A 57,671-nucleotide genomic window follows, 5' to 3' on the forward strand; every position below is an offset into this window, starting at 1 on the left:
GGCCGCGCCATCGAACTCGTGCGTGATGAAAAACGTGCAGAACAAAGGCCCCCCGGCCGGAGCATCCTTCACCCACGTCGCCTTCACAGGCTCCGGTGCCAGATCCCAGACCACGAACTCACGGCCGGGAATCACCTCCAAACCGGCGTCCTGCGGGCCCCAGAACCAAAACGCCTCACGATCGGTGAGCGCGTACCGACGGGCCAGGAGATCCGCCATTCCCTCACGGCTGGTGGCCCGCCCGGAAGGACCCCCGTAGGGAGTCGCGCGCGTGTGCTCGAAACTCTTGAACAGCGGACCGCGAAACGAATCCGGAGGATCCACCACACGCCGCACGGAGAAACCCGGCGACGAACCACCACCCTGAAAGTAGAACTCCACCCAACGACCGGCCGCGCCATCGAACTCGTGCGTGATGAAAAACGTGCAGAACAAAGGCCCCCCGGCCGGAGCATCCTTCACCCACGTCGCCTTCACAGGCTCCGCCGCCAGGTCGCAAACGTCGAACTCGCGGCCGGGAGCCGGGTTCCAGTCGGCGTCCTCCGGGCCCAGGAACCAGAACGTGACGACCCCCGAGCCGTGCATCGCGCTCAGGACTCCGCGCAGTCCGTCCGCGGTTCCCGGTACTGGAGCAGCGGTGCGAGTCGCGTCGGCCATGAAGTCCCCCATGGGGTCGAGGTGATGAGCACGGATGGCACGAACCCGGCACGACTCGTCACAGACGCCATGCGTCCACGAGCCGCCGAATCCCAAGCAAGCCCGGCCGACGATGCCGGCCAACGAACGAAATCATTTCGCCGACGACGGCAGGTCGTCCCGGGTCGCCGAAAGGCCCCACGCTCCCGTCGTCGACCTTGAGGGATCGTCCCCCCGCGGCACATCTCGGCCGAGCCATTCGCGCGCGGTGCTCACCGACCGGCCCGCCCCCGTCTGCGCACTGGGCCGAGCTCCGGAAGGCATCGACGCGGGTGCACGCGCCGTCGGCAACCACCGGTCGTGCCCCGACCGCGCCACCGGGCAATTCCTCCCGACCGCCGCCGCTCCGCAACACGGCCTTCTCGGACAACGCCACGAGTCCCCCTTGTCGTCGTGCGTCCCAAGGACCTGCGCACACGTCACCGGGCAGGCCCCAACCCCACAACCCTCGACGCGCCCCGCCTCACACGCGACACCCGCAATCACTCACCGGGCATCGCACACACGCCTCCGACCAACCGGCTCGCGCCCACACCGAACCACCCACCCCGAGCCGGCGGGGACACGTGATCCTGACACGCCACCAACCAGGCGGGAACCCACTGCGCGAAGCTGACCGGAACTGGCCGACACATGACCGGATCAACGCCGCCATAGGCGGCCGGCGCCGTCGAAGAACCCGGCAGCCCCGGGCACGACTGCGCGACCGCGGCGACGAGGCCGGCCGGGGTCGAGGACTTCGTCCCGCACGTGGCCGCCCTCGACCCGGGTCCACAGTCACCCGCGCAGTGGCGTCGCATGGCGCGGGCCGTCATGGGCCCTCGCCCGGGCCGGGTTCCCAGCCGTCCGCGCCGTAGAGAAGCACCGGGTTGTCGACCGTGGTCAACGAGAGGTGCCACTGCATGGAGCAGCCGCCCAACGCGAGGAGCAACAGGGCATTCGCGCATGTACGCCCGCTGGTTCACCCAAGTCGTCACCACCGACGACGTCGACATCCAGCCGCTCCGCGCCGAACCCCTGTCGACGACCTCACCGGCCTGCTCCCGGGCGACTGCGGGACCGTCCCGACCTGACGCTGCCGCTGCCGGTCCTGCGCAAGCAGGCCACCGCGCGGGACCGGTGACCATTCGTCGGAGTAGACCACGACCCCTCGGTGTCCGGGTCGGCCCGTGGCCAGTCTCGTCGGTACCCGGACACGCCTGCTAGCATTTGCTAGCATTCGGGTATGGCGAAAACACAACTCAACGTGCGCCTGGACGAGGACGCGGCCGACGCCGCCCGCCAGGCCGCCGAGACCAGGCACATGACCCTGCAGCAATACATCGAACACCTCGTGCGCAGCGACACCGACCCCCTGCGGGCGGCGTTCGTGGGGTCCGCGCGCGAGGTGATCGCGGAGTACGGCGATCTCATCGAGGAGCGGGCGCGTGCACCTCGCGGTTGACCTGACCTGGATCCTGGAGATCGCGCGCCTGGCGGGCGAACAGGATCCCTCCCCCGACGATTTCGGGGTGCCGCTGGCCGCGGTCGAGCGTCACAAGGCGGTCCTGTTCGATCGTGACGTCTACGACGGCGTCCACGCGCGCGCCGCCGCCCTCGCCCACACCCTGGGTCGCCTGAACTGGCTCGAGCGCTCGAACATGACGGTCGCCGTCGCGGTAGCCGTCGCCTACCTCCAGGCGTCCGGCCGGCCGGTCAAACCCGGGCCCGAAGGGATCACCCGACTCGTCGACGAGCTGCGCCGCGAAGACTGCAGCGCCCACTCCGTCGCCGCCCTCCTGCGCTCCTGGCCCGCCTGACCACCCCCGACCCCTCGTACGCCGGGCGGGGCGGCCCGGACCCACCCGATACTCGCGAATCCCCTCGCTCCCGGAGACGAAAGATGCGGAATCCCCCACCCACGTCGATCCCCCGGCGAGCGCGCCACACGACTCCGGCGCTCCGGCCTCACCAACGCGACGCCCTCGCCGCGATCGTCCGCGAACTGGAGAACCCCGACCCGCAAGCGGTCGCAAGCGCCCCGTACAGCGGACGCCGGGCCACCGCGGTGATGGCATGCGGCACCGGCAAGACCTGGGTCGCCGCCGGAGCGGCGGCCACCCTCGCCGCGCACGACCGGGTCCTGGTCCTGGTGCCCACGCTCGACCTCCTCGTCCAGACCGTTCGGGCCTGGCACAAGGCCGGGCGCGTCGGCGGGAACCAACTCGCGGTCTGCTCCCTGGCCGGTGACCGGGCGTTGGGCGGCGCCGGGGTACGCGCGACCACCAGCGCGCCGCAACTCGCCCTGTGGGCGGACCGGGACGGGCCGCTGACCGTGTACGCCACCTACCAGTCGTTGGGGACGATCCTGGACGCCCACGCGGGCGTGTACGGGCTGCGGTTGGCGCCGTGGCGGCTGGTCTGCGTCGACGAGGCGCATCGAACGAGTGGTTGGCTGGGGAAGGAGTGGGGGGCCGTCCACGACGACGAGCGGCTCCCGGCCGGGGGGCGGCTGTACCTGACCGCGACCCCGCGCGTGTGGGAACCACCCGGCAACAGCACGTACGGCGAGGGCACCGGCGAAGGCGAGGCCGAGCGGCCCTCGGTCCTCGCCGGAGACGAGGCGTGGGAGGACCCGGGGGCAGCGGTCCCGGCCGGTGGGATCGCGGAGCCCACCGACGGCGAGGACGGCCGGGAAGACGAGGACGAGGGTGACACCCGTCCGTTGCGCGTGCGCGGCGGACGCCCGGTCCATTCGTCGCTGCCGATCCACGCGGTGGCGTCGATGGAGGACGAACGGATCTTCGGCCCCACCGTCCATCGGCTGGAACTCGCGGCCGGGGTGCGTCTGGGTCTGCTCGCGAGGCCGCGGATCGTCGTGGTCGACGTGGCCGACCCCACCGTCCAGGGCCTGGCCGCGGCCGGCGGTGTCGACCTCAACCGGGGGCCGGGCCGGCGCGGCCTGGAGGAGGTCGAGGAGTACCGGGCTGCGCGCCTGGCCGCCCTGCAGACGGCGGTGCTGCGTGTCGCGGCCGACCAGGGGTTGAGCACGGTGATCGCCTACCACGCCCGGACGGCCGAGGCCCAGGCGTGCGCGGAGACCCTGCCCGCCGTCGCGCAGCGGCTCCACGGGACGGACCCCGACCGGTACCCGGCGGCGGTGTGGGCGGACTGGTTGTGCGGCGAACACGAGCCCGAGCACCGGCGGCGGGTGCTCGGCGACTTCGCCGCCCACACCGACCGGACCGAACCCGCCGCCCTCTTCGAACTCCCCGACCGGGGTGGGGTCGTGACCCGGCGGGCGGTGCTCTCCAACGTGCGCGTACTCGCCGAAGGCGTCGACCTCCGCGCGGACGCGGTCGCCTTCATGGACCCCAAACTGAGCGTGATCGAGATCGTCCAAGCCATCGGCCGGGCCCTGCGCCAGGAACCACACGAGGGCCGCACCGCGACCATCATCGTGCCCATCTTCCTCGCCGCCGGCGAGAAGCCCGACGACATGCTGCTCTCCGACTCCTACCACTTCCTCGTCCGTGTCCTGCACGCCCTCGCGGCCCACGACAGCCGCGTCCTGGACATGCTCGCCACCCCCGCACCCAGCGGCAGGCGCCACCGGCTCGTCGACCACGCCGACGCGGACGGCGACACCGAGGACGCAGGCGACGACACCCCGGCCGCCGAGGAGGAGGACATCGAGACCGCCAGCGCGGGCCCCGAAGGCGACGGTGTGGGCGAGGACGTCGAGGAGCGGTTCCTCGTGCGGTTCATGACCGGGCACGACCCCGCGCTGCTCGCCGACTTCGTCAAGCTGCGTGTCATCGACCCCGAACGCCGGGACTGGCGACGGGGCTACCTCGCCGCCCGCCGCCGGCACACCGCCCACGGCGATCTGCGCGTCCCCCTGGACGCCGTCGACTACGACCCCGAATCGGGAACCTCCCACCCCGTCGGGGCGTGGATCGCCGAACAACGACGCGCACGAGCCGGCGGCACGATGCGCCCGCGCCGCATCGAACTGCTGGACGCGTTGGGCATGGTGTGGAGCGCCGACGACGACGCGTTCGAGAACGGCCTGGCGATGTGCCGCGCCTACCACGCGAGGTACGGCCACCTCGCCGCCCCCAAGACCGCGGTCGTCGACGCCTACCCCGTCGGGCAGTTCCTCGCCAACTGCCGACGCCCCCTGGCAACCAGGAAGCACCCCGACCGATGGCGCGCCCGCTGGGAACGCCTCTCCGGGATCGACCCGGGATGGAACCCCACCGGATGGCCCCTGACCTGGCAACGCATGCTCTCCCTGGTCCGACTGCACCTCGAACAAGGCGGCACCCTCGACGAACTCGCCCCCGGACACACCATGGACGGCGGCGACGTCGGCGCCTGGCTCGACAAACAACGCCGCGAATGGACGAAACTGACCCGAGCGCAGCGCGCCGCCCTGGGAGTGCTGGGCGTCGCCAAGGCCGCCTCCGTCGCAACGGGCCGGACGCGACGGGCGAGCGGGTCGCACGCGGACCGCTGGACGCTCACGCTCACCGCCGCACGCGCGTTCGCCACCCGTGAAGGACACCTGACCGTGCCCCGCACACACAGCGAGACCATCGAAGCGGGAGGCGAGACGCACCACGTGAAGTTGGGCGTGGCGCTCGCCAACGCACGTCAACGACGCGATTCCTGGGCGCAGGAGCGCGTCGAGGCCCTCACCGTGCTCGGGATGCGGTGGGCGTAGGGGGCTCGCGGTGGGGAGCCCCCTGTGGGCAGCTGGACTGGACGGGTCGCATCACCGCGCGGGCACCGGTCGATGGGTGTGAGGATCGCGGCGAGAGACTTCCGATCGACGATGGCGTTCGTCGCGTTGCCGTGAACCGCCCGCGTCGGTGGCCGGGTCGTGCAAGGGTGGGCGGGTGCCCTGCGTGGGGTCCACACATACTCGCCTCGTGGCGTGTCGTGCGGGCTGTGCCTCGCGCGGGTCGACGGGGAAAGGCTTCGGCCGCGGCAACGCGCGGTCGGAGCCTTTCTCGTTCGTCGCACGAGCGACCCGGTGGAGGGGAAGAACCGTCTTCGGCGGCAACATCATCGAGACCGGCACCGGCTCCTGGCGCTGCGCCTTGGACGCGACGTTGGCGGCTGGTCCGTCGGCAGCCGCATCGACTCCGCGCGGCACCGGCTCGGGGACCGCGCCGTGTCGACGAACGTTCGTTCCGTTGGCGCCTGCCGCATCCGGCAGGTGCTGTTCACGCCAGGGTGACGTGCATGCCGCCGGCGGCCAGGACATCGAGAACCTCGGCGAAGAAGTCGTACGGCCGCCCGTCGGGTGACAGGGCGTGGGACAGGTGCGTGCGCGCCGTGTCTGCGTCTCGCCAGAGCAGGGTCGCGGGGCGGGTGTAGCCGAAGGTGCCCCCCAGGCAATCGCGGAGGGCTTGCGGGTCGCCGCCGAAGTAGCCGCCGGGGCCGTTCACCGCCTCCCCGAGCGCCAGGTAGAGACCCTGCTCATCCGTGGCGTGGCGGCCGTCGATTTCGTAGGCGTGTCCGGGAGGCCGGTCGCTGTGGCGACGGATGCAGGCCCGGTGCCGGACCAGGTCGAACCAGGCCTCGCGGAGCCGTGTGTCGAGGCCGGCCCAGGTGTTCGGAGTGTGCGGCGACCCGCCGAACCACTCCTCCCACACCGGCCTGGCATGCTCGGGAACCAGCGTGTGGTACCGGGCCAGTTCCAGGTCGATCAGGTCGGCCCCGCGCGCGGAAGGCCGCCAGGCTTGGACGGTCGTCCACAGTGTGGGCGCCGCGAGCAGCTCACCCCGGTCGTCACGGATCTCCAGCAGGACTTCGTCCAGGTCTCGGGCCAGGCGCGTGCCCTTCGCGAGCACCGCGCGCAGCTCGTCGGTCGGGGCGAGGCCGCGCAGCACCAGCGGCGGTAGCGGCCGTTCCGACCTCGGGACGCGGGCGAACTCGCGGCAGGAGCCCAACCATCGGGACTCGTCGTGCACGCGGACGGTCCCGCGGTGTCCTTCGGGCGGGCCCATGTGGTCGTCCACGCCCGTCAGCACCAGAGTGTCCGCGCTTGGCCCGTGGTCCACCAACGCCGCATCGTCCAGGCGCCAGGCGTCGAGCGCGTCGTCGTCCGGCACCAGCCACACCCGGCTGCCGATCCAGCCCCGCGGCCCGGAGCCGTCCGAGGCCCAGCCGAACAGCTCGTACGTCGCCGGCCCGGGATCGGTGAACAACCCCTCCACAACAGAGCACACACCCAGCAGATGACCGTGCTCGGTCTCCACAAGGGTGTACCGGGGGCGACTTGGATGATCCGTTCCCTCGTTCACGAAGAAATGATGCCCGACCCGCCGTTGCGGCGCACCGGGCGCGTTCTCGCTCATCGCCACGGCCGTCGACGCCGGACTCGTGGGCATGCACGCCCACGAATCGGCGTCACCGACTCCTGCGCTCCTTCCGTCCACCCGGAGCCCGGCCGGCGACTTCGCCGAGACGGGCGCAACGAGCCCGACGCGTTGAGGGGTCGGATCCGTGTCTCGGACGGCCGCGTACCCGCAGGGCGATCGCGTCCGGGTGGTTCGGATGAATCGCCCGCCGCGGCGGGGGTGTTGCCGAAGGCTGAGCGGGCGCTGTTCGCGGGGTCCACACATTCGCCTCGCGGCATGGTGTGCGGGCCGTGCTCCCGCCGGCGGGCGACGCGGAACGGCTCCGGTACCGCCCCCTTTTTTTGGGGTGCGGTTCGGGGCCGTTTCCGTGCGTCGCGCGGACCCCCGGAGGAGGGGAGGACCGGTTGCCCGCGGACGGGTTCAGGTCGACTCGCCGCGCCGGATCCGGTCCGCGATGGTCTCGATCTGTCGGGCGAGCAACAGGTCCATCGTCGCCGGGAGTTGCGGGTCGATGTCGGGGCGCAGCAGGCCGGGGACCAGGTCGTTGAGGCCGACGTGTCGGCCGGGGGTGTGGAGGCCTTCGAGGCGTTCGAGGACGAAGGCGTCCATGTTGGTGTTGAGGGTGCGGTTGACCGCTGCGAGGGCGGGGTTGGGCGGGGCGTGGAGGGCGGGTTCGAGGCGGCGGTACATCGCGCGGTGTTCCTCGTCGGAGCGCGCGGCGGCCTCCTCGGTCATCACGGCCCGGCAGGTGACGCCTTCGTCGTTGGTGAATTCTTGTGCGCGCTTGGTCAGTGACCGATAGCTGTACGGTCCGCAGGTGTTGAGACAAGACGCCTGGTCGGTTCACTACACCTCGCGGGACCTTCCGCAGCTTGAGCCGCAGCCCTGGCACCTGCGAGTTTCTCCGGATGAATGGGAGCTTTGGCTCGATGGCCTGGGCATTCCTGACGGGACGCCGTACCTGTTGTCGCCGTGCTTCGTCTACGACACGGACCTGAACTCGTACTTCCATCAGGTGAATCTCATGGAGGGCCCGCTCAACAGCCAACTCAACCGGGCGTCGGCCCTCTGCAGGAAGCTGAACTTCCTGCACCGGAGCCACGGCGGGAAGGACTGGCGGGACGCGACCGAGGACGATCACACCGCCTACCACTATTGGCGGCGCCGTGACCCACGCGGGCCACGGGTCGACGGCGACACGTGGAGCCAGGAGATCTCGCACCTCCAACAGTTGCCGGAACGTAACCCTCGCCCCGGAGAACGTTGCCGCCTGGCAGCGCGAGGTCGCTCGCATCGACGAGCGTCTCGCCTCAAGGCCGATGCCGGCGCCCCGCCTCCGAGAACTCCTACGGAGCCGGCGTACCGAGGTCGTCAAGTTCCTGACGGCCAATGGGCGGGAGGCCGTTCCGGTATCACCCGCAGAGTCCCCGACCTATCCGACGCATTGGTCCGCAAGCACCTCCAAGAAGTGCTTACCGGCTGCCTCGAGACCAACACCAAGCCCAGCGTCCTCCTGTTGGCCCGGCGTCTCGACCTGACCAACACCACCTTCCGCCGCCGCTATCCCGAGATCGCCCGAGAGATCTCCGAGCACCGCGCCACCCCTACGACCCCGCGAAGCGGCCCGACCGCGCACGACAAGCTCGTCGCACGCAACGCGAAGCTTCGTCGCCGGAACCGCGACCTGACCGCCCAGCTCGCCCTCGCTGCGGCGCAGATCCAGTACCTCGCCCTCCGGAGCGAACGGCTGCAGGAAGCACTGGAGTCGGCCGAGGGGGTCACGAACATCAACAGCAGGACAAGGCTTGGTGGAACCAACCGACCCAGGTGTCGGCGTACTCGTCAGTACCCAACCAAGTACACGTGAACGTGCTCACGTGAGGACTATGCCGGTGCCCGTCTGCCCACTGCCTGGTCAGCGGGACTGGCCCCTTGTCCTACCGTCTCTGCGGCACGGCCGGCCACGGCAGATCGAGCAGGCGGGCAAGGGCAGCCGCCAAAGGGGCCGAGCGGCCGGGCAGGTGCCGGGATGCCCAGTCGGCCGCCAGCGCGACGAAGTCGGCCAAGTCCCGCTCGACGCCCACCAGCAGCCGCCCGAGCTCGGAGGCGGACAGCTCGATCACCGGGCTGTCGCTCTGCCCGGACCTGACGGTCAGCCGGACGGTGTCGCCGAACCGCTCGGCGGTCGGCTGCGGATCGTGGCCGAGCCAAGGCCGGTCGCCGCCGTCGACGACCTCGTGCCACTCACGCCAGCCCTCCAGCCCGCAGCAGCAGCCGGGCAGCAACGTGACGCCCGTGGAGCTGTCCACGACGCGCAGGCCACCCGCCACGATGAGTTCCTCGGAGGTCAGCATCCCGTGCAGGAAGGATCCGAGTCGGTCGGCCGGCGGGGGTGGGAAGCCCTTCCCGGGGTCGGGGCCGATGCCGTTGTAGCCGACGATGCGCATCATCGCCGTCCCGACCTCGGCGGGAGAAAGCTCACCGGTGAGAGGAAGGTAGTCGAAGGGCTTCGTCTCGGCGACGGGCCAGAAGGCGAAGTCGTCGTCGGGCACATCCATCTCCAGCACGGGCTGCATCACGATCACCCGGCGAAGTGTGCCCCACTCCCCGCCCACCCCACCTCTCGTTTACGCCTGGGCACCCCATCGCCATCCAGCCCGAACAGCAAGCATGACGGGCATGTTCGGCTGTACCTCCCTGAGCGCATACAGAGGTGTACGCCGACACCAGAAATCCGTGGGCACCACCTCCGAAACGGTCAACGGTCAGTTCTCAACACCGTCCACAAGAATTCCCGGATCACCCACATCAGGGGCACCTCCCAAGATCAACGGACCCGGAACGGTACTCCGCTCCTGTGACGAGTGGAAGTGGTCGGCGGTGATTCACCCTGACGACCGTCCAGGAGTGCGGTGGCGGGGGTGTCCCGGTCCTTGCACAACGACAGGTCGAACGTGCCGATCAGGAGGTTCTCCTTCCATTTCCAGACCCTGGCCCGCAGGTCGAGTTCGTGGGCCCCGTCGACGCGCAGGGGCGGTGGTTCGCGAAGCCGCGCGACGACGGCGCGGTGGAATGCGTCTGCTGCCCGACGATGCAGCGGTCGTGCTCCTCCACGCGGCCGGACACGACCCAGTCGGCGAGTGTGCGCCGGGCTTCGAGGAGCATGGCGACCGCGTCCTGCCATTCTTCGGCTGTGCGGTCGCCGTGATCCCGCGACATCCACGGTGGCCCCCATGATCGGCGCGGTACCGGCGCGTGTCGGCCATCCGCCTGCGGGTGGGCGGGTCGGGACGGCGAATCCGACGGGTCGAAGCCCCGGCGACGGTCCGAGGGCGGACGCCGACGCACCTACACTGGTGCCGATGCGAGGAAGACGAACGTGAAGCGTGCACGGGCCGTCGAACTGGTCGAACGGATGCTCGGCCGGCTCGACGCGGACCAAACTTGGCCGATCAGCCTGGTGCAACAGGTCTGGGTCTTCGGGAGCTTCGCCCGGGGCGCCCGCGAGCCGCACGACGTCGACGTGGCCGTGCGTTTCGAACGCGACGAACAGATGCGGCAGGCGGTCGTCGAAGCGATCCTCTCCGGCCGCGCCAACCCCTACGCCCCGCTGCGCCACGCGCTCGCCGGGACATCGCGCGGGTTGCAGTTCCAGTTCGAGGACCACGCGCGGGAACAACTCCGGGTCGAAGGCACGGCCATGCTGTCGCTGTGGCAACGCGGCGACACGCTCGCGCAGGCCCTGACCGTCCTGCACTCCATCGCCGAGGACCCGGCCGCGGGCCGCGCCGAACGCCACGACATGATCGACGCGTTCACCGGCCTCGACCGTCACATCCCCCGCCCGGTGCGCGCGGAACTGATCGCCTGGCGGCAACGGGGACTCGTCGACATCGCCCGGATCCCGCTCTCGGACGTCCCCCAGGACACCGCCCTGCTCGCGGACCCGCACCTGCGGTGGGCCGTCGATCGACGGTGGAACGATGACAGCCCACTGCGCCGCGCGGCCCTGGCGGGCCTGTCCCACCTGCTCGCCCTCGGGGCGGACCTCGACGACGTCGACCTGGCCGGCCAACGCCTGCCCACCCTGCGGCGCCTCGCCGGGCACCGGAGTGACGCACGCTGGTGGATCAACTGGAAGTGGCGCGGCTACTCCGGCATCCCCCACCGCGTCCCCCGCGGGAAGGCCTGGCTCGAAGTCGTCCAGCCCACCCGAACCCGCCCGTTGACGGCCCTGATGATCCGACCGGGACCACACGCCGTGACCCCACGCAAGTGAGGCCCGGCCCACTCGCCGGATGCCACGATGGTCCATCCGACGTGGACGCCGTGATCGGCGAACACCTCGACGAACGGTGAATCCCCGTAGGGGAGGAAACGCGCGAAACGCGATGGTGCGCGTCCCTGCGAGGTGATGCGCCGACCACGCGGGCCCGCCCGCACTGTCGATCGCGGCCGGCGCGGCGGACGGCGTAGGGCACGGCCGGCCGAGCACTCGCCGGCTCGGGCCGTGGCCGGTCGCTCGGTCTCACCCGCCTGGGCGCTGTCGGCCTTCGGCAGGCCATCGTTCACTCTTGCGGGTGATGGCGTTCGACGCTGCGACCGGCCAGTCTCGGGTTCGTGGCCAAGCGACCGGCAGGTGCCCACCCTTCGGGTATTTCGAACCCCCGACCAACTGATCAGTTTGTAGGGTCTCAACGCGCATGACACAGACCGGGCTTCCGACCAGCGACTTCCTCGCGGTCACAGCAACGCCACACGGCCTCTGTCTCGGATTCGTGGCACATCCGGCCGACATCCGTCAGACCAGGCAGAACTCGTTGCCTTCCGGGTCCGCCATCACCACGTGATCGGGCCTGCCCTGCATCTCGTCCTCACGCACCACGGTCGCACCTGCGGCAGTCAACCGCTCCACCGCTTCCACCACACGTGGCCACCGGACCTCCCACGGCGTTCCACGGCCGCCGCCGACCTGCACGTCCAAGTGCAGCCGGTTCTTCACCACCTTCGGCTCCGGAACCTGCAGAAACGCAAGGTTGGGACCCGCCCCGTCCGGATCCGAGAGATAGGCACCCTCGTCCCACTCGTCCTCCGGGATCCCATGGTGCGTGAACCATTCCTCCCAACTCCCGAACCCCGTGGGCGCCGGCTTCTCCACATAACCCAACGCCAGCGCCCAAAACTGGGCCAACTCCGCCGGTCGCGGGCAGTCGATCGTCAAGCTCCACCCGGTCGCCATGCGGCCTCCTCAGTCAAAGACAGCGACGCTACCGCGCACCCCTGAATTTAGGCGCCCGCGTCGCCGATGAGCCCTCATTGCACCGCGAAGCGAAGCGGACCAGAATTCACTTACCCGAACGACGGATGGATCTGACCGGCGAGTCTCAGAACGGCGGCATAAATGCCATCGTTGTGCCATCGAGCGTGAGACTGTGCCACGGCGGCTGAGACCCTACAGTTGACTAGGCTGCGAATCCGACCCCGGAAGCGAACTCGAAACCGCCCCAGTCCGAACCCAGATCGGCCAACACCTCGTCGGTCCACAGGTCGTCCAGCGTTCGTTCGTCGCCGGCCGCCCAGGCACGCACGATGGCGTCCCAGCGGCGGACGTTGACGCTGCGGTGCCCGGCCACGCCCGCTCGGCGGTGCGGTTCGCGTACACCGGACTGGTCGTGGGGGTGCAGTTCGACGCGGGTGCCGCGACCGTTGTTGTTCAGGCGACGAGTCAACGAACGCGCTACGTTGCGCCGGCGCAGGTCGCGATAGGCCGCATCGATCCGGCGCAGGTTCGCCCGGTTGGGGGTCTGGTCCTCGGCGAGCCAGGCGGCGAGGGTGCGGGGTGTGACGGTGATGCCGGCGGTGTCCATGGCGGTGTAGCCGGCGGTGGAGGCGGTGAGGTAGCGCAGGCGGGCGGCGAGGCCGCGTTCGGTGTCGACGGGTGAGGTGATGCCGTCGGCGAGTTCGTCCAGGCGCTCGGCGGCCAGCGCGGAGGCGCGGGTGCCGCGCATCCCGTATTTGCCGGGCTCCAGGGAGCGGTAAGGCATCCGCGGTCAGTTCCTCTCGGGCGAGGCGGGGGCGGGCTCGGTGGGATCGGCGGTCAACTCTTGTCCTTGGTCTGGAGGATGTACGTGTCCTTGATCTTGACGTCGCCGACGCCGCGGCCCTCGGTGAAGACGGTGCGCCAGTCGCCGCCGGTGAGGTGGAGCTCGTCCGTGCCCATCACCCGCACCACGGCGAGACCGCCCTGGTGGGCCTTGAAGGCCTTGACCCACAGGTTGGAGAACGCCTGGGAGCGGATGATGTGCATCCAGTCGGGGCGGTTGATCTCCCGGTTGTAGTTGGAGCCGCCCATCGTGGACACGAGTTTGGCGTACATCTGCTTCACATAGTCCAATGTCACGTCGTCGCCCTCGGCGATCGCCGCGTCGCGGGCGTCGCGCAACGCGGTCCGCAACCGCTCCAGGAGGTTCTCGGTCGCCACCGCTGTCCAGGACTCCAGGATCTGCGGTTCCTCGCACAGGTTGCCGTAGGTGGGCGAGGCGCAGCGCAGGAGGAGTCGCAGGGTGGGGTCGGTGATCCACAGCGGGCCGGGCTCGTCCCGGTCGCCGAGCGGGTTCGGGAGATCGTCATGGTGCCAGGCGGGGGGGTCGACAAGGTAGATGCCGGCGCGACGGCGTTTGCGGCCTCGGGGTCCGTCGTGGTCGTCGAGGTCGGGGCCCGTACGGTGTTCGAGGGGACCGATCGGCAGGTGGGCCTTGAGCGCGGACAGGTAGGCGGCGTTCATGTCCAGCGTGACCACCTCGTGATCGCCGGCGGGGAGGTGCCCGTTGCGCCACTTGGGGCGGGCCTCCCATACCGCGTCGGAGTCCTCCTTCCTGTGTTTGCGCAGCAAATCCGGCAGGGGCGGGTACCACGTGTGTTCGTAGCGGGACCCGGCCCGGGACAGGCGCAGGAGATCCATCACGTCCGGAATGGCCCGGCGGGCCAACGCCTCGCTCGCCGCGGTGATGTCGCCCTGGGCGGCGGCGAGTTCCTGCGCGACAGCGCCTGCGATCGCACCGGGCAGGGGGTCCTCGTCGGTGTCCGGCACGACACGGCGCGCCTTCGATGGGACCGGGGTCTTCGACGCGGTGGGCGCGGGGCGGTTGCTCGCGCGTGCGGGCGCGGTGGCCGTGGTGGGTGCGGTGGCCGTTACGTCGGCGGCGGTGAAGTCTTTGCGATCCCCGGCCTGCTCGCGAGGCGTGGAGGCGGGGGGTGAGGTGCTGTCGGGCAGGGCGGTGTCGACGGGTGCCGTCGGGTCGGTGGGCGTAGGGCCGGTGGGGGTGGGCGGGGGGTCGGTGAAGCGGACGTGGGCGAGGTCGGCGCGTAGTGCGGCTTCGGCGATCGGGCCGAGGTCGCGTTCCGTGACGATCGCGAACGCGAGTTCGCCCTCGCGTGTCAGGTGGACCACGGTGTCGGCCTCGGCCAACGCCGCCGCGACCTCGGGGCCTTCGCCCGCGCTCGTCTCCCACGCGGCCACCACCGGTACGTCCAACTCCGCCGCCAACCGGCGCAACGCGCCCACGGCTTCCCGGACATCGGGGCCGGAGCACCCGGCGCCGGCGGTGGGGCGGACGAGATGGTTGAGCGGGTCCACGGCGACCAGGATCAGGCCCGCGATGTCGGTGGCGGTGGCGTGGAGCAGGTCGGGGGTCAGGTCGGTGCCGTCGTCCAGGAGTAGTCCCCCGGCGGCCAGTCGCGTCGACGCGGCGTCGGCCGCGGCGCGTTCGATGTCGGTGAGGGTGCCCGCGCGCAGCCGGCGGTGGTCGACCCCGGCGGCGGCTGCGGTCAGGCGGGCGGCGACGTCGGCGCGGGGGCGGCCGGGTGTGCAGGACAGCACGGCGTGGGGTGTGTCGGGGTCGTCGGCGGGGGCCAGGGTCGCGGACAACACGGTGCCCGCCGCGAGCAGGCCCGCGCCGGTGCCGGGCGCGCCGACGACCACCACCAGGCGGCCGGGCAGCGCCCCGCCGCCGGTGGCCTCGTCCAGGGTGGTGGGGCCGAACGAGACCGCGCGGCGGCGGGCGGCGGTCGCCTCCCCCAACGCCGTCGCGAACCCCGCCACCCTGCGCCCGGCCTTCGCGGCCGGCCGCCCCGGCGCGGGGTCGTCGGTGTCCGGGGGCGTGCCGGCCGAAGGCGGTGGGGTCGGGGCTGCGGCGGCCGGCGGCGGGGTGGTTGCGGCCGTGGGTGTGTCCTCGGGGGCCGGTGCGGTGGCGAGGTGGGTGATCTGGGCGTGGACGGTGCGGTAGCGCAGCAGGAGTTGCGGGGTGCCCGCGGCGGCGGCGCGCACCAGGTTGCCCAGGTGCTGTCGGGCGTCGGTCATCGTGAACGCGGGCAACTCCCCCTGTGCGGCGATCACCTCCGGCGTCGGCGCGGTGAGTACGGCGCGTACGCCGTGGGGGGCGTGGATCACGATGCGCGCTCCGGCGGCGGCGTCGGCGACCACCCGCGCCCATCGCTTGCGGACTTCCTCCACACCGAACGCCGACCCGACATCCCCGCCGGACCCGGGCCCGGGTGTGGAGTATGGGGCGGGCGTCGTGGGCGCGTTCTCGTCCGACCCGCGCGATCCCTCGCTCATGCGCCCGACCACTTCCTTCCCAGCCTCTTCCCTCTCGATCCTACCGCGATCCGACGCGAAAACCTGCCGACTTGTGGGCCGTCGCACGGCGGCGGAAACATGCGCGGCCGGAGCACGCCTCGAGGCGGCGGACCGGTGGTCGGTGTGGGCTGTGGCTGTGATGGTCTTCCCCGGTTCGGTACAGCGGACGGCTGCGGGAGCATAGGGGAATGCCGTCCATCGCACCGCCGTTCGAGTTGCGTCTTCGCCGGACCCGGAACAACACGAAGATGATCGCGATGGCGATCGGCGTCTGCGCGTTGATGTTCGTACCCGGCATTCCGCTCGGCGTGGCAATCGCGGGCTGGGGGCTCTTCGGGTCGGCCGGGCTCCTCGCGGCGGCCGCGCCCCGGATCGCGCCGGTGGCGCTGCGCATGGACGCCGAGGGCGTCGCCGTGTCCCGAGGGGTGTGGCGCCCTCGGCGGGTGGCGTGGGCGGACGTGGAGGCGATGGTGTCCTGGCAGGTGCGCGACGGCAGCCACTGGGTCGGCATCGTCGCCACCCCCGAATACCGCCGCCGCACCGGCCTCGACACCCGATGCGGCGGCCGATGGATGGACAACATCATCGGCCTGCCGATCGCCTGGACCACCACCAAACGGGACGGCCCACCCGACGAACTCAAAGCCATGGTCGCCGCCTTGTGGCACATCTCCCCCGACACCCCCTGGATCGACGCCGCACTCCACGACCGCACCGCACCCGCCTGAAACACCCCCGGCTCCGCCACGCCCGGCCCGCCGACATCCGCAATGGCGACCGGCCGCGCGGCACGCACCCGCGCCTGCGGCGGCCGCCGTTTCGTATCGCCTGCCGGCGCCATGGCACGCGGGGCGCGCCATCGGGGGCGTTCCGCCGCCCCCCGATCCCCCCAGGCGGTTCGTGCCGTGCCGTAGGACCCCCGTTCGCGCCCGGGTCGTGTACCGACGGTCCAGGCCTACGCTCTGCTCGCCCACGTTCGGGCGTGGGCTGGTGTCGTCAGTCGAAGGGGCCCTGCGGTTCGAGGCACACAACGACGTCGGAATCCTGATTCTTTCGTCCTGCCGCGGGTCGGGCGTGGGATGGTTGGTGTGGATTCGCAAGGGCGGACCAAGCGTGATGAGCACCGGGTGACGAACCGGGGGGTCGGCCATGAACAAGTGGGTCTTGGGTGGCCGTTACGAGTTGGTCGTGCTGCTCGGTCACAGTGGTACGACGGCGGTGTGGGCGGCACGGGATCAGGTGCTCAATCATCGTGTCGCGGTCCGAGTGTTGAGGAACGAGGGGCGGGACACCTCCGGCACGCAAAGGGAGATCTTCCGGGCCCTCGGCGGGCTGAACCACGCGGGTGTTGAGAAGGTGTTCGACCTGGGCCGCACTTCCGACGACGACACCATGTATGTGGTGACGAAGTTCCTGATCGGGCAGGACCTGCGCAGCGTCCTCGACGGCGAAGGTCCGCCGGAGGTGGACACCGCAGTGGACTGGGCGGCACAGATCGCTGCCGCGTTGCAGGTCGTGCACTCGGTCGGGGTAGTGCACCGGAATCTGAAGCCGGGCAACCTCATGCTCGCTCCGGAGGGTGGGATCACGCTTTTCAACTTCGGTATCGCGACATCCGTGGCAGCGACGGAACCGGACCGGATCGTGGGTACGCCGGCGTACATGGCACCCGAGCGGTTCGAAGGCTCCTCTGCGGACACCCGCTCGGACCTGTACTCGCTGGGATGCGTGCTCTACGAACTCCTCACGGGACAACACCCTTTCCCGGGTAACACCCCCATCACCGCCGCCGTGCGCGCCGCGCGCACGCCCGCTCCGATACCTCCGAGCCGTATCCGACCCGGGATTCCCCCGGCCCTGGACGACCTCGTTCTGGACCTGCTCGCGAAGGACCCCGCCCGTCGACCCGTGTCTGCGGGGGAGGTCCGGTACGTACTGCGTGAACTCCTCGACGCCGACTCGAGAGAGGCCGACACCCATCCGTCCTTCCCCCGGGCCGCCCCGTCGGCCGACGCGTGTGCACACGCTGCGGGTCTGGGTTGGTGGGACGTACGGATTCGTTTCCCAGCGACGGTGCTCCCGCGAGCTGCGGTCCAAGCCGCATCGCGCTTGTTCGGACCGCGTTCGACGGCTTCCTCCCTCCGGCGGTTGGCGTACCCCCTCCTGGCCGTGCTGTTCATCGTCCCGATCACGGCGGCTCTGTTCCTGCTGCTGCGTGCGTTGCCGGCGGCGCACGGCTGGTGGTTCCTCGCGCTGTGGGCGCTTCTGGGGATCGGCGCGGTCCCCGGTGTTCGCCGCAGGCACCGAACCCGAAAACCGACAGTCGCCGCGCCGGGACGCACGAGTCCGCGACCCGGCGGCGCGACGTCGACTCTTCGACCGGAGGCGTTCGTGCGTGGGCTGCTCGACATGTGGCTTCCCCTGTCGCCCCAGGTGGTCGCCGACCATGGGGCATTACCCGATCGAGGCAGCGATCCACCGTCGCGCGAGCGGGCGCTGAGCAATGTCCTGGCGGTGCAGGGTCGTACGTACCGTCGGCTCGGTCAACCGCCGCGGAGGTCCGCCCCCGATGATCCGTCCACCGAGGCCGGGGAAGGTGAGCGGTGACCGCCGCGACGCCGCCCGGGGATCCGGGGCCGATCGTCGTGCCCACCAGCCCGCAGCAGGAGTCCGTCCAGGCGCCTCGTGTGTATCGGGATCTCCCGGCGGCCGAGCAGGCGGAGGTCTGGGAACGTGTGGTCCCGGGTGCCGGTGATCGTGTGTTGCGGTTGGTCGAGCGGGATTTCGAACGGCAGGCGGAGGAACACCGGCAATGGTGTCTCGACCAGATCCATCGACGCCGAATGGATCTGGCCCAGTTGGTGATGCGGGCCGTCGTCGGCAGCGGAGGCCTTGCCGGGTACCTCTGGCTGGCCAAGTATTTCGTCGACCACGATGCCGCCGTTCCCGCGGCGGCCATGCTCGGCGGCGGAGTCGCCGCCTTGGCGGCGCTGGTCCTCCGCGCTCGGCCCGAGAAACCTTGATCACAAACCTGGCCGGTCGCTTGGTGCGATCACGTGGGACCCGAGCGTCGACTCCACGGTCTGCCGCGCCCACCAGCACGCGGCCGGAGCCCGAAGGCAGGGCGACCCGCAGGAGGAACCGCCGGGCGGCGCCTTCGCCGAGCCTGGAGACCACGGGCCGCGACGCTCACGCGGCGGATTCACCACCAAGCCGCGCCTGGGCCTGTCTCTCAGATACGTCTGTGACATCGTCGTGCTCATGATCGAGTCATGGTCGACTCGGCGACTTCCAGGGTCGGCATCGCTTGGCACAGGGGGAAGGCATGCTTCACGGTTCATTCAACGATTCTTCGGCGCATGACCAGAGCATGCGCTGGAAGCTCGGCGGGTCTGGGTGGGCTAGGTGGTCGTGGTCGGTGAACGATGCCGAACAGAAGGTGCACGCCTCGTACATAGGGCCTGAGGTGCTGGCCGGGTTCATGAGCGGTGTCCGGGCCCTGCTCCTCGGTTGCAGTGCGACCTTCGTGACGTTCGTCGACGAGCCGAGCGGGACGAGAGTCTTCTTCAACCAGACAGGGAAGGAGGTCTTCGTTCAGATAGTGGAGTTTGCGGACTTGAACGAGCCGTCGTCCTGGTGGTCGGACGCGAGGCTGGTCTGGGCAGGTCGGGTACCAACAAAGGCGTTCGTCAAAGCCTTCATGGCCATGATCGAGGAGCTTCTCTCCAAGCATGGGACAGACGGGTACCGGAGGCGCTGGGGCTACGAGTTCCCCGTCCTGGAGCGGGCGGCCCTTCAAGCAGCGCACAGCTCCCGCTGACTCGAACCCGGCTCCGCGTCCAGACCACGATGGCCGCGAGGTGGAGTGCGCCCTCGTAGGCCCGCAATCGCCGGAAGCTCGGCTCCCGCACGGACCAACCACCACGTTTCGATCCGGCGGACTACCGCAAGCGCCACGCGGTCGAGTGCGGGATCAACCGCCTCAAAAGGCACCGCGCCGTCGCATCGCGACGCGACAAGCTCGAAGTCCGCTACGAGGCGACCGTCCTGATCGCTGTTGTCAACGAGTGGCTGTGACCGGAACCTGTCGCTAGAGCTCGTGGTCCTGGGCCAGTTCCTCCCAGCGAATGCTGCGCAGCACAAGGTCGGCGTCCTTGCCCGAGGGGACGTCCAAGCCGGTCTGGAACCAGATCACGGTGAGAGCGGAACGGTGCAGTACCGGGTCGAGTTCAAGGGCGACCGCTGTCGAGCGGAAGGCGCCGACGCAGGCCACGGCGGGCAGCACCTCGACGGGGCCGAAGGCGCCGGCAGCCTGGTCCGGGTACTCGCGGGAGGGGGGAATCAGATGGACCGGCGTGGAGGGAAACGCACGTTCAGCCTGCCGCTGAAGGCTCCTGACCTTCATGTCGTTGACGGGCTTGCACGGGTAGCCCTCCAGCATCCCTCCATAGGTCGAGGACATGCGCAGCTCGGTGAGCTCGATCGAACGTCCGGATGAGAGGACTATGCGGCTCAGCGACATGCCGACACCCTATGTACAAGATTCACTTCCGATACACGGCTTAGAAGGGTGGGTCGTTCGCGCAGCCCTGCTCCCGCACCGGCGGATCGTCGGCGGTGGCAGGGATGTTCGGGTCGAGCACCCTGCGCAGGACCGCCTTCGCTCCGGCGCCGCCGTGGTGCGCGAGGGACCGCAACCACGGCAATTCGCCCGCCATGCGGTCGAGTTCGTCCGCGGGGATCGCCTCGAGGGTGGTGCACAGGTCGTCGGGGGCGGGGTCGTCGACCAGGCCCAGCCACGCCAGCGCGGCGCTCGCACAAACCACGAGCGCGTGGGCCCGGTTCGCCCAATGGGCGCGAGTGAGGGCGGCGGCGTCCTCGTGCCGGTGTTGGTGGGCCAGTTGCGCGATCGCCTGGATCAGGCCCGCGCGCACCCGCAGGTCGCTCTCACCGCGCACGCGCTCGTGCAGGGCGGCGGAGATTGTCTCGGCACGGTGCGCAGCGGCGGAAAGGACGTAGGCCGCGCCCATCCGCACCTGTGGGTCCGGGTCGTCCAGGAGCGCGATCGGGATGTGCGCGTCGGTGGCGATCGCGGCGCGTGCCGCCTGCACGGTCCAGTCCTCCCGTTAGGCGCCCGTGTCGAAGCGCGTGTGGTCCCCGCCGACCCGCAGCAGGCCCGCCCGCGGCGCGGCGCCGCGGTAGCCGTCGCGTGCCGCCTCCGCGACCAGGTAGAGCACGCCCACCCGAGGGAGCGTCGTGCGGTCCGCGGCGATCCGCAGCAGGAACGGTGCCGCCAACGCCGCCGGGGCGTACCGGGTGCCCTGATCACAGACCGAACCCGCCAACGAGGACAGACAGTCGCCGGCCACCGCCGCGTCGCCGGAACGCAGGCCCTCCAGGAGTTCGGGCACGTCCGCGGCCGAGCCGTAGGCGTGGGCGAAGCGGTCCCACGGCACCCGCTCGTACACGAACCCCGCCCGCACCCCCACCGGCATGCCCGCGACGACCACGCGCACGTCCCGCTCGGTCCCGCGCAGGCCCTCGCACCCGTGCACCCACGACGTCGCATCGAGATCGCCGTCCACCCGCACCCTCTCCTTCCGAGCCGCGTCACACCCCCGCGGTCCCCACGTGGGTCGTTCATGTCCCGGGCGTCCATGGACCTTCGCCGGGCCGCTGCCGCGGGAACCGGCCGTGCTCGGCCACGCCTTCGTACCTGTGGAACCGGCTGCCGTGCGCCGGCTCATTCACGATGCGCGCACCCTACGCCCGAACGGCACCCGTTCCGGCGGCCATCCACGCCCGATGCGTAGGCACACCCCGCCCGGACGGCCGTGGTGTTTCCGGGCGGAAGGCACCTGCGCAGCCCTGGCGCACGGGCCCTGTGCCGCGGGCCGTCAGGCGGCGGCGCGGGGCGTGTCGCCGAGGCGGCGCAGCGCGTCGTTCAGGTCGGTTTGGGTGTGGTCGAGCCGGCTGCTGGTGATGTCGGTGCCGGCGGTGGTGTGGTCGGGTCGGCGGTGCAGGCGGGGTTGTTCGTCGGGGTTTGCGGCGCGGGCGTGGGTGATGGCGTGGCCGGCGCGTGCGGCGGTGGTGAGTTCCTCGCCGGCGGTGTCCAGGTAGGCGCGGGTGGCGGGTTCGGTGACCTTCGCGAGGTTGGTGGGGTCGGTCAGGGCGCGGGCGATGGCCTCGAGGGTCTTTCCGGTGAGCTTGCGGGCGGTCAACGCCGGGGGCAATCCCGGCAGTCGGGCCAGATGTGCGAGGACCGTGCTCTCCATCAGGGCCAGGGAGTAGGTCAGTCGTCCGAGTTTCGACAGATAGGTGTCATCGGGAAACATGCGGGCCATTGTGCGATACCAGTCCGACGTTCACGGCCGCCGGGCGGCCCACCCCGAAGCCCTTGTCGTGGGCGTCCTCCTGCGGTCCGGGTCCCGCCAGCCGAACGCCTCACGGGTGGGGCATTCTCTCGGGCCCGGTGCCCGCTTCGACGATCGGCGTCGTCCGGATCTCGTGCGACGAGCACTTACATCGATCCGCGGGACGGCTCGCATCCTGGGTCGTGTGGCGAGTTCGTGCTTCGAGCGGGAGGTCGCGCGTCGGCGGGGCTGGCTCGTGGCCGACCGTGTGCTGGATGGGGCGGCGTATGTGGCCGTGTCGTCGAGTCCCGGTAGTTCGCGGTGTGTTCGGTGCCGGTGACCACTTCGTGCCGCAGCCCCGGCACGGCGGCTGCGATGCGCAACGCGTGATCGAGGTCGGAGTTGACGGAGAACCGGTCGCGCCAGGTGTAGGCCCGGGTGGGTGCGGCGGCGCCCGCGAGTGCGGCGACGACGCCGGAGTCCTTGCCGCCGGACAGATCAGTGCTGGGGTTCCGGGCGCCCAGGACGCGTGTGGTGACGGCGCGGGTGAGCGCGGCGGCCACCCGTTCGCGACGGTCGTCCCTCGCCTCGGGAGCGTCGGGTTCCGGCGCGGGGTGTACCCGGACTCCGTCGTCGTCGATCTCCAGGACGGCCCCGGGTGGAACGCGGTGGATTTCGTGGAAGAGGCTGTGCGGGCCGAGGGCGTCGATGCCACTGACCGTCGGGGCACAGACCGCACGCACGAGATCGGGGCCGGCGTCGATTGCGGCGGCCAAGGGAGAGGCGGCGTCCGCCCACAGGACGGCGGGGCCCCGCCGCGCCCAGTAGACGGTGCGCAGGCCGGCCGTGTCGCCGCGGATCGTCAGGCTCGCGCCTCGGCGTTGGACGGCCAGGAACGAGCCGGCGAAGGTCCGGGTCGTGGGCCACCAGGGCGCGGGCGCCACGAGGAGTTCGCGCAGGCGCTCGTCGCTCGCGCCGCACACACCGGCGATCCACAGTCGACGCGTGCCGGCCGCGAACACGCGGACGACGCCTGTCGGGTAGCCGGTGGTCCAGATCGGCGACCGGGGGTTCGTGTACTCGACACTGCCTGCCGGACGAATATCGAGTTCCACGTCGGGGGGCATCCAGGCCCCCGCGATCATTCTCACGGGCCCTCCATGAAGGGTTTCCGTGTGCATCGAGGGAAGGTCCTTCCGGCCGCCGGGAACGATCGCAACGTCGTTCCCGGCGGCGCGACCGACCGGTACACACGCGGGCGTACCGTCGGTTCTGCTCAACGGGCGGAGGGGGCCACGCCGGGCCGCTTCTCCTTGTACATCGTTCCGTCGATCCGGTTGAAGTTGTTCTTGCCGAGGGTTGCCGCCTTCGCGTCGCCACCGTCGACCATCACCGGCGAACGGTACGTCGTCCTCCTCCGGTACTCCTTCGCTGCGATGTCCGGCTCCGCGCCGGACCTTCCGGTTCCGGCGTCCGCCGGTGACACCAGTCCACCGCCTCGGTCGACGGCGGGTGGAGGTCAAACCACCGGACAAAGCACGGACTAACCACGGACATTGCGTGGGGACGACGCGCAAGCCGCCCCGACGGACGGGTGCCTTGTTCTACGGTGGGGACTCGGTTCCCGTCGTTGTGCCCGGGGGTGCCTGATGGGCAGCACGGCCTCCATCCACCGCACGCCGAACGCGTGTCTGCGCGAGCGGGCCCGCGCCCGAGGCTGGACTTCGGCCAGGGACCTCGCCGAGCATCTGGACGAACAGGCCGGACGCCTGGGGCTGAACGTCTTCTTCGACGAGCGCACCGTGCGACGCTGGTTGGCGGGGCACAGCCGCTGGCCCCAACGCGTCCACCGCGACGCGCTGGAGCGGATCTTCGGAATGGCCACCGAAGAACTGGGCTTCGTGGATCCGACCCGATCATCGGTCACGAGCGGGCGCGACGGGGTAGGAATCGTCCCAGCGCCCGAAGGCGCGGACATCGTGGCCGCATCGGCGGCCTTGGGAGGCGCGGACGTGGAACGCCGGGAATTCCTCACCGCCACCGGCACGGTCCTGGGCCTGCTCTCGTTCCCGGGCGCACCCGCCGAGGCCACCCCGAGGACACTCGCCCGCACCGGCACCGTCCACGTCGGCGCCACCGAGGTCAACGCCATCCGCACCATGACGACCGCGTTCGCCGACGCCGCCGCGGAACTCGGCGGCGGCCGCGCCCTCGCCGTGCGCTACCTCACCGGCACTGCGGCACCCTGGCTCGCCGGAACCTACACCGAAACCACCGGCCGCGACCTCCACGCGGCCGTCGGCGAACTCGCCCACCTGATCGCGTGGATGGCCCAGGACGAGGGCCGCACCGGCGCGGCCCAGCGCTACTACGCCCACGCCTTCCGTCTCGCCGAACTCGGAATCGACCGCGAACTCGCCGCCACCGCCCTGCGCGGCATGGCCGTCCAGGCGATCGACGCCGGTCACCGCGCCACCGCCGTGCGCCTGGCCGAGGAATGCGTCCACCACGCCAAGGACCTCCACGCCCCGCGCGCACAGGCCTACTACCAGGCCACCCTCGCCCAAGCCGCCGCGCTGGACCAGGACCACGCCACCGCGACCCGTCTCCTCACGTCGTCCCAGACCCAGATCGAACGCGCGCCCGCCACGAGCACCGGCACCTCGTGGGCCGACCACTACAGCATCGGCCGGTGGTCCCACGACACCGGCATGATCCTGGCGCGTCTGGGCGAACTCGACGAGGCCCGCACCCATCTCCACCGCGCGCTCGACATCCACGGCCTCGACCGCAAGCGCACCCGCGCGATCGTCCTGGCCGACCTCGGCGAAGTACACCTGCGCGGCGGCGACACCGACGGCGCCATCGCCACCTGGAACGACTTCGTCACCTGCGCCGACGGCATCCGCTCCCTCAAAGTCGACACCGCCGCCCGGGACATGCGCGCCCGCCTGCACCGCCTGCGCGGCGACCGCGTACCCGGCGCCGACGAACTCGAACAACGCGCCCGCGCCACCTGGACACCCGACATCGCACAATAGGCAACAGGCCGGACCGGCAGCGCACACGGCCACGGAAATCCCCGCACCTGCAGGATTGCGCGTTGTAGGTCGCGCGTCACCCTGGTCGTCGGCTTTCGGGCCGGCTCCGCAGCGTACCGGTGTGCGGTCCGGGCTGAGGGATAAGCTGCCCTGCGTCGGTATCGACGCAGTCGCGAGGAACAACATGCCCCGCCTCGGAACCCCGAGCACACACGCGACACGCCGTCCGCGCCGAGGTCGAAGGTCCGCTTTGCTCAAGAACGTGAATGTCGGCGGGCTTCCGGACACAATGCCTTTGGTGGGATTTCCCTGCTTGGACAGGGTGGCGACCGACCTTCGGGTCGGTCGGGGATCGCAATATGCTGCGTGCGGCGTGGAATCGCCCGGACGCCGCGTGGCGACCGACCTTCGGGTCGGTCGGGGATCGCAATGCGGCGCCGGTGTCGGCGGCGGCGAGGGCGTCCTCGTGGCGACCGACCTTCGGGTCGGTCGGGGATCGCAATGTCGTGCCCGAGGTCAGGAATCGGAGTCGTCGCCCAGTGGCGACCGACCTTCGGGTCGGTCGGGGATCGCAATCCTCCGGGCGGGCCGAGGGTCGCAACCTCGGGGGCGTGCTGGGGCCGACTCCGGATGTGCCAGTGGCGGTCAGCCTCCAGGCGGGCCGAGGGTCGCAACTACGAACCGCCGATCGTCATTGGTGGCGGGGCACTTGTGGCGGTCAGCCTCCGGGCGGGCCGAGGGTCGCAACGGCAATGCAACCCACGACCACTCGGCGACGTCGAAGTGGCGGTCAGCCTTCAGGTTGACCGTGGATCGCAGTTGCTCGTAGCTGCGACTCAGCTGGGCCGTGTCCGCGTGGTGGTCGGCTCTCGGGCTGGTTCGACGGCGTACCGGTATGCGGGCGGCGCCGACGGATAGGCTGCCCTGTGTCGGTATCGACGCAGTCGCGGGGAACAACGTGCCCGGCTTCGGAACCTCAAGCACACACGCGACACGCCGACCGAGCCGAAGTCGAAAGTCCGCTTTGCTTGAGGACGTGAACGTCGACGGGCTTCCAGACACGGTGTCTTCGGCGGGATTTCCCTGCTCGGGCAGGGTGGCGGTCAGCCTTCGGGCTGCCCGGGGATCGCAACAACTGCCGTCTGATCTTGCCGTATCGGGCCCATGGTGGCGGTCAGCCTTCGGGCTGCCCGGGGATCGCAACTCGGGCCTGCCGGGGGGTTGATGGCCGAGGCGGGGTGGCGGTCAGCCTTCGGGCTGCCCGGGGATCGCAACGGCATGGGGCGGGACGTGTTCGGGGTGGGTCCGAGTGGCGGTCAGCCTTCGGGCTGCCCGGGGATCGCAACTTACTCTTCCTACTTCACACGGCCGCAGGGCGCTCGTGGCGACCAGCCTTCGGGTCGGTCGGGGATCGCAACACGATCGGCGCCGGCCGGGCCTACATCCAGGGCACGGTGGCGACCGGCCCTCGGGCCGGTCGGTGGATCGCAACTCCGCCCACCACGACGAACAAGCCGACGTGGGGAAGTGGCGACCGGTCTTCGGGTCGGTCGGGAATCGCAACTCGCCGAGCGTCTGACGACCCTGACCCGGTCGCGTAGTGGCGACCGGTTTTCGGTCGGTCGGGGATCGCAACGCCAGCGGCGCCGGGCTGGTGCGCGGATCGATGCAGAGCAGCGGTGAGACTTCGGGCTGGCCGAGGGTCGCAACATTGCCACCGAGGCGGCATTGCTTACCCCGGTGGGTGTTGCGGTCAGTCTTCAGGCTGGATGACCTGGGGTTCCACCAGCCGGTAACACCATTCTCATTCGGTTGCATCTTGCCACCCTGTGTCGTCTGAGGCGAAGGGAACCTCCGGCCGGAGTACGGTAGTTCACCCCAGTCGCCCTCTCCGTGCCCGTCGAGTGGCGATGGATCCGGGCCGGCTGGGATCGCCGCCATCGGTGCCGCCTCCATCTTGGACGGGGACATCGGCAAGTACCGGAGGCGTGTTGCGTACGTGTGCCCCGAGCACGGCGAAGAACCGAATCCCCGCTCGCACGGGGCCGACCGAGGTTGAGCGGGCGCGGTTTCGGGTGAGCCGGGACATCCCAACTGAGCTTCCTGGCCTGGATGTCGGCGAGGACGGCGGCGCGCACTGTGTCGTTGATGCGGGGCGGCACATTGTCACCGCCTCGCCTGGGCGAGGCCCCGCGCGGCGGCGGGGCCTCGGGGTTGTGCCGGGTGGGTCAGCAGGCGTCCCAACGCCATGTACCACTCTCGCGCGTCCAGGGTTGCCCCTTGCGTTCGAGGGCGGGCACGCCTACGTCGTAGGAGGCGCGGGCCATGTCGCCGGACATCTGGTCGACCCTGATCGACTTGATGGTCAGCGCGCCGTAGGTCTTTTTTGCCTCGGCAGCGAGGGTGTCGTACTCGGGCTTGCTGATCTTGTCCTGGCACCTGGTCGACAAGATCGGGTAGGCACCGGCGCCGTTGCCTTTGAACAGGTACTCGGTGTAGGCCCGAACGGCGGTCTCCAGGGCGGCCGTGTCCGGCACTGCGGCCGTTTGCCCGGCGGCTGACTGGCTGCCCGCAGCGGCGGGTACCGCCGCAGGCTTGGCGCCCTTGTCGTCGTCTCCGTCGCCGCCGCAGCCGGTGGCGAGGAGACCTGTTGCCGCCAGAACGGCGGCGGTCGTTGCGAGTCGAGCGATGCGCTGCACTGTGCCCCCAGGGTGTGGATGTCCTGGGTTAGACCGTCGAGGCCGTTGCGGGGTTGCACGGGTCACCCTTTCGGGTCGGCCGGGAGTGATGCCGGTGGCCGACCAGATGGCGGTCGACCTTCGGGCCGACCGTGGATCGCAACCGGTTAACGCCAGCGAGCACTCGGGAGGCACATGAGTGGCGACCGGCCTCGGCCGGTCGGGGATCGCAACGACCTGTACGCGCCGGGTCTGGAGGACAGCGCAGTGGCGGATTCGGCCGCCGGGATACCCGCGTGGCGGTCGACCCTCGGGCCGACGGAGGGTCGCAACTACGAGGCCGTGCCGCGGTTCGTGGCGCGCAAGGGAGTGACGGTCAGCCTTCGGGCTGCCCACGTGGCGGTCGGCCTTGAAGTTCGTTGACATCCGATGTGGAGAGCGTGACCGGTCTGCGGGATAGGCTGCGTCGGTGTCGGTGACGAAGTCGCCGCAGGGGACAGTGTTTTTTGCTTCGGAACCCCGAGCACACATGCGACACGCCGGGTGCGCCGAATTCGAAGGTCCGCTTTGCTCAAGTACGTGAATGTCGGTGGGCTTCCGGACACAGTGCCTTCGGCGGGATTTTCCTGCTCCGACAGGGGTGGCGGTCAGCCTTCGGGCTGGCCGAGGGTCGCAACCTCGCTTCGTGCAAGGCGACGGCGGCTGCGCGGGAGGTGGCGGTCAGCCTTCGGGCTGGCCGAGGGTCGCAACGCGAAGCAGTACCTGCCGAACGCCGTGGCGGGCCGTGGCGGTCAGCCTTCGGGCTGGCCGAGGGTCGCAACGACGACTCCGCGCTGAAGGCCGCGAACCAGCTCGCGGTGGCGGTCAGCCTTCGGGCTGGCCGAGGGTCGCAACCACAGTCGGCACACCGGCTCGATGCCGGGGTGGGGTGGCGGTCAGCCTTCGGGCTGGCCGAGGGTCGCAATGACAACGCCGGCTACCGCAAGGGGGACCTGTCGTCGACCGAGGGCCGCAATGAGCTGGGCGACCTCGGCGAGCGCGCAGCGAGTGAGTGGCGGTCGGCCTTCGGGTCGACCGAGGGTCGCGATACGACGCGAACGGACTCGTTCGCGTGGGCCCGAACGCCCTCGCGTCGATCCTCGACGCCTGTTGATCCGGGTGGGCCCACCGGCCCGTCCGCTGCTCGGAGCGGCCGGGTGGGCCCACGCACTCACGGACGCGTCGGTGTCCGTCGCATCGCAACCGACGGGTGGATCGTCAGTAGCAGTCCAGGCTGGAGGCCGCGTCGTTCGACTGCACGTTGGGCGAGCTCGCGCCCGGCAGCATCCTCCAGATGCGGCCGCCGCCGGCGCCGTAGTCGTTCCAGACGTCGACGAACCTCGACGGGGAGTTGTCCGCCCAGGCCGACGCCTGGTCGTTGAAGCCGTAGTCGGTCAGGTTGATGATCAGGCCCGAGCAGATCGCCGGGATCGCGTTCCAGGCGAGCATTCGCCCGCCGAAGCCGCTGTGCTCCCACAGACAGAACTGGTTGTAGCCGCAGTCGGCCGCGCCGCGCAGGCTTGCCAGCTTCAAGGTGACGGCGCCGTTCTGCCAGGAGACGGTGTCCGCGCCGGTCTGCACGCCGCCGGGGTGCTCGGCGAGCACCCGGGCCATCTGTGTCCGTAAGGATGCCGCCGTGGGGGCGGCGTCGGCGACGCCTGTGCCGACGGGTAAGCCGAGGCCGACGACGACCGCGGTGGCCAGTGCGGCTGACTTGATCTTCATTCGATACCCTCGCTGTCCGTTCGCATGGATACGTTCGGTACGTTCGCGCGGTTCGATGGATCGAGGAACGGGGCGGCGGGGGTTCCCGGTGGACCCTCGCGGACTCTCTCGCGTAGGGCAGGACGTGCTCACCGGACCGGTTCTGCTCCGCGCCGCTCCCGTACCCATTAAGTCGAACCCGAGGCACCCGGGCAAGCAAACACGATATGAACTCCCGCCCTGGTCAAGGCAATTGCCAACCCTGGAACCTCATTACCCGGCACCCACACCCCGTCCTGCGGGCACCGCGCCGGCCCGGCCGGGAGCGCACTTCCGTGCCGCCGGCGGCCGGTGAAGGAGACGCTGCGCCCGGGCATGTGCCGTTCGTCGACCAAGTGTCATCGCAGCCCGGTCGCCGGTGCGCTCTCGCCGGGCGTAGCCGGGGCCGCCGGGGAATTCACCTCCTCCGAGATCATCCGTGCCGGGTACTCGCGGCGCCGGAGCAGCTCAGCCGGGAGTCCGGGGATGATCACCTTCGGGGTGTCGTACAGGGTCCCCGTCCACGCGAGGTGGCGGTCGACCCTTGGGTCGACCAAGGATCGCAGCCATCGGTCTCGACTCCGCCGTCGACGCGGACGTCGGCAGGCACGGCGGCGCGTCGCGTACGCGGGCGCCGAAATCGTCGAGGAACCGAATCCCCCGCGTGCGCGGGGCCGACTCGGACGCCGCCCGCAGGCGCGGCACCGACCACGGAACATCCCCGCCTGCGCGGGGCCGACGCTGGATGACCCGGGGTTCTACCAGCCGGTAGCAGCGTTTTCCTCGGCTGCATCATGCCATCCATGCGTCGTCTTCGGCGAGGCGAATCTCCGCCGCCACGGCGGTAGTTCACCCGACCGACCCCTTCCGTGCGCGGAGGCGGCGGTCGTGCCGGACCGACCGGCGGCGGCCCGAGCGGGGGCAACTCGCGCGCTTCTGGTCCAACATCAACCCCTGCGGCAGCTTAGGCGTCGCGGCGCAGTGTGAACCAGAAGGTCGGCACCGAGTTGGTGCCGGGTGTGACGTCGAGCAGTTCCCAGCCGGGGAATCTGGCGCGGAGTTCGTCGGCTGTGACGCCTGCCGCCCATGACGTGATCTCGGTGGTCGAGTTGCCGTGTGGCTCGGGGCCGTATCCGAACATCAGCAATCGTGCTCCGGGAGCGGCGCGTTGGGTGAGCCCGGCGGCGTAGGCGTCGCGGCGATGCAGCGGGATGCCGCAGTAGCAGCTCAGGTCGAAGAACAGGTCGAAGGGGCCGGGCGCGTCCAGGTCGTCGAGGCGGGTGGCGTCTCCGTGCAGCAGTCGCACCGTTACTCCCGCCTGCGCGGTCTTCTCCTTGGCCTGGTCGACTGCGCGGTCGATCAGGTCGACGGCTGTCACCTTCCAGCCGTGTCGTGCGAGGTGGATGGCGTTGGTTCCGGTGCCGCAGCCGAGTTCGAGGGCGCGGCCGGGCGGCAGTGCGCCGTGCCCCTCTGTCAAGGTGACCAGCTCGGGCGGTGTCACTCCGGTGTCCCATGGTGCCTTGCCGGTGCGGTAGTAGCCCTCCAGTGCGCGGTGGACGGCTTCCTCTTCCGGGTTTCGCCGTGTCGAGGCCGGGTCCGGCTTCCGGGTGGTGTTGGACTGGTCCATCGTCTCCCCCAAGAAATTAGAGTCAATCTCTAGTGTCGAACTCTAGAGATATGCTCGCCACATGGACAATGTCAAGCGGCCGGACAAGCGCGCCGAGCGCTCACGACGCACGCGCGAGAAGATCGTCGAGGCGGCTCGCGAGCTGTTCGTCGCGCGGGGTTACGGGGCGACGAGCCTGCAGGAGATCGCGGATCGGGCGGGCGTGGCCGTCCAGACGGTCTACTTCGTCTTCCGCAACAAGCGCACGCTGTTCAAGGACGTCGTCGACGCGTCCATCGCCGGGGATACCGAGCCGGTCGCAACGATGGATCGTGAATGGTTTCGCGCCGCGTGCGCCGAGCCCACCGCAGCCGGCCAGCTGCGCGCGCACGTCCGCGGCACCCGCGCGATCCTCGGCCGGGTCGCCCCGATCATGCCGCTGATCGCGTCGGCCGCAGCCACCGACCCCGAAATCGCCGCGCAGTGGCCGGACGGCCCCGACCCGCGTTACACCGTGCAGTACGCAGCGGCCGAAGCCCTCGCCCGCAAACCCGACATCCGTCCCGGCCTCTCCGTCGAGATGGCTGCAGACCTGCTGTTCGGCCTGCTCAGCCCACAGCTCTACCTAATCCTCGTCCGCGACCGCAACTGGTCACCGGACACGTGGGAAGAGTGGGCCCGCAGCACCTTGACCTCCCAGCTCTGCGCCGACCCCGGCTGAACGGACGGACATCACGACGTCCTCCAGCCCGCAAAGCCGGTACCCGACCACCCGGCCGACACCCGTGCCGAACCCCACACCGACAGGATCATCCCGGCCACCCAAGTCGTCGGACCAGTAGGCCGTGGTTGAGGTTCGGCCGCGACGTCGCGGTCCAGACGGTAGGTGGCCTGCTGGCTGCCGCCATCCTTGCGGTGGTAACCGTGTTCGTCCTCCCGTAGGTCCGGGCGCGTGCCCCGGGTCGGCGTCGGCCCGGGACACTGCTCACCCGAGGGCGATGGCCCCGACGGCGACCACGACGGGCAGCATCAGCGGCAGGCAGGATCCCCATCCGCTTCGGCGACTTCCTTCCCGGCCTTGCCGGCGAGTTGTCCTTGCGTCTCGGGCCCGGGGAGCGACCCGCCGGGGGACCACCGTGCTCCCAGCAGTTGTCGGTTCCGAATGAGTCTCGACCACATCGCTGGCTGCGCCATGAGCGGGCGTTGCACCGTCCCTTCGGTCATGGTCCTGGTCGGAGTGGCTCACCGTCTCGTTGGGCGGTCTCGCACCGTTCCTGCTGTACACAGGCACGATCCCGGCGGCGAACCTGGCGATCACCGCCGGGGGAACCGTGCCGGTGTGGCCCGGGATCACCGCCCCCGCCGCCGTGCCCGTGGCCGCCCTCGCCCCACCCTGCGCAACGCCGTCCTCGAACCATGTACGGGCTGACCAGGCTCTGTCCGGGCACACCTCGCGAGCCGCCGCCGGGGTCGCCTTTCCGTAACCAACCCTCGTCGTGGCGCCGACCGGACCATCGCACGGCAGACAATCCCTTCGCCCCACCCGATTGCCAAGGCTGTCTTCGACCACACGCGGCCGGGCGTCCGAGCCCACCCGGACACCGACGAACGCCCCGCCGACATCCTCGACCACGATGATGGGGAAGCATCCTCGGTGCAATGCGGTAGCGTCCCACCCGCCGCATCCCGCGGTGTCGGGGAGTTTGGCGACAGCATGCAGGCGCCAACCACCGAGACGACGGGCCATGGGCGCGACGCGGAGTCGTCGGCCCGTGGGTAAGCGAGTTTGACGCCCGAGATCGCGCACGCGCATGTTCTGCCGTGGCTGCCGGCACGGAACCAGATGGCCCATCCGCTTCGTCCGCTCCGGACCAACCGACCGACGACAACGACGGGCACCATCCCCTAGCATCGATCCCTTGCCGCGAAGTGCGATCCCCGGAGCGGGACCTCGGTCGGTCCGGAGCGGACACCGCCTCGGCCGGGATCACGGACACTCGCTGAAGGATTGCCAACTCCGCTCAGAGCAACGAGAGTTGTATCCGATCCATTGGCGCACCCCACGCTACCGAGTCCGGTCCTCCCATGGCGCGCGCATGCGGCTCCATTGCGTACCACGCCGACACCGTCGCAACGGGCGCCAACCTCAGTCCGGCACAGGCGCCCGAACCGGCCGCGTCCCCGGCAGAGACCGCCACGCCGAGGACGGCGGTGGCGAAGCGCGGCCCGACGCGGCAATGAACACTCACGTCCGCGAGGCTCGTTCACGGTGCGACGGACTCCAATGACGGCCGACCGGCAACGCGCGAGACACGACGGCGCACTCACAGCCCGGGCCGAACGCACACGTCGAGGACGACGAACCACACCCGACCGACGCCCTCCTCGGTCGTAACCGACCCACCACGCGTCGGCGACCCGCCCTGCGGCGATCCCCCAGTCGTGGCGACGGCGAACGAAGAGTGGAGGTACCGTCCCCACCCGCCGTCGCGGACACCGACCCCGGCCGCACGTAGTCCCGGGCGGGTCCGACGACGACAAGGCGGATTCGACCATGCGCGGCGCCCCGACACCTCGCGAGCGCACCCACGCCGGTGCGCCTCACACACCGTGGCGCCGTGGCGCTTCCCGCATCCGCCTCTCCCACCGGTGGCGCCGCGAACTCCCCGAACGCGGGCACACCGACGCCTCTTTCGTCGACTGCCTCTACCCGAACAAGCCGCGGCCGATCCCGGACTCGCGCCCGCCTCCGGCACCCGCCGCCCCCAGCGGTTGAAGCACCACGCCCCAACCCGGTTCAGGTACAGACGCGTAACGCCTCGCTCCCAGACGGATCCCCGGCGCACGCAGCACCGCAACCCGTGACCCGTGGCTGGATCCTCCCCTGCCCTGCCTTCCCAAGGATGGACACCCCATGCACACGCCTTCCGCCGATCCACCGCCCGCGTCCCGTACACGAACGTACGCCGGAATCCGCGACGAACCGCAACCACGACAACCCGCCGCCCCACGGCGCTACGCCTCGCCCCGGGCATCGTCCACCCGAGAAACCGCTCCCCCCATCGGCACGCACGACGGCGGCAGGTACCGTCCTCGCAGCCCGGCAACCCTCGCGGACCGCCGTCGCGCCCCGATCACCACGGGAGCGAAGACCGCACCGGCCCCCGCGGATCACCAGCCTGCCTCCGCACCCCGCCACCCACGCCCGCCCCGCTCCTCGCCGACCGCCACCGTCCCGCTCGTCCGCTCAACCCACGCACAGGAAGTGGGATCCACCGCCTCGCGTCGCGTCCGACCGCGGGCGTGGCTGCGCGCCGTGGCCTGGCTCATCGCCACGCGCGCGCACCCCAAGGCCGGAACGACCACCGCCCGTGTCGCACGGGACCTGGCCGCTCGCATGGACCACCACGAGGGGACCGTGATCTACGGCCTCGACGCCACCGCCGAGCGCCTGCGGCTGTCCCGCGCCACCGTCAAACGACACGTCGCGATCCTGCGCGAACTCGGTGCCCTGGCCTGGCGGATCCACGGATCCCGGCGCAACCTGCGCAGGCCCGGCCGGCCCTACACCGCCACCGGCACCGTCTACGCCGCCGTCGTCCCGCCCGCCTACGACCACGCCCACGGCCACCGCATCTCCGGCCACGGCTACACCGCCCGCCTGGTCGGCCTCACCCCCGCCGGCCGCGCCCGAGCGGCCGCCTCCACCATCACGCCCCCACGACGTCCCACCCTCGCCTCCACCCGCGCAACGGCCCCCGACACCCGCTCCGCCGCGAACGATCGGACCCCGCACGATGCGCCCCCTTCCCTGAACATCCCCACTCCCCAGCCTCGGTCCTGGTCGATAGGTGGGTTCAGGGACACACGCACGCGCCGCACCACACGGGCCTTGTCCGCCCGGCCCGCCGCAGCCCGCGCCAAAGCGGGCAACGACCGTGTCACCGGCGGCCGTTCCCCGCTGCAGGTGGCCCGCGACGTGCGTGTCGCCGCCGCGGTCCGCGCCCGGGTGACCTGGACCGCCCACGAAACGCTGCGCCGCCTCGCCTGGGCCCTGCGACCGCTGATCGACCGCGGACTCGACGGCCCCCGCATCACCGGCGAACTCACCGCGTGGGGCCTGGACGACTGGCACCCGCAACGACCCGCCGCGTTCATCACCGCCCGGCTCCGCCACGAAGCCGCCCTCGACGCGCAACGCGCCGACGAACACGCCGCCGCCGTCCACCCGATGAACAACCCCGCCTGGCGCGCATGCATGAACCGGCTGTTCCCACCGCCCCCCGACCCGACGGACGTACCACCGCGCACGAACGAGGCGCGCCGCGCGGCCCGCGCCGCGGGACGCCACGACCTGGTCCGCGTCATCGAACACCTCGAAAGCGACTTCGCCGACGCCCTGGACCTGTACGGAACCGACCTCGTACGACGCGCGGGCAACCTCGCCGCGTCCACCACCATCCACTGGGGAACTCACTGACCCCCACCGGCGATCGGTCATGGATCGAGCCCGGCGCCCGACGCGAGGCGTACGAACGCCACCCGTCCACGCACGTGAACCTCCGCTCGGCGACGACATCGCCCCGGGGGTTTCGAGGTCGGCCCCCGCGAAGCCGGACGGGGATGTCTTCGTACGTCGCTCCCGCCTCGACGGCCGAGCACCATGTCGCCCAACCTCGGACCCGTTCTCGTATACCGAACCGGGACTTCCCCCTCAAGAAGCGCGACGAAGGCCGCAAACACCTCCGGGCCGTCATCACCCCGGCACGCCGTCGAGCCGGCGTCCTGTGGGCCCTCCTGCGTGACAACCGGGTCTTCACCTCCGCCCCGCCGGTCAGGCAAGCGGCTTGACTCCGTCATCGAGACTCCTTGGGCGGGTGTGGTGGCCGGAGTCCGGTGGTCGGTCATTCGGGTGCCCGGTCGGCTGGAGTATGGCGACGGGGAGGACATGGGGCGCCACGAGGTCGGTGGTGCCGTCGGCCCGAGTGACGGCCCGGTACGCGTACGGCGCGCAGGGGGCCATGCCGTCGGTGACGCCCTCCTTCCCGCCCTTCGGCCGGCGCACGACGACTTCGGTGTCATCGGCGTAGTACGTGAACTCGGGCCGAACATCACGGAATCGACGAGGCGGGTGGCCGTGGCGACCCTCCCTGTCCGGCTGATCGATGCGGGCCGTTCACGAGTGCGGATCGACCTGCAGTTTCGCCAACGAACAGGTAGGCGATTTCCCACATCGGGGAAGATCGTTTCCCACAGCCCGAAGAACGCGTCGCGACCGCCCGTTCCGTCGGGGAGGCTTGCCGCGCTCGGATGGTTGCGGGACTTGGCTGATCAGCCGCGGGCGGCATACGCGCCGGGTCTTCGACTGGTGGCTTTGTGGGTGGGTCGTGGAAGCATCTGCTGCTCGGCGGGGGAGACAACCTGCGCCGCCGAAGGGTGATGCCGCCGAGGTCCGGATCCGCCCGCGCGGAGCCGTGACGCAGAGTCAGGAGTTCGGCAACTCGTTCTCCCGGGGCTGGACTTGGGCCTCGATGATCTTCCGGGTACGGGTGATGCCCTGTCGCCATCGCAGACCGTCGCCGGTCTCGTCCCAGAGGTCGGCGACCTCGGAGTCCGCGGCCACGACCCGGCCGAGCGCTTCGACCGCAAGCGCGCGCAGGTCGAAGGAGAGCAGCGGGACGGATCCCTCGGGGCCGTGGCTGGAGTCGATCGGCACTCCGGCGGGACATTGGGCTGCGATCAGTGCGGCGGCGGCGGCGACGGCTTCCGTCCCCTCGAAGGCATCGAGGTAGCCGCGGGTAGCGATCGCGGTGGTGAGTGCGTCGCGGATGATGCCTTCGCGGTCGGCTGCGGGAGCTTCGTCCAGGGTGTCGGCGAAGTCGGCGCCCATGTCGTTGTCGAAGGGGCCGATGTCCCAGGTGCCCATGCCGTTCCTTTCACGTCGCTCCATCGCCGATGTTCGCGTGGATCACCGACACGCGGCTCATGAAGCGATGACGGAGGGTGTTTCGAGCACTGGCATCCGATGGGGGTCCTGGTCGGGGGCCGGTCTGCGGCCGGTGGTTCCAAAGGGATCGACAACGCACGTGATGACGTTGGGTCGCTTCATCCTTGCGGATCGTGATGGACCGTGTACGGATGTCGCCCCTATGTTGCGAGAGGCACACTCCGCGCGCGAACCAGGCCGACGCCGCGACGACCCCGACGGCGTGCTCCGTCCCAGGGGGTCGGGGTGAATCAGGGAGGACCGCATGGGTAACCGAGGCAAGGGCCCCGCTCCGCTCCAGGAGCCCCGGCCCGATCCGAGGCCGACCGGTCCCAACGACCATCCCGACGGCAACACACCCCCCGGGCCCGGCCGCCACCGCGACGACAAGTGACGCCCGCGTCCGGTATCGCACGCTTCCTTGCCGATGCGAACGCCCTCCCCGCCGGCTGGGAAGACGCCTTCGGGGCAGTCCACCGCGCGGACTTCGCACCCGATCGCATCTGGGCGTGGGACGGCAGTCGGTACACGACCGTCATCGATCGCACCGAGACCGGCAGCCACGGTCGCGACGCATGGGACGAAGTCGTACAGGGGAACAATGCGCTCGTCACGCAATGGGACGATGGCGACCACACCGGCGACGAGCCGGGGAACAACCCGTCGTCGTCCGCGTCCATGCCGTCCGCGGTCGCGAGCATGCTCGGCGATCTCGACGTCACCGGCGGCGAGAACGTCCTCGAGGTGGGCACCGGCACGGGATACACCGCGGCGCTCCTGGCCGCGCGCGGCTGCCGCGTCACCACGATCGAACTCGACGGGGATCTTGCCGAACAGGCCCGCACGAACCTCGCCCAAGCCGGGTATCAGGACGTCACCGTCGTCACCGGTGACGGCACACTCGGACACGACGCCCACGGGCCCTACGACCGCGTACACGTCACCGCCGGCGTACGGCGCACCCCGGCCGCATGGATCGAACAAACGCGCCCCGGCGGCGTCATCGTCATGCCGTGGGGCACCGACTACTCCACGTACGACTGGGCCACGGTGTTGACCGTGACCGAACCCGGCCGGGCCTCCGGACCGTTCACTGCCCCACTCGCGTTCATGAAGCTCCGGTCCCAGCGCGTCCGCTACCCGCAGTCGCCCTTCCCGCCCGACTGGACGACGACCGCGCGCGTGTCCGAGCCGGACATCGACGTCGCCGACGTCACCGGGGCCCTGTACGAACCCGCCGAGTTCGTCATCGGACTGCATGTCCCGCACTGCGTACCGCGGCTTGTCCGCGGCGCGGAGAGTACGAGCCTGTGGCTCTACGGCGCCGACACCGGCAGGGGTCCGTCCATTGCCGTGGCCTCATTCGGCGACGGGTAAGACCCCCAGGCGCGCGAGGCTGGGCCCAGAAATCTGTGGGGCGAAGTCCAGAGGGCCTACCGCCGCTGGGAGAAGGGCGGGAAGCCGGCCGTGGACCGCTTCGGGCTGACAGTCGTCGTCGATATCGAGGGCACAGTGGACCAACGGCCCTGGTTCGGCGCGCCCGACCTGGAGCTGCATGCACCCGGGTAACGGAGTGGGCGGCCCGTGACGGGACGGGTCGTCGTCCCCGGCGAGTGGCACCAGGAAGGCGATTCCGTGTTCGTGTACACGGACGCCGCCGAGCGCGGCGAAACCACCAGTACGGCATACGTTTCCACGTCCGGTCTGTACGGGATCAGAGCCCACCCGATGCCGGCGCGGACGCCCGGGCCGCAAAGCACCATCGTGGCGGAACTGCGCGCGATCGCCCTGGGGCTCACCAAGACGCGTTCGGCTCATCCCGACCACACCGTGACGATCCTCACCGACAGCCTCGACGCCTTGAGGTACATGCGCAGCTGGAAAACGGGCGAAACCGCGCTTCCCCCGAGCTATTCCACGGCCTATCTATAGAGCGACCGGAAAGATCCCGACTCTGATCAAACTGCGCAATGCTGTGCGGGAGGGACGGAAGCGCGAACTTCCTCCATATTCGCGGGCATACCAGGCATTCGCTCAACGAACTCGCCGACTCCCTGGCTAAACTCGGCCTCCGCGCCTGCAGGAATGAACTGACGAGGGTCGAGGCGAAAACCCTGTCGGAGCATTGGGCAACGCTCCGGCTCCAAGACTGGGCCAAGTCGGCAAACCGCCCTACCCAGCAGGGCTCCTGACTACGAACGCGCGGCGCGCTCGACGATCACCGCGACCGAGCCCACCGCCCGCAGGCCGGCACATCGCACGTTGCACCGGGTCGGGTGCGCGATCAACGCGCGGTCCGCTGCCGGGCCCCTCAAGACGCCGACGGGGGCACAACCGGAGATTCGTCGTCGGCAACCGGTGCGGGCACCGCACCGGCATCGCGTCGTCCTTGCGCGCCGAAGCGTCAGCCTCTCGTCCGGTCCCAGCCGTGGAGGGTGGTGTCGGGGCCGTGGTGGAGGTACGCGTCGAGTGCCCGGGCGGTGGTGGTGACGAAGTCGGTGGGGAGGTCGCGGGCGTCCATCCAGGCGACGCGATCGTGTTTGGCCGGTTCGGCGTTGACGGCCTCGCCGGTCCAGGTGTCGGTGGCGAAGACGACGGTGAGGAAGCCGTTCGGACCTTCGACGCGAGGCGCAGGGTGGTGGGGTCGACGATCAGGCCGGTCTCTTCGCGGAGTTCGCGGATAGCGGTGGTGGTGACGGGTTCTCCGGGTTCGCTCTTGCCGACGGGGAGGTCCCATGAGCCGGGGGCGAATTTCGCCTGTGGTCCGCGTCGTAGGAGGAGTACCCGGTCGGTGTCGCGGTCGTGGACGATGACGGCCGCGACCAGGAGGGTCATCGCCTCGGTGGCGGGGGGCAGGTGGGAGGTGCGGTGGGCGGGTCGGGCCACGGCGGTCCCTTCGTCGGTGCGGTGGTGTCCTCAGTCGAGGGCGTCGCGGATGCGGTGTTCGAGGTCGGCCGCGCCGGGGACGCCGCGTCCACGCTAGAGCGTCAGGGTCGCCCGCATGCTGGTGACGGCCGTGCGGGTGCGGTCGGAGGCCATGCCTTCGGCGGGGGTCAGGGCGCGGGTCCAGGCGGCGACGGCTTCGTCGGCGCGGGCCTGGGCGGCGAGGCTGTCACCGAGGTCGGCGTGGGTAAGGACGTGGACGCGGCGGTACTTGTCGGGGTCCCATCGCAGGAAGGCTTCGCGGTGGAGTCTTTCGGTGCCGGTGTGGTCAGCGAGTCCGGTCAGGGTGCGGGCGGTGTGGCTGACGACCGTTCCGGCTGCGGGTCCCGCGGCGCCGGCGAGTGCGTTCTCGACGAGGTCCACACAGTGGTGGGGGTGGCCGAGGCTGAGGGCCTGGTGGGCCAGGGCGCGCATTATCCAGGCGGCGTGGCCGTACGGGTCTGCCTCGCACGCGAGTTGGTAACCGACCTGATAGTACCGTTGTGCGAGCCCTTCGTTCCCGAGGTCGTGGTGTTTCCATCCGGCGAGGTAGGCAAGTTCGGTTACCGCCGCGAACGCGGCCCGCCGGGTGGTGTCCGCGGCGAAGCGCCCGCGCAGCATCGGGGCGGCGGTGTCGGCGAGGTAGGCGGTGACGGTGCTCAGGCCGTGGCCGCCGCCGAAGCGCCGCCCGTCCGGCCGCAGGACCTGCCCGACGGGCGAAGGAGCGACAATGTCACGCCGCCCTCAGCCTCTTCGTGGTTTCGGTCACGCCGATCGTGGTGAGCGCGCTCTCGCGCCAGGAGCCCGCGCATGGCGGGGCCTTGGCCGGGCGGGTCAAATCATCGCCGCACCCAGCACGCCGCACCCCGGCACGGTCAGGAGCCCCGGAGCCAACTCCCGTACCAGTGAACGGAGTTGCGACTCGACGCGGTTGATGCGGACGGTGAGGAGCCTGCAGTCCTGGACCGGTTCCAGGGCGATCTCGGCCACCACGCCGGCCCGGCTCGTCAAGTGTTCCTCCAGGGTGTCCAGGACACACAACCGACGCAGGCCCCGGGAGGGAACGGGCAGTTCGGGGTCGAGTTCGTGCAGCATCCAACGCAGCTTGTTCGCGGTGGCCGTGCGTCGGCGGACCAGTGTCCTGCGGTGGTCCACCCGGAGCTTGACCTCGCGTGTCGGGCCGTCGAGTTCGGCCCTGGGGAGGTTCGGCTCGCGCAGTGCGACGCGGGCGACGGCCTCGGCGTCGATCGGGTCGGACTTGCCGCGCTCGCGTGCGGAACGGCGGGCGCCGGCCATCAGCCGGGTGTGCACGCGGACCACGGCGTGGCCCGCCATCAGCAGGTCGGCTTCGAAACGCCTGGTCAGGTGCCTGCAGTCCTCCACGGCGAGCAGGGCCCGGTCGAACTGCCGCAGCCAGTCGCAGGCTCGCCTGTGCCCCGTGGGCGTCGCGTCGACGGTGACCTGGGCCAGGCGTCGGCCGACCCGGTCCACCGCGACGAGGGTGTGGGTCTTCTTGTGGGAGTCGATGCCGACCGCGATCACAGGTCGCCTCCGGTGGGGTGCACGAACGCGCGGGCAGGGCGGTCGTTCTCCACGGGGGCACGCCTCAAATCGGGCAAGCGGGCACGCTTCTATCAGGCCACACCGCAGAGATCGCCGGACCGGCGGGGCGGCACATCAAGGACAAGCCACCAAGATGCGGGGCAGCGAAAAAACGAGCCAACCCCGCCGGCGCCTGCCACTCTTGCATCGCTACCCGGCCGATGTCCTCAACTTTGGCATTGACGCGAAGAAAGCCGTGGCCCGCTTGAGGACCTCCACGTCCTGGCGCAACCGCTGATTCTCCCGCCGCAACGCGGCCAACTCCTCGCGTTCGCCGCTGGTCAGACCCTCACGCTCCCCGGCGTCGACCTCGGCTCGCACGACCCCCGCGCACCGCGGCCTCGGTCAGATCGAAACCCTTCGCGACCTGACCGACCGAACGATCACCGCGCCGACACAGCTCGACGATCTCGGCCTTGAACTCCGACGTGAACGAGCGGCGAGGCCAAGGCTTCTTCTTCCCCATGCGCTCCATGATGGACATCCTCCCAAGAGGGGCAAACCCCTCAGACAGGGTGTCCGTCAAACCGAATCAAGCCCATGCGTTCACGGGTTGCGGGCGTGCGGGGCCGTGACGCGGTGTGGTTGACGTTTCGTCCCTCCGCCGCATGATGCGCACTGAGTTCGGCGCCACATTGCCCCATCACAGTTCGATCCGGACCGACCCCGCCGACCGCGCGTTCGCGCTCCGGGGACGATCCTGCGTCTCGGCGAGTACTCGGGCCAGCGCACCGGAGCCTGGCAACAGGTCTGCGCCAAGCCGCAGCAGGTCGGGGTTCGGGGCGAACGGGACCGGTGTCGCAGCCAATCGCCGCCACAGCGTTAGTGCGGCACCTTGTGCCACAAACTCGGCCGACACCAGGGCCACCGCACACGATCGAGACAGGCCTGCCAGGCACATGGTCAGGACACGAGGCCGGTCCGGCAACCGTCCCAGAGCCTCGATCAGGGACTCCAGGTGCGCCGAGCCGACCTGCTCGCAACCGCCCCAAGGCGGCGTGTCGAGGTCTCGGATCGGCAGGTGCAGAAATTCGACCGCCCGGCCAGGCTCCGGAGCAGGCACTGGAGCAGGTCCACAGAACGCCGTGATCACCAGATGTGGTTGCACTGCCTTCATCAGTCGATCGCATTGATCGGCGCGTCCTAGGCACAGGGTGAGACCCAGTCGTCCAGGTCCCACTATTCCCATCGCCCGCTGCCAGGGGCGGTCAGCACCAGTTCACTCGGGACTACGGAGGTTGCCGAGCCGACCGCGTACAGAATGGCGTCGGCAACATCGCTGTACGACATCGCGGAACCACTGGCCACCGCCGAGCTGTTGTCCGCCGCCACCGAATCCGGATAGATGGTGGTGACCCGGATCGCCGAGTGCCGCAACTCTCGGGTCAATCCCTCGTGCAACCCGTCCTGCGCACGTTTGGCAAGTTGGTTCAGCGCGGTGTCCGGGAATCCCGGTTTCGCCGAAGCCGCCGCCACCTGGACGAAATGCCCGGGGTGGTCTCCGATGAGGGTGTGCGTGGCGCGGGCGATCAGCACGCTGCCCAGCACAACAGCGTCCAGGTGGGCGCGTAATGCCTGTACGGTGAGTTCGTGGAGGGCGCCTGGCGTCCAGATTCCGGCACAGTGCACTACCAGACCCACCGGATCAGCGTCGGCTGACAGGGCCGCCACCCCCGCTGCCACGGCGTCGGCGTTGGCGACATCGACCGATCGCCACTCCTGGGCACCGCCGGCTCGGACGGTCTCCTCCAAGGCGGGCGCAGACCTGCCCCATACGGTGACGGACATTCCCGCTGCGGTAAGCCGATTGGCGACCTCACGTCCGGTTCCGCTGCCGCCGCCGGTGACGAGTGCTCTTCGATACATCAGGACTGCTTCCCTCGCGCTCGGATGTGCCTTTGCCGATAGGTGAACGACAGGTACACTATCGGGAGCCCGGACGGCACGGGACGAGAACGTCGATTTCAGTCCGTTCTCCGGACTTTCGGAAGCGCATACCTGCTGGATCCACCGACGTCATTCGCCGCGCGGGATCCGTTGTCTGCTCGCCTCAGCCGCGAGCAAGTATGCCGGGTCGTTGCGGAGTCGATACTCGCGTAAACACGCCTCCGTCATCTTGAGCACGTGTTCGTCTCCGTGCCGGACGGCCTGTTCCACCAATTCCCCGGGCGCAACCGGCTCGCCCTCGGTGGCTTCCCTGGGCAGCCGCGTGGACTTGGAGTCGTAGGCTGAAACGATTATCGACGAGAGACGCCATACTGCGTCGAATGAAGGGGCGTGCAGCTCCGAGGAGAGTCGAGGCAGCACCAATCGCACGGCTGCGGGAGCCGTCAGCGCATGCACCAGAGGAATCGCCGCGTTCGGTTGGGTGAGAAAGACGCGCGCGGCGTGTCCTGTCAGGCTGCTGAGCGCGGAATGCACGTCCGGGTCGGGGCGCAGCGCGTCTACCGCGTCGGGCAGGTGGGGCAGCCTCGCGGCTGGCACCAGGCGGCCCATGATGCCGGGCTCGACAGGGGAGGCCTCCGGTGCAAGCCGGGGGATCAGAGCCAGCGCCTCGTCAAGCGGACGAGTGCCGTCCAGTCGCCGGGTCGGCGTCAGCGCCCGGTACCTGGCGGCCCAGTAGCCCATACCGCACGCCAGTTCGTCAAGCAGCGGCGGCTCGGGCCGAGAGGCCCGGACCAATGCCCTGGTTGCGTGAGCGGTGCGCAGAACGCCGTGTGCCGCAGCGGCGGAGATGCCCGGCAGTAGACGTCGCCACCACAGCTCCAAGACGTCGCTCCATTCGGCGGTGGCCAGTGCGCGACGCATGAACTGGATCCAGTCCTCGATCCGCCGGATGTCGCCGAGCGCAGAACGCCATTCCGTTCCGGAGTCGGGAATCGTGGAGACCGGCCCCGGCTTGGGTTCGAGAAACCGTCGATATCGTCGCATCCAGCCGGGAACGACGTCCATGTGACCTAACGCGATCAAAGCGTCGGCGGCCATGGGTCCGTGATTCGACAGGTATCCATCAAATTCACACCCACAGTCCCGAATCGACTCGAGAGATTCACAGAGAGTTTGCGTCGGGGTGGACATAGAGCTCCCTTTCTTGATCTCAGGTGTGCAACGCCTCTCGACCACTCCTCCGAAATCCTACCAAGGACGAGGCTCGTGGTTCCCGATCATCGAGGACTCCTAGGTCAACCCGACTCCGATAACGACGTGATATCCACATATTCCGATTACTCCGAACCGAGCGATGCGAACGACTCGACAATCCCACTGACGGACGCCGGCAATGGACCATTCACTCGACATTGTCCCGCCCCCGCTGCTGCCAACGTCGCGGCTGTGTCGGCGTCCCAGCGCAGGCCCTGTTCGCCGATCGATCCGACCAGCGCCGCGGCCACCGCCGCTCCAGCTCCGGAGGTGTCGTTGCGTCCCTCGAACGGTGGGCGCCACCAGTGGAATCCGTCCGGGCCAGCCGTCCCGAGGCCCTCTGCGCCCGACGTCACGACGGCGTGTGCACACCCGGTGCCCCGCAGGATCGCATCGACAGCAGCTCGCCGTGCGGATTCCGATGTCAGGTCCGGCACGCACACCTGCGCCACAACGCTGGCCTGGGGAAGCCGGATTGTCCAGCGGCGGAGACTCGCGGACGCGTCAACCGGGTCGACCCGACCGAGATTGACCACGACCACCCCACTTGGCCGCGCGGCGGCCACCACTCGCAGGGCCGCCGCCTCCAGCCACGGGTACGAATCGATGTAGAGCAGGGCCCGCCCGCGCAGCACCGAGGCGCTCGCCCGGCACAGCGACTCGACGCCCGGAGCCGGCCAGTTGAACCAGACTCGGTCCTCGTCAGTGGTGATCTCCGTTTCGATCGGATCCCCTCGCCAGGGACCCAGGCACAGGTGCGCCGTGCGCTTGCGCAGCAGGGCGGTCGCGGCCCGGTCGGCGGCCCGGCGGCCGGGGTGGGAGAGCACGCAGATCGGCGGAATGCCCTGTTCGCTCAGGTGCAGGGCGACCAGGGGCGCGTCACAGGTCAATGTCGTACGCATCGTCCGCGCGGAGCGGCCGACCCCGTCGCCGCGCGGAATGGTGTCCACGCGGAGGCGATGCAGGACTGCCAAGTATCCCACCACGCCGGGCGACCGATGTTCCACCGCTGTGTCCCCGCAGTGCGACGAAACGGGTTCATGCCGTGCGGCGCGCCACGAGTGCATGTGTCCTCCAGTCGTAGAACCGTTCGAAGCCCCAGTTTTCTCGGTAGGGGATCCCTCGTATCCGATCCTCGATGCGACAGCCCTCCGCTCGCAGGACCTCGGCAACCGTGTCCATTCCGCGCACCCGACGGGCAGGCGGCGTCTCCACCCGCCAGCAGAAGAGGTCGGCCAGGATCAGGTAGCCGCCGGGGCGCAGCACGCGGACGAGTTCCCGCACGGTCCACAGGGGTTCGTCGAACAGGCTGACCGAGTTCAGCGCGACGACGAAGTCGTGGTCCCCGTCCGGTGGCAGGCTCCTGTGGGCGTAGCGCGCCCGGTGGGAGGGCATCGCGCTCGGCTGGGGACGGCAGGTGAACCAGGTCACCCCGCTGTCGGAGTCATCGAACGAGGTCCGCCGCGGCAGTGTCAGGCTTCCGCCGGCATGCAACAGCGCGGCCAGGGCCAGGGATTCCAGCGAGTTGTCGCCGAACCAGACCCTGGCGCGGGGTCGGTGGATCAGCAGGTCGTGTCCGAGACGTCCCACCCCGGTACCGACTTCGGCGATCCGAAGCCGTGCCCCGACGTCCGAGCGGGCGAAGATCTGGGCTGCCGCCCACAAGCGTGGCGGGCTCGCGTCGGCTGCCCAATCGCGGTCGTCCTCTGCCCAGTTGAACCAGACCGAGCGGGCGAGCCGGTGCCATCCCCGGTAGTCGTGGTCGGGATCCGTCCCGATGCGGACGTCACCGCCGGTCGCTCGTGGTCCGCGAAGCAGCGGGGTCGTGAGGGCGGACATGCGCCGCAGGTCGTCGTGAGCACCGTCCGGGGCGGCAGGTTCGAGGGCATCGAGGTCGGCCAGAAATGCGGTCAAGCCACCTGCGAATGAGGCGAGTGCAGGCGCGGAGGCGGTGCTTAGGAGGTCGACCAAGGCTGCTTCCGCGCCGGTCGTGCGGTGGTCGTTCACCGCGTAACCGTCGCCGTGTCTACGAAGACCTGATGTCCGATCAGACGTCCTTCGCGGGTCCAGGAGGCGATGTCCCCAGCCCATCCCGCCGTGATGATGCGATCACGGGTCACCGCCACGCAGGAGACTCCGGGTTTGCCGTGCAGGAAAAGCCTGCGCCAGCCTGACAAGGCCTCGGTCTCGTCGAGATACCAGCAGCACACGGTGCCGTCGTAGCTCCCGCTAACCACCAGCCGGCCGTCCGCCGACGCCGCCACGGTCTTCACCGACTTGGCGTGCACGGTGGGAAGTCGCAGGGGTCGCTCTCCGGTACCGGGGTGCCAGAGCCGGACGGCGCCGTCCCGCGATCCAGTGGCCACCCAGGGCCGTTCATCGGGACTGGAGACGGAGTTGACCAGAGTCAGGTCCGAATCCGCGTACCGGTCCGCCTCCTTCCAGCCGTAGTCGACTTGCCAGGCACTCAGCGTGTCGTCTGCGGAACCGCACACCAGCACTCTCGCCGCCGAGCACCACGCGAGCGCCTTGATCGGTCCCTTGTGGGCGCGCACCCGGTCGAGTTCGATCCCGTTGGGGGACCATCGGCGCAGGACGCCGTCGTAGCCGCCGCTGACGACGGTGCCGTCCGGGAGGAACTCCACCGCGTTCAACGGGCCTCCGGGCGCGGATGCAATCACCTCTGCCGGCTCGCCGGCTTGGGACACCGCCAGCCGTCCCAGGTAGTCTCCGACGGCCACCAGGCCGAGCACCTCGTTTCGGCGTACCGCGCAGATCAGGGTCGTGGTCCGGTACAGGGGGGCAACGGCGGTGCCGACGCGGGTGACGAGGCCGCAGTCGGTGCCTACGACGATCTCGCCGTCGTCTCCGGCGACAAGGGTGTTGATACCGCGCGTTCCGGGCGGCGGCGGGTCGTCGGGCGCCTCCCGGCGGGGGGATGTCGAGTCAGTCCGACGAGAAACCTCGCGTCGGGCGAGGCGACCGCCGAACGAGCCGACCAGCAGCGTTTCCTCGTCAATCATGACGCAGGCTCGTTCCCACTGCAGGTGCCCTCGGCATTCTCCTCGCAGGTTCCCGGAAGCGACCTCGTACAGTCGGATTGTTCCGTCGTACGAGGCGCCGAATACGGTGCCGCCGGCGGGCGAGAATCCGACCCTTCGGACGGCCGCGCGGGCGTCGTTCAGCACACGCGCCACCCGCCAGGTTTCCGTGGACCACAGGCGCAGGATTCCGTCGTCACACCCCGTGGCCAGCCAACGGTCGTTCGGGGACCAGGCCACGGTTTCGACGTCTCCGGGGTGCGACAGAACCGCGAGGGTCTGCGCGTCGTCGGAGCGCCAGACGCGCACCGTTCCGTCCTCGGACGCGGTCGCCACGGCTGTACCGGATCGGGCGTGTCCGATCGCGAAGACTCCGTGCCGGTGTCCGGAAACCCGTACGGCCTTCGGGCCGTCGGGGCCGAGCCGCCAGACGTACACGTCCGGGTCCCCAGCGTCGCAAGCTGTCACCAGCGTACCGACGTGCGCCGGTGACCAGGACACGTCGTTGACGTCGTCCCGATGCGGGCCGAGTCGTTCCAGAATCATTCCGTCGGTCGTGGCCAGGACGTAGGCGTATCCGTCAGCCACCGCCACCGCCACCCGCTTCCCGTCCGGGCACAGGGCGACCGCGTTCACCAGGTCCGGTAAGCGGCACCACCAACGCACGGTCCTGAGATCGGGGGCCCAGCCGATGACATGGCCGTCGTACCCGCCGGTGACCACCGGCCTGCTGTCCGGAGTGCCGACGGTTGCCGCGTCCACGGCGGTGAGCGGGGCCAGATGGCCGTCGAGGTATGCCTGTTCCTGCCATAGGGACGCCGGGTCGACTGCCGACAAGGCGTTCCGAAAGATGCCCGTGAGCATGACTGTTCCTCCAGACGAACAGGTCACCGCCGCGCCTCGCTGCTGTCGTCACGGACCCAACAGGGCGGTCAGCACGGTGGAGGTGGCCCTGGCGGACAGGTAGTTGCCGGATGTATGGAAGTCGACCCGGCCGATCGAGTCGACCAAGTCACGGTGCACGTCGAAGTGCCGGGCGAAGCCGCGCGGAACTGCGACGAGGTCCCCGACGTCGGCCACGTTGATCCACTGCCGGACGCCGGGTGGCCGGGCACCGAAGCCTCCCGGGTCGGGTCGAAGCCGGGGGTAGACGACCGTCGGCATGGCCAGCGGTGAACCCAGTGTGAGGAAGAGGTCGATCTCTACCTGGGGAGCCGTCCACAACGCCTCGTACGCGACGACCGATCCCAGCGAGTGGGCGACCACGACGCGCGGCCGGAGTTCGATGATCCGCTCGGCCACATGCGCCCGCGTCCGCAGCCGGATCTCCCCTGCCCTGTCGCCATCGTCGGTCAGGTAGGCATCAACCTCGCGAAAGAAGGTGATCACGAACCGGCGCAGCAGATCCGTGCTGCGGCCGTTCTTCCGGGCGATCCGATCGACTGCGGCGCGCAGCGGAACGGTGAGCCGCCCTTGTGCAACCCCTGCCGACATCGGTGCCACCTGGTCGGCCCAGGCCCGTATCATCGCGCGGGTGTGTGGGGGAAGTATTCGGTCCGGATCGTCGCCCCCGTTCTGCGCCGTCACGGTATGCAGGAATGGGGCGTAGTAGGCGACCCGCAGGTCGAACGAGGGCCCGTCCGGTCCCAATCCAGCGCGCAGCGCCGTCGTCCACCGCTCCCCCAGTCGTGTACTCGCCTGGTCGGCGCTCAACTTGGCCTGGTGATTGCCGACTCCGTGGACACCCAGGATCACGGTCATCCGCTCTCGCCCGCCCCGGAGTCTCCTAGACGTTCCAACACCGCCACCTCCCAGTCGAATCCGACCACCAGTTCGCCTCCGGACCCCAACGCCACCGTGGTCGCCGGGGCAGGCAACGCCACGGTGCCCAGGCACGCGGCGGCGGCCAGGTCCCAGACTCGCGCTGTCCCGTCACTGCTTCCGGTGACGGCCCAGGGTTGGCCGTGGACAGTCGCGCAGGCCACCGTGTCGACGGAGTTCGTATGCCCGAGCAGAGCACCGAGCCGCTCGCCCGAGTTCAGATCCCAGACCCCAACCACACCGTCGAAGCCTGCGGTGACCAGGACCGACCGTCCTTGCACTGTTGTGCAGGCGAGGCCCCACACGGTCCCCGCCGATGCTCCGAGGTCGAGACATACGGCCCGTTCGACGGGATCCCAGACGCGTACCGCCGCGTCCGCCGTGGACGCGGCCACCACCGAACGTCCGCGCGCCTCCCCGCATGCCACCGCCCATACGTCGGCGCCGTCGGGCATGTCCACAACCACCTCGGGCATCCGGGCCGTGAGGTCCCAGAGGCGGAGCGTGCCGTCGCTGCCCCCGGTCACCGCCCGCGCTCGACCATCGATCAGGGCACACGCAACTGCCCGTACCGAGGCCGTGTGCCGGCCGAGCACGGTTCCCGCCGACCCGGCGGCGGCCCCGTGCGCGAGGACGCTCCCGTCACTGCCCCCGGACACGATCGTCAACCGCCCGTCGACCCGCGCACACGCCACGGCACGCACGCAGTCGACGTCTCGTCGAAAGGCGGCGTGTTGCCGTCCTGTAGCCAGATCCCAGATCCGTACGGTCCTGTCCGTGCCCGCGCTTACGGCAACCGAGCCGTCCGACGACGTGGCCACTGCCCGCACCGCTTCCCAGTGCCCAACTCGCGCACTGCCCGTCCGGCGCGACCGGGGCCGGACCGGGACAGCGGAGCCCAGTTCAGCCCACCGTGCACCGGTTTCCAGATCCCATACCCGCAGGATCCCGTCGTTGCCAGCGGATACCGCTGCAGGTCGCCCATCCAATCGGGTGCATGCGACGGCTCGGACTCCGCCCCGGTGTCCCGCGAGGTCCCACCGACGCATTCCTCGCGCGAGGTCCCAGACGGCGAGGACGCCGTCACTGCCCCCGGCCACCACCACCGGCTCCCCTCCCACCCTGGTGCTCGCCACCGCCGACACCAAGTCGGTTCCACAGTCCACGCACGCCAGTTCGCGCCGATCCCGCAGATCGAACAGACGAAGCCGCCCATCACTCCCCCCGGTCACCGCCCGGCCCGGCGTGCAGTAAGCCGCCACCGCCGACACACCGCATGCGTGCCTCGGCAGCCCGTCGAGTTCGGTCCCGCCTGTCGGATCCCACACCCGTGCCGTACCGTCGTATCCCCCGGTGAGCAATAGCGGATCCTCGTCCGTGGGCAGGCCAGCGATCGCCCACACCGCACCCGTGTGCCCCGGGAATGCGGACCCCTCCGCGCCGCTCGCCAGGTCCCACTGCCGTACCTGCCCCTCGGCGGTACAGGCCACAATCACGGTGCGGTCTCTGACCGCCACACGTGCAATGGAGCACACCGTACCGACATCCGACGCGAGCACCCCCGCCGGAGCCATGCCGTCGCCGCTCAACTCCCAGACACGGAGAAATCCGGTACGTTCTCCGGTCACCGCCACCGCGCGCCCGTCGACCCATCCGCACGCGACGGCGCGCACCACACCGCTCGGCGTCTCGGCTCGCGCCGTCCGCCTCCGCGCGCCCAAGTCCCAGACGTCGATCCAACCGGAGTTGCCGCCCGTCACCGCGACCGGTCTCCCGTCCACCTCGGTGCACGCGATCGCCTCGATGCGGTCCTGCAACCGATCGGGGACGTCCGCTGGCAGCGAACGCGCGGGTGCCCCGGTGACCCAGCGCGGACACCACCCCAACGGCGGCTGCCCGGGAGGCCGGCAGAGCCGGACTACGAGGTCTCGTCGTCCGTGCCGCGCCGCGTCGACCGTGAGGATCATCCGCCGGTCGTTCGCCCCGACCCGCTGATGACGCCCCACCGACGCTCGATAGACCGTCATCAACCCGTCGCCCGGGCCCGCCTCATCCCCAATCGCCAACACGCTGTCCACATCCGCGTGCACCAGAAACTCGACGTCCCCAAGCAGTTCCCCCACCCGTCCGCAGGCCACCGCGTGATCAAGCCCGTTACGCAGGACATATGGCGCCGCCTCGTCCCAATAGGGAGCCCCGTCCGCCGTGGTGCCCACACTCCCCAGCAGCCGTTCCAGTATCCGCCCTTCCACGGCGCCTCCGTCACCTCCGTGCAACGCCCGCAGGTGGTCGACCAGCGCCTGATGGAACAAGCGATACAGAGTGCTCCCGTCCGAGTCGACCGCGCGCCTCAGGTAGAATCTCACCTGCTCCAGAACAGCCGTCAACTCCGCCTCATCGGGTTCGTCCGCTTCGGTGGGCCCCGCACCGTCCACCACGAAGACCGAAGCCATCACCCGCAACATCGCGCGTGGAATGCCCTGTCCCCGGGCGAACGCGAGGGCCCCCAGCACCGGCTCCAACCACCGATTCTGATTCGCGCGCAGATCCAGCTCCAGAATCCCGGGAAGCGTGCGCGGAATCCGACTGCCGATCACCGCTGCGAGACCCGCGTCAGTCCCGAAGGGCGCGTCGAGCAGCCGATTTACGAACAATCCCGCAACCAGGAACTCCCCCCATCGCTGCCCCGCCTCGGGCCGCTCACGGGTGAGCGTCGCGGCCACCGATAGGGCCAGGGCATCCCGCGCCGGGCGATGCGCCAGGTCCCGACCCTCCGGAATCGCCGCCACCAGATCGGCGACGTAGCGCCGCAACGCGACCCGCAATTCCTCCATCGGGGTGTCGTCGAGGTCGACCAATCCACCGAGTTCCCGCGCCGTTCGGAACAGTGGTTCGAACATGTCCCAGTTCCGGGTTGCGATCAACATTCGGCACGCCGGTCGCCCATCCTCCAAGTCCCGCTCCAGCAAGGGTCGAACCAAGCGTCCCAGCACCTGGTGCGGATCAACCGCCTCGTCCAACGCATCGATGATCACCACCGTCGGCTCTGCACGGTGCGCCAAGGCATCCGCAATCGCCTCAACCGTCCAGTGCACGGCCGTCCCCGACAGCCCGAGTTGCCGCACCAGCGACGTCAAGGCCGCCTCGGTTCCCTGTTCCCGCAGGTGCAACGCGGCGAGCTGCGGGTTGACACTGGGAACCTCGTCGCGGCGGTGCGACCACAGATGCTCCGTCCGATCGTGCAGGAGTGGCTGCGCGGCACATACCAGCATCCCGAGAAGGGCCGACTTCCCGCTGCCGGGACTTCCCGTGACGACCCGAAGTCGCCCGGACTCCAGCCCGTCGAGCCACTCCCCCAACGACTTGAGTTCCCGCTCCCGCCCCCGAAAGCATCCCGCCACGATCCGCTCCGACGGACCCCGCCCGGACGCCCGCTGATAGAAGTGCCAGGGATCGACAAGCTCGTCGACCTCCTCGAAGAATCGCCGGAGATCGGAAGCGAGCGACTCCCAACCGTGACGTCGCATCGCGGCGCCGCTCACGTAGGCCGGGTTGTCGAAGAACGGAAAGTCGATGTCGGCTGCCGGATCGACCGGCGTCCCCACCACCAGTTGCACATAGCCGTCACGGCACAGTCGGCGCGTCTCCCTACGAATGGCTTGTGCCACCAACGACAACGGCACGAACCTGTGCGAGGGGTGAACATCGAAGTCACCCGCCGCAATTCGTCGCACCACGGCGGCCGTCGCCTCGCTGAACCATCCGTTGAATGCGGGCTGGTCCGGCTGACATCCCGCCAATGCCCAGGCCCGCCGCTGCTCGTCGTCGATATCGTTCTGCCAGTCGAGCCGCGTGGCCTGCCCCGCCCCGCACACATCGACCAGAAACAACGTCAAGGGCACCCGAAGCCCCCCGGCGTCGCCTTCGCTCCTGTCCTCCGCCCGGCCCGCCCCACTCGCATCGGTCATCCAACTGTTGAGGTCGCTTCGGGACGTGGACCGTCCGTCCGAACCAACCACCTGAACCGACCTGCTGCGCGAAGTCCCGTGGCTGAGCACATGCACAACCAGCAAGTCCTCCGCCGTCGACTCCTCCAGCGCCGACTCCACCAAGTCACCGATCCGCCGAGCAGTGAGGTTCGCCACCGGAGGAACCTCCACGACCTCGTAACCGTGACCCGCGAAGGCCGCGATCACTGCCTGCCGACGATCGTCCGCGAAACGCAGGGGGGCGAACCCGCCATCGGCGAAATCCGGGATCGCGATACTCAACACCCGACGCCGCACCGCAGTCCTCCCGCGCGCCGAGCCATCCGTGCGCCACCCCACGGGACCCACCCCCCGGAAGTCACATCTGCTTCCGCCATCGCCAACTGTTCACGCTGACGAGCACCCCGGCCAACGATAGTCACCCACCCCTGCCCTGTATGCAGTTTCGCCTGATTCCCCCGAATACATCCGGAATACCCGCCCTCGGATAGAGACCGAGGGTCTGTAAATCGAACGGGTCTGCCTCACATTCGGTGGTAACGGAGCGTGAGTCCGTGATCGTGTTCGGGTGTCGAGTGCGAATGAGCTTGCGGGCGTGGTCTTTTCGGGTCTTGCGTCGCTGTTGGTCGAGGAGGTTGCGGACAGGGGCGAGGTCATCCGAGTGCGGGCCCGGACGCCTGGCGGTCCGGTGGATTGCCCGGATTGCGGCGGTCGGACCGGTCGGATGCACGCCTTCCATGAACGCACGGTGACCGATGTGCCCATCGACGGCGGGCGGGTGGTCACAGTCGCTCGGTTCCGCCGCCTTGTCTGCCCCACATCGGCCTGCCTCCGCATCACATTCCGTGAGCAGATCCCCGGCGTGCTGGAGCGCTACCAGCGGCGGACAGTGCGGCTGCTCACCCAAGTCCGTACCGTGGTGCGGGAACTCGCAGGCCGTGCAGGCGCACGGACGCCGAAGGCGCTCGGAGCGGGGCTGTCGCGGTGCACCGCGCTGCGCATCCCGGCGGCAATCCCGCTGCCCCCGCTGCGAGTTCCACAGGTCTTACTGAGCTTTGCGGATCGGGTTGATATTGGTTTCACCACGTCAGGTCAGTTGCTGCGAGGAAGCCGTTGAGGAGGGCGGGGCGGTGTTGGATGTCCCGCAGGCCTCGGCGGGCGACGGTGACCAACTCGTCGAGGGTACGTGCTCCGAGGTTGGCAAGGGGTCCGTTCTTCAGATGTGCCCAGCTGCCTTCGACCGGATTGAGGTCGGGGGCGTACGGAGGCAGGAAGACCAGGCTCAGCCAGTCGACTCGCTCCATGAAGGCCCGCATCCGGCGACTGCGATGACTGCCCAGGTTGTCCCATATCAGTATGAGCGGTCGGTCGAACGTCCTGTGAATCTGCGGCAGTTGGCGGATCGGCTCTCGATCGTTCACCGAGCCGGGCACCATGCGGTAGAGGAACCTGGGCGGTCCGTCGGGCGGGTGGCAGCACCAGCCGACCAGCGAGGTCTTCGGCCGTTTTCCCATCCGCACGCGCACCGTGGGGGTGCGGCCCCGCGGGGCCCACGTCGCGCGGACCGGGGGCAGCAGCGACAGCGCCGACTCGTCCGAGAACACGATCACCGCACCGGTCCGTCCCGCGGTGGTTCTACCCGGGGCCACACCGTGCTCCTCCAGGTCGTCACCGCCTCGTCGTCCCGTTCCAACGCGCGGCGGGCGGGCCGCTGCCGCGACCAACCGTGCGCCTTCAACAGCCGCCACACACTCGACGGCGACGCGTAGACCACCCCGGTGACCTGCGTGATCACCCGCCCGACCCGCGCGAGCGTCCAGACCTGCCCGGTGAAACCGGACGCCTCCGGACCTGCTTCGAGCACCGCCGCCACCTCGGCGAACTCCCGGTCCGACACCCGCCGCCGGGCACCGAGCGGACCGGCCGACCGCAGGGCGTCGTCTCCGCCCTCCACCCATCCTCGATGCCACGTCGACACCGCCTGCGGGGACACCCCCACACGGCGGGCCACCTCGGCCTGCGACACACCCTCGGCGAACCAACCAACCAGCCGCCCGCAACCGCAACTTCTCCCGGCTCTCCCGTTCCGCCGGAGTCATCCCCGAGACCCTCATACAGCGTGTATGCCCACATATGACACACCGTCAATCGGATTCGGAAACCTCAGTAGTGCAGGTTTCCTTGGCGCCTGGTGACTCTTGGACTCCTAACAAAAGTGGTGGGACCGGGTCGGTGTCGTGTCTGAGGCTGCCGATAGCGAGACGTGGTCAGCCGCGTAATCGCACGCGATAATCCTGGCGATGTCGGCGGTCATCCCCGGGATACTGCCGTCCATGGATGAGGTCAAAGTCGTCGTCGCCCATTCCGAGCGCGCGACTCTGCGCGTCGGTGACGTGTTCTTGAAGGTGGACGCCGATCAGGCGCGCATCGACGTCGAGATCGAGGCAATGTCGCTCGCCCCGGTCCCGACCCCGGAGGTCCTGTGGCGCAAGCCGCCCGTGCTCGCGATCGCTGCACTCCCGGGGACGACGCTCGGGCGCCTCGGCGGGCCGTCAACCGGGTCGCCGGCGGCGTGGGCCGCCATCCGGAAGCTGCACGACGCGCCGCTGCCGGGCCGGGCCGGGCGGAGCATCGTCGCGCTGGCGGCGGAACTCGACGACGAGTGCGAGTTGCTCGTAACGAACGGCCTCCTGCCCGCCGACCTGGTCACCCCCAACCGCCAGGTCGCCGAGGCCGCGCTCCGGCCGTGGACTCCGGCGTTCACACACGGCGACCTACAGATCGCGCACGTCTTCGTCGACGGCGACGAGGTCACCGGCATCATCGACTGGTCCGAGGCGGGCCAGGGTGATGCCCTGTACGACCTCGCCACCTTCACGCTCGGACACGAGGAGCACATCGACGACATCATCGCCGGCTACGGCACCGACATCGACCGCGACGTGATCCACGCGTGGTGGTCTTTGCGAAGCCTGCTGGCAGTTCGCTGGCTGATCGAGCACGGCTTCGACCCGTCCGCGCCGGGCTGTGAGATCGACGTGCTGAGATCCAGGATGTGAGGCTGCGCGCGCCAATCTGCCGGGTCTTGTCTGTTAACCGCGGTGGCGGTGGTTGCTGTCGGCGTACAACTCAAAGTGGCTCTGGCAAGATTTTCGTAGCCGGAGATCATCCCGAGATCGTGGTCTGCCGATCCGGATATCTGCGGCGTAGGTGGGCGATCAGGACGACGCGGTGGCGAAGGAGGGGAACGCCGGCGCGTCCCGCCATGATGCGCTTCTGAAGTTTCACGTCGGTGATGCGGCCTTCGTTGACGCCGGAGTTGTCGGGGGTCGTGATCCCCTGGACGACCGCGTCCCGGTCCTCGCGCGGGGCTGCCGCAAGCCCGACGAGAGGTGCCAGTCCACTGGCGGTGAGTCGGTTGAGCCAGGCCAGCAGTGGTGTGGCGTCGTGGGTGTCGAGCATGGCGGCGAACTGCCGGACCAGGTCGTGGGTGCGGTGGAGTTCCGGGCAGCGGTGCAGGCGCTCGGCGGTGTGCGGGGGGCCGGTGGGGAGCGGTGACGATCCGGCGTGCGGCCTCGCGTGGGGAGGGCGGTCGTTCGCGCGGCTCGTCCAGGGGCAGTCCGCGCCGCAGGGGCGCGACCGCCATCTTCACGCGCTGGTAGTGGCCCGTGTAGCCCTTGACCGAGAGCTCCTGATGAAGGGCGGTGGCGCTGTGCTCGCCCTCGTCCCAGCGTTGTTGGAGGTAGTCGAGGTACGGATCAGGTGTGGACGGTCGGCGGGGCGGCCGGCGCACGACGTCCTGCCGGGTGCGGGCGCGGGCGTACTTGCGCACCGTGCGGCGGTCCGGGCCGAGTTCGCGGGCCACACTGCTGTGGGAGCGACCGGTGTCGGTGGCCGCGTGCACGGCTTCGAACAGCCGCCGTGCGTGGCGGCCGGCGCGTGTGTCCACCGTGGTTGCCGCCCCGTCGGGTTCCGGGGCGGTGTCCTCGGGTTCCGGCAGCGCGGCGGGCAGGCAGCCGCAG

At 70.0% G+C, this 57,671-nt stretch carries 46 protein-coding genes, 4 pseudogenes and 1 CRISPR repeat array; of the genes and pseudogenes, 19 read left to right on the forward strand and 31 right to left on the reverse strand.

Going from position 1 to position 57,671, the window contains the following annotated elements:
- On the reverse strand, positions 1 to 780 hold a 780-nt coding region (locus tag ACWGR4_RS30375; protein ID WP_452129502.1), incomplete at its 3' end, for a hypothetical protein.
- A gap of 1,141 nt (positions 781 to 1,921) precedes the next feature.
- Here ACWGR4_RS30375 and ACWGR4_RS30380 point away from each other — a divergent pair.
- The 3 genes from ACWGR4_RS30380 to ACWGR4_RS30390 all read left to right on the forward strand — a co-directional run bounded on the left by ACWGR4_RS30380 (position 1,922) and on the right by ACWGR4_RS30390 (position 5,404).
- Complete coding sequence (locus ACWGR4_RS30380) at positions 1,922 to 2,140, forward strand: hypothetical protein (protein WP_452129501.1); 219 nt, start codon at positions 1,922 to 1,924, stop codon at positions 2,138 to 2,140.
- On the forward strand, positions 2,124 to 2,495 hold the full coding sequence (locus ACWGR4_RS30385; protein ID WP_452129500.1) for a fic family toxin-antitoxin system, toxin component: 372 nt from the start codon (positions 2,124 to 2,126) through the stop codon (positions 2,493 to 2,495). The genes ACWGR4_RS30380 and ACWGR4_RS30385 overlap by 17 nt, the downstream gene beginning before the upstream one ends.
- Before the next feature lie 83 nt (positions 2,496 to 2,578).
- A complete protein-coding gene (locus ACWGR4_RS30390; protein WP_452129499.1) occupies positions 2,579 to 5,404 on the forward strand; it encodes a Helicase associated domain protein in 2,826 nt (941 codons plus the stop codon).
- A gap of 505 nt (positions 5,405 to 5,909) precedes the next feature.
- Here ACWGR4_RS30390 and ACWGR4_RS30395 read toward each other — a convergent pair.
- Both ACWGR4_RS30395 and ACWGR4_RS30400 read right to left on the reverse strand, forming a co-directional pair.
- A complete protein-coding gene (locus ACWGR4_RS30395; RefSeq protein ID WP_452129498.1) occupies positions 5,910 to 6,992 on the reverse strand; it encodes a barstar family protein in 1,083 nt (360 codons plus the stop codon).
- Between the two features lie 477 nt (positions 6,993 to 7,469).
- Positions 7,470 to 7,787, reverse strand: coding sequence for a hypothetical protein (locus ACWGR4_RS30400; protein WP_452129497.1), 318 nt, complete (start codon positions 7,785 to 7,787; stop codon positions 7,470 to 7,472).
- Positions 7,788 to 7,866: 79 nt separating this feature from the next.
- Between ACWGR4_RS30400 and ACWGR4_RS30405 the strand changes: the two genes are divergently transcribed.
- On the forward strand, positions 7,867 to 8,916 hold the full coding sequence (locus ACWGR4_RS30405; RefSeq protein WP_452129496.1) for a hypothetical protein: 1,050 nt from the start codon (positions 7,867 to 7,869) through the stop codon (positions 8,914 to 8,916).
- Between the two features lie 70 nt (positions 8,917 to 8,986).
- On the opposite strand, the gene ACWGR4_RS30410 is transcribed toward ACWGR4_RS30405, so the two are convergent.
- Positions 8,987 to 9,625, reverse strand: a complete 639-nt coding sequence (locus ACWGR4_RS30410; protein WP_452129511.1) for a hypothetical protein — start codon at positions 9,623 to 9,625, stop codon at positions 8,987 to 8,989.
- Between the two features lie 803 nt (positions 9,626 to 10,428).
- Between ACWGR4_RS30410 and ACWGR4_RS30415 the strand changes: the two genes are divergently transcribed.
- Positions 10,429 to 11,328, forward strand: a complete 900-nt coding sequence (locus ACWGR4_RS30415; protein ID WP_452129495.1) for a nucleotidyltransferase domain-containing protein — start codon at positions 10,429 to 10,431, stop codon at positions 11,326 to 11,328.
- Between the two features lie 522 nt (positions 11,329 to 11,850).
- Here the strand turns inward: ACWGR4_RS30415 and ACWGR4_RS30420 are convergent.
- From ACWGR4_RS30420 to ACWGR4_RS30430, 3 genes are all read right to left on the reverse strand, one after another.
- Entirely contained in the window at positions 11,851 to 12,288 is a 438-nt protein-coding gene (locus tag ACWGR4_RS30420) for a VOC family protein (protein WP_452129494.1), read from the reverse strand.
- Positions 12,289 to 12,511: 223 nt separating this feature from the next.
- Complete coding sequence (locus ACWGR4_RS30425; protein ID WP_452129493.1) at positions 12,512 to 13,093, reverse strand: transcriptional regulator; 582 nt, start codon at positions 13,091 to 13,093, stop codon at positions 12,512 to 12,514.
- A gap of 53 nt (positions 13,094 to 13,146) precedes the next feature.
- Positions 13,147 to 15,666 carry a DnaB-like helicase C-terminal domain-containing protein gene (locus tag ACWGR4_RS30430; RefSeq protein WP_452129492.1) on the reverse strand — a complete coding sequence of 840 codons (2,520 nt, stop codon included), beginning with the start codon at positions 15,664 to 15,666 and terminating at the stop codon, positions 13,147 to 13,149.
- Positions 15,667 to 15,875: 209 nt separating this feature from the next.
- On the opposite strand from ACWGR4_RS30430, the gene ACWGR4_RS30435 reads away from it, so the two are divergent.
- The 5 genes and pseudogenes from ACWGR4_RS30435 (at position 15,876) to ACWGR4_RS30455 (ending at position 19,507) form a co-directional block, all read left to right on the forward strand.
- Complete coding sequence (locus ACWGR4_RS30435; protein WP_452129491.1) at positions 15,876 to 16,415, forward strand: hypothetical protein; 540 nt, start codon at positions 15,876 to 15,878, stop codon at positions 16,413 to 16,415.
- Positions 16,416 to 16,836: 421 nt separating this feature from the next.
- Complete coding sequence (locus ACWGR4_RS30440) at positions 16,837 to 18,294, forward strand: serine/threonine-protein kinase (RefSeq protein WP_452129490.1); 1,458 nt, start codon at positions 16,837 to 16,839, stop codon at positions 18,292 to 18,294.
- Positions 18,291 to 18,710 (forward strand): hypothetical protein, encoded by a 420-nt coding sequence (locus ACWGR4_RS30445; protein WP_452129489.1) that lies wholly within the window; start codon positions 18,291 to 18,293, stop codon positions 18,708 to 18,710. Before ACWGR4_RS30440 ends, ACWGR4_RS30445 begins: the two co-directional genes overlap by 4 nt.
- Before the next feature lie 16 nt (positions 18,711 to 18,726).
- Positions 18,727 to 18,909, forward strand: a pseudogene (locus tag ACWGR4_RS30450) (IS5 family transposase); the annotation flags it as partial.
- A gap of 148 nt (positions 18,910 to 19,057) precedes the next feature.
- Positions 19,058 to 19,507, forward strand: a complete 450-nt coding sequence (locus tag ACWGR4_RS30455) for a hypothetical protein (RefSeq protein WP_452129488.1) — start codon at positions 19,058 to 19,060, stop codon at positions 19,505 to 19,507.
- Between the two features lie 270 nt (positions 19,508 to 19,777).
- Here the strand turns inward: ACWGR4_RS30455 and ACWGR4_RS30460 are convergent, their stop codons facing one another.
- The 5 genes from ACWGR4_RS30460 to ACWGR4_RS30480 all read right to left on the reverse strand — a co-directional run bounded on the left by ACWGR4_RS30460 (position 19,778) and on the right by ACWGR4_RS30480 (position 23,185).
- The gene (locus tag ACWGR4_RS30460; RefSeq protein ID WP_452129487.1) at positions 19,778 to 20,209 is read right to left on the reverse strand and encodes a hypothetical protein; all 432 of its coding nucleotides are present in this window, start codon (positions 20,207 to 20,209) and stop codon (positions 19,778 to 19,780) included.
- Between the two features lie 40 nt (positions 20,210 to 20,249).
- Entirely contained in the window at positions 20,250 to 20,798 is a 549-nt protein-coding gene (locus tag ACWGR4_RS30465; RefSeq protein WP_452129486.1) for a hypothetical protein, read from the reverse strand.
- Between the two features lie 15 nt (positions 20,799 to 20,813).
- Positions 20,814 to 21,272, reverse strand: a complete 459-nt coding sequence (locus ACWGR4_RS30470; protein ID WP_452129485.1) for a hypothetical protein — start codon at positions 21,270 to 21,272, stop codon at positions 20,814 to 20,816.
- 312 nt (positions 21,273 to 21,584) lie between these two features.
- Positions 21,585 to 22,022, reverse strand: a complete 438-nt coding sequence (locus ACWGR4_RS30475) for a hypothetical protein (protein WP_452129484.1) — start codon at positions 22,020 to 22,022, stop codon at positions 21,585 to 21,587.
- 185 nt (positions 22,023 to 22,207) lie between these two features.
- Complete coding sequence (locus ACWGR4_RS30480) at positions 22,208 to 23,185, reverse strand: asparagine synthase-related protein (RefSeq protein ID WP_452129510.1); 978 nt, start codon at positions 23,183 to 23,185, stop codon at positions 22,208 to 22,210.
- Between the two features lie 504 nt (positions 23,186 to 23,689).
- Between ACWGR4_RS30480 and ACWGR4_RS30485 the strand changes: the two genes are divergently transcribed.
- Positions 23,690 to 25,081 carry a tetratricopeptide repeat protein gene (locus ACWGR4_RS30485; RefSeq protein WP_452129483.1) on the forward strand — a complete coding sequence of 464 codons (1,392 nt, stop codon included), beginning with the start codon at positions 23,690 to 23,692 and terminating at the stop codon, positions 25,079 to 25,081.
- Between the two features lie 2,228 nt (positions 25,082 to 27,309).
- Here the strand turns inward: ACWGR4_RS30485 and ACWGR4_RS30490 are convergent.
- Positions 27,310 to 27,780 carry a hypothetical protein gene (locus ACWGR4_RS30490; protein WP_452129482.1) on the reverse strand — a complete coding sequence of 157 codons (471 nt, stop codon included), beginning with the start codon at positions 27,778 to 27,780 and terminating at the stop codon, positions 27,310 to 27,312.
- 174 nt (positions 27,781 to 27,954) lie between these two features.
- Here ACWGR4_RS30490 and ACWGR4_RS30495 point away from each other — a divergent pair, with 174 nt between their 5' ends.
- Positions 27,955 to 28,182 carry a hypothetical protein gene (locus ACWGR4_RS30495; protein ID WP_452129481.1) on the forward strand — a complete coding sequence of 76 codons (228 nt, stop codon included), beginning with the start codon at positions 27,955 to 27,957 and terminating at the stop codon, positions 28,180 to 28,182.
- Between the two features lie 217 nt (positions 28,183 to 28,399).
- A CRISPR array of direct repeats spans positions 28,400 to 28,847; the repeat unit is 37 nt; unit sequence GTGGCGGTCAGCCTTCGGGCTGGCCGAGGGTCGCAAC.
- 169 nt (positions 28,848 to 29,016) lie between these two features.
- Here the strand turns inward: ACWGR4_RS30495 and ACWGR4_RS30500 are convergent.
- Positions 29,017 to 29,523 carry a peptidase inhibitor family I36 protein gene (locus ACWGR4_RS30500; protein ID WP_452129480.1) on the reverse strand — a complete coding sequence of 169 codons (507 nt, stop codon included), beginning with the start codon at positions 29,521 to 29,523 and terminating at the stop codon, positions 29,017 to 29,019.
- A 982-nt stretch (positions 29,524 to 30,505) separates the two neighbouring features.
- On the reverse strand, positions 30,506 to 31,180 hold the full coding sequence (locus ACWGR4_RS30505; protein ID WP_452129479.1) for a class I SAM-dependent methyltransferase: 675 nt from the start codon (positions 31,178 to 31,180) through the stop codon (positions 30,506 to 30,508).
- Positions 31,181 to 31,229: 49 nt separating this feature from the next.
- Between ACWGR4_RS30505 and ACWGR4_RS30510 the strand changes: the two genes are divergently transcribed.
- The 3 genes and pseudogenes from ACWGR4_RS30510 to ACWGR4_RS30520 form a co-directional block, all read left to right on the forward strand.
- Positions 31,230 to 31,868, forward strand: coding sequence for a TetR/AcrR family transcriptional regulator (locus ACWGR4_RS30510; protein ID WP_452129478.1), 639 nt, complete (start codon positions 31,230 to 31,232; stop codon positions 31,866 to 31,868).
- Between the two features lie 2,595 nt (positions 31,869 to 34,463).
- Positions 34,464 to 35,627 carry a cell wall protein gene (locus ACWGR4_RS30515; RefSeq protein ID WP_452129477.1) on the forward strand — a complete coding sequence of 388 codons (1,164 nt, stop codon included), beginning with the start codon at positions 34,464 to 34,466 and terminating at the stop codon, positions 35,625 to 35,627.
- Between the two features lie 215 nt (positions 35,628 to 35,842).
- Positions 35,843 to 35,998 (forward strand): annotated as a pseudogene (locus tag ACWGR4_RS30520) (IS110 family transposase); the annotation flags it as partial.
- Positions 35,999 to 36,632: 634 nt separating this feature from the next.
- Here ACWGR4_RS30520 and ACWGR4_RS30525 read toward each other — a convergent pair.
- A complete protein-coding gene (locus ACWGR4_RS30525; RefSeq protein ID WP_452129476.1) occupies positions 36,633 to 37,073 on the reverse strand; it encodes a DUF4259 domain-containing protein in 441 nt (146 codons plus the stop codon).
- A gap of 450 nt (positions 37,074 to 37,523) precedes the next feature.
- Between ACWGR4_RS30525 and ACWGR4_RS30530 the strand changes: the two genes are divergently transcribed.
- Positions 37,524 to 38,510 (forward strand): protein-L-isoaspartate O-methyltransferase family protein, encoded by a 987-nt coding sequence (locus tag ACWGR4_RS30530; protein ID WP_452129475.1) that lies wholly within the window; start codon positions 37,524 to 37,526, stop codon positions 38,508 to 38,510.
- 207 nt (positions 38,511 to 38,717) lie between these two features.
- Entirely contained in the window at positions 38,718 to 39,065 is a 348-nt protein-coding gene (locus ACWGR4_RS30535; protein WP_452129474.1) for a hypothetical protein, read from the forward strand.
- 472 nt (positions 39,066 to 39,537) lie between these two features.
- Here ACWGR4_RS30535 and ACWGR4_RS30540 read toward each other — a convergent pair.
- From ACWGR4_RS30540 to ACWGR4_RS30595, 12 genes and pseudogenes are all read right to left on the reverse strand, one after another.
- A pseudogene (locus ACWGR4_RS30540) lies at positions 39,538 to 39,968 on the reverse strand (NUDIX domain-containing protein).
- A gap of 81 nt (positions 39,969 to 40,049) precedes the next feature.
- Positions 40,050 to 40,799 (reverse strand): annotated as a pseudogene (locus tag ACWGR4_RS30545) (tetratricopeptide repeat protein); the annotation flags it as partial.
- A gap of 90 nt (positions 40,800 to 40,889) precedes the next feature.
- Complete coding sequence (locus ACWGR4_RS30550) at positions 40,890 to 41,597, reverse strand: IS110 family transposase (protein WP_452129473.1); 708 nt, start codon at positions 41,595 to 41,597, stop codon at positions 40,890 to 40,892.
- Between the two features lie 210 nt (positions 41,598 to 41,807).
- Positions 41,808 to 41,978 carry a hypothetical protein gene (locus tag ACWGR4_RS30555; RefSeq protein WP_452129472.1) on the reverse strand — a complete coding sequence of 57 codons (171 nt, stop codon included), beginning with the start codon at positions 41,976 to 41,978 and terminating at the stop codon, positions 41,808 to 41,810.
- A gap of 322 nt (positions 41,979 to 42,300) precedes the next feature.
- A complete protein-coding gene (locus tag ACWGR4_RS30560) occupies positions 42,301 to 42,774 on the reverse strand; it encodes a hypothetical protein (RefSeq protein WP_452129471.1) in 474 nt (157 codons plus the stop codon).
- 62 nt (positions 42,775 to 42,836) lie between these two features.
- Positions 42,837 to 43,523 carry an SDR family NAD(P)-dependent oxidoreductase gene (locus ACWGR4_RS30565; RefSeq protein ID WP_452129470.1) on the reverse strand — a complete coding sequence of 229 codons (687 nt, stop codon included), beginning with the start codon at positions 43,521 to 43,523 and terminating at the stop codon, positions 42,837 to 42,839.
- A 150-nt stretch (positions 43,524 to 43,673) separates the two neighbouring features.
- Positions 43,674 to 44,642, reverse strand: coding sequence for a questin oxidase family protein (locus ACWGR4_RS30570; protein WP_452129469.1), 969 nt, complete (start codon positions 44,640 to 44,642; stop codon positions 43,674 to 43,676).
- 239 nt (positions 44,643 to 44,881) lie between these two features.
- A complete protein-coding gene (locus tag ACWGR4_RS30575; protein ID WP_452129468.1) occupies positions 44,882 to 45,748 on the reverse strand; it encodes a hypothetical protein in 867 nt (288 codons plus the stop codon).
- 88 nt (positions 45,749 to 45,836) lie between these two features.
- Positions 45,837 to 46,712: a class I SAM-dependent methyltransferase gene (locus ACWGR4_RS30580; RefSeq protein WP_452129467.1), complete on the reverse strand. Its 876-nt coding sequence runs from the start codon at positions 46,710 to 46,712 to the stop codon at positions 45,837 to 45,839.
- Positions 46,713 to 46,801: 89 nt separating this feature from the next.
- Entirely contained in the window at positions 46,802 to 48,703 is a 1,902-nt protein-coding gene (locus ACWGR4_RS30585) for a WD40 repeat domain-containing protein (protein WP_452129466.1), read from the reverse strand.
- Positions 48,704 to 48,751: 48 nt separating this feature from the next.
- Complete coding sequence (locus tag ACWGR4_RS30590) at positions 48,752 to 49,600, reverse strand: serine peptidase (RefSeq protein ID WP_452129465.1); 849 nt, start codon at positions 49,598 to 49,600, stop codon at positions 48,752 to 48,754.
- Entirely contained in the window at positions 49,597 to 53,934 is a 4,338-nt protein-coding gene (locus ACWGR4_RS30595; RefSeq protein ID WP_452129464.1) for an AAA family ATPase, read from the reverse strand. Before ACWGR4_RS30595 ends, ACWGR4_RS30590 begins: the two co-directional genes overlap by 4 nt.
- Before the next feature lie 283 nt (positions 53,935 to 54,217).
- Between ACWGR4_RS30595 and ACWGR4_RS30600 the strand changes: the two genes are divergently transcribed.
- Positions 54,218 to 54,766 carry a transposase family protein gene (locus ACWGR4_RS30600; RefSeq protein ID WP_452129463.1) on the forward strand — a complete coding sequence of 183 codons (549 nt, stop codon included), beginning with the start codon at positions 54,218 to 54,220 and terminating at the stop codon, positions 54,764 to 54,766.
- On the opposite strand, the gene ACWGR4_RS30605 is transcribed toward ACWGR4_RS30600, so the two are convergent.
- Together ACWGR4_RS30605 and ACWGR4_RS30610 are read right to left on the reverse strand one after the other, a co-directional pair.
- On the reverse strand, positions 54,729 to 55,259 hold the full coding sequence (locus ACWGR4_RS30605) for a transposase (RefSeq protein WP_452129462.1): 531 nt from the start codon (positions 55,257 to 55,259) through the stop codon (positions 54,729 to 54,731). The two genes, ACWGR4_RS30600 and ACWGR4_RS30605, sit on opposite strands and share 38 nt — an antisense overlap.
- Entirely contained in the window at positions 55,256 to 55,699 is a 444-nt protein-coding gene (locus ACWGR4_RS30610) for a winged helix-turn-helix domain-containing protein (RefSeq protein ID WP_452129509.1), read from the reverse strand. Before ACWGR4_RS30610 ends, ACWGR4_RS30605 begins: the two co-directional genes overlap by 4 nt.
- A gap of 283 nt (positions 55,700 to 55,982) precedes the next feature.
- On the opposite strand from ACWGR4_RS30610, the gene ACWGR4_RS30615 reads away from it, so the two are divergent.
- Complete coding sequence (locus ACWGR4_RS30615) at positions 55,983 to 56,708, forward strand: phosphotransferase family protein (RefSeq protein WP_452129461.1); 726 nt, start codon at positions 55,983 to 55,985, stop codon at positions 56,706 to 56,708.
- Between the two features lie 106 nt (positions 56,709 to 56,814).
- Here ACWGR4_RS30615 and ACWGR4_RS30620 read toward each other — a convergent pair whose 3' ends face one another.
- Complete coding sequence (locus ACWGR4_RS30620; RefSeq protein ID WP_452129512.1) at positions 56,815 to 57,111, reverse strand: hypothetical protein; 297 nt, start codon at positions 57,109 to 57,111, stop codon at positions 56,815 to 56,817.
- Positions 57,112 to 57,671: the final 560 nt, after the last annotated feature.

It is taken from the genome of Embleya sp. NPDC055664 (genome assembly GCF_053618075.1).

What these genes read in the sequence shown, in the direction of transcription:
- ACWGR4_RS30560 (WP_452129471.1), bottom strand. Translation starts at nt 42,774, where the DNA reads ATGAAGGCAGTGCAACCACATCTGGTGATCACGGCGTTCTGTGGACCT.
- ACWGR4_RS30475 (WP_452129484.1), bottom strand. Translation starts at nt 22,022, where the DNA reads ATGTTTCCCGATGACACCTATCTGTCGAAACTCGGACGACTGACCTAC.
- ACWGR4_RS30570 (WP_452129469.1), bottom strand. Translation starts at nt 44,642, where the DNA reads ATGGCCGCCGACGCTTTGATCGCGTTAGGTCACATGGACGTCGTTCCC.
- ACWGR4_RS30615 (WP_452129461.1), top strand. Translation starts at nt 55,983, where the DNA reads ATGGATGAGGTCAAAGTCGTCGTCGCCCATTCCGAGCGCGCGACTCTG.
- ACWGR4_RS30485 (WP_452129483.1), top strand. Translation starts at nt 23,690, where the DNA reads ATGGGCAGCACGGCCTCCATCCACCGCACGCCGAACGCGTGTCTGCGC.
- ACWGR4_RS30510 (WP_452129478.1), top strand. Translation starts at nt 31,230, where the DNA reads ATGGACAATGTCAAGCGGCCGGACAAGCGCGCCGAGCGCTCACGACGC.
- ACWGR4_RS30420 (WP_452129494.1), bottom strand. Translation starts at nt 12,288, where the DNA reads ATGGCGACCGGGTGGAGCTTGACGATCGACTGCCCGCGACCGGCGGAG.
- ACWGR4_RS30460 (WP_452129487.1), bottom strand. Translation starts at nt 20,209, where the DNA reads ATGTCGCTGAGCCGCATAGTCCTCTCATCCGGACGTTCGATCGAGCTC.
- ACWGR4_RS30565 (WP_452129470.1), bottom strand. Translation starts at nt 43,523, where the DNA reads ATGTATCGAAGAGCACTCGTCACCGGCGGCGGCAGCGGAACCGGACGT.
- ACWGR4_RS30440 (WP_452129490.1), top strand. Translation starts at nt 16,837, where the DNA reads ATGAACAAGTGGGTCTTGGGTGGCCGTTACGAGTTGGTCGTGCTGCTC.
- ACWGR4_RS30590 (WP_452129465.1), bottom strand. Translation starts at nt 49,600, where the DNA reads ATGACCGTGATCCTGGGTGTCCACGGAGTCGGCAATCACCAGGCCAAG.
- ACWGR4_RS30455 (WP_452129488.1), top strand. Translation starts at nt 19,058, where the DNA reads ATGCGCTGGAAGCTCGGCGGGTCTGGGTGGGCTAGGTGGTCGTGGTCG.
- ACWGR4_RS30380 (WP_452129501.1), top strand. Translation starts at nt 1,922, where the DNA reads ATGGCGAAAACACAACTCAACGTGCGCCTGGACGAGGACGCGGCCGAC.
- ACWGR4_RS30410 (WP_452129511.1), bottom strand. Translation starts at nt 9,625, where the DNA reads ATGCAGCCCGTGCTGGAGATGGATGTGCCCGACGACGACTTCGCCTTC.
- ACWGR4_RS30435 (WP_452129491.1), top strand. Translation starts at nt 15,876, where the DNA reads ATGCCGTCCATCGCACCGCCGTTCGAGTTGCGTCTTCGCCGGACCCGG.
- ACWGR4_RS30390 (WP_452129499.1), top strand. Translation starts at nt 2,579, where the DNA reads ATGCGGAATCCCCCACCCACGTCGATCCCCCGGCGAGCGCGCCACACG.
- ACWGR4_RS30425 (WP_452129493.1), bottom strand. Translation starts at nt 13,093, where the DNA reads ATGCCTTACCGCTCCCTGGAGCCCGGCAAATACGGGATGCGCGGCACC.
- ACWGR4_RS30525 (WP_452129476.1), bottom strand. Translation starts at nt 37,073, where the DNA reads ATGGGCACCTGGGACATCGGCCCCTTCGACAACGACATGGGCGCCGAC.
- ACWGR4_RS30620 (WP_452129512.1), bottom strand. Translation starts at nt 57,111, where the DNA reads ATGCTCGACACCCACGACGCCACACCACTGCTGGCCTGGCTCAACCGA.
- ACWGR4_RS30500 (WP_452129480.1), bottom strand. Translation starts at nt 29,523, where the DNA reads ATGAAGATCAAGTCAGCCGCACTGGCCACCGCGGTCGTCGTCGGCCTC.
- ACWGR4_RS30495 (WP_452129481.1), top strand. Translation starts at nt 27,955, where the DNA reads ATGAGTGGCGACCGGCCTCGGCCGGTCGGGGATCGCAACGACCTGTAC.
- ACWGR4_RS30585 (WP_452129466.1), bottom strand. Translation starts at nt 48,703, where the DNA reads ATGCTCACGGGCATCTTTCGGAACGCCTTGTCGGCAGTCGACCCGGCG.
- ACWGR4_RS30430 (WP_452129492.1), bottom strand. Translation starts at nt 15,666, where the DNA reads ATGAGCGAGGGATCGCGCGGGTCGGACGAGAACGCGCCCACGACGCCC.
- ACWGR4_RS30480 (WP_452129510.1), bottom strand. Translation starts at nt 23,185, where the DNA reads ATGATCGCGGGGGCCTGGATGCCCCCCGACGTGGAACTCGATATTCGT.